We start from the raw sequence: 57671 nt of genomic DNA, 5'->3' as shown, positions 1-57671 counted from the left end.
CGGCACGGACCGTACGCGCACTACACGTGCACCGCCGGCCGAGTGGAGCCGACAGGCCGACACCATCATCTGGCGTTCCTGGCGGCGGCACCCTGGCTGAGACGGCGAGGCATCGGGTCGGCGCTACTCGCCGCGCATCATGCCCGGCTGGACCGGATCGGGATGCCGGCCGTGGTGGAGGCGAGCAGCCAGCGACAGCGGGTGTTTCACGAACGCCATGGCTACCGGATCGTCCGGGTGGCGCACCTGCCGGCCGGCGGCCCACCGCTGTGGGCGATGCGCCGATCCGGTGACCCGGTCGACCAACCGCCCATGGCCGCAGCACTGTGCGTCGGCTGAGCCAGAAGAGCCGCACCGCTTCATTGATATGAGGCTGAGATACCTTACATCTGCGTCGTAGAGTATCTCAGCCTCACATCGATGCGTGCCGGCGAGGAACCGACCGGCCTGGTCGGGTCACCAGTTGTGCATGCTGCCGTCGGTGAGCCGGTTGACCGGCAGCGACGCCGGCGCGTACGGGTAGCGCGCCGCCGCGGACTCGTCGATGTCGACGCCGAGCCCGGGTTCCTCACCGGGCTGCAGGTAGCCGTCGGCGTAGTGGTACGAGTGCGGGAAGACCTCGTCGGTGGCCTCGGTGTGCCGCATGTACTCCTGCAGGCCGAAGTTGGGGATGCTCAGGTCGACGTGCAGCGCGGCGGCCATGCAGACCGGCGACAGGTCGGTGGCGCCGTGCGATCCGCTGCGGACGTGGTGCAGCGCGGCCAGGTCGAAGATCCGGCGCAGGTGGCTGATCCCGCCGGCGCGCACCACCGTGGTACGGACGTAGTCGATCAGCTGCTCGGTGATCAGCTGCTGGCAGTCGAAGATGGTGTTGAAGACCTCGCCGACGGCGATCGGGGTGGTCGTGTGCTGGCGGATCAGCCGGAAGCCCTCCTGCAGCTCGGCCGGGACCGGGTCCTCCAGCCAGGTCAGCCGGTACGGTTCCAGGTCCTTGCCGAGCCGGGCCGCCTCGATCGGGGTAAGCCGGTGATGGGCGTCGTGCAGCAGCTTCAGGTGCGGGCCGAACTCGTCGCGTACTGCCGCGAAGACCTGCGGGGTGTGCACCAGGTAGCGCTCGGTGGACCAGGTGGTCTCGGTGGGGATCGCGGCGTCGGCCGGCTCGTAGAACATCCGGTCCTTGCCGACCCCGTACGTCGCAGGCAGGCCGGGCACGGCGGTCTGTACGCGTACCGCCCGGTAGCCGAGGTCGACGTAGCGGGCCACCTCGGCGAGCACCTCGGGGACCGTCTCGGCGTTGGCGTGGCCGTAGACGGTGACCCCGTCGCGGCAGCGACCGCCGAGCAGCTGGTAGACCGGTAGCCCGGCGACTTTTCCCTTGATGTCCCACAGCGCGGTGTCGACTGCCGCGATGGCGCTCATCGTGACCGGGCCGCGCCGCCAGTAGGCACCCCGGTACAGGTACTGCCAGGTGTCCTCGATCCGGCTCGCGTCCCGACCGATCAGCGTCGGCACCACGTGATCACGCAGGTAGCTGGCGACGGCCAGTTCGCGGCCGTTGAGGGTGGCGTCGCCGACGCCGGTCACACCGTCCGAGGTGACAATCTTCAAGGTAACGAAGTTGCGGCCCGGGCAGGTCACAATAACCCGGGCGTCCACGATCCGCATCGACCAGTCTCCTCGTCTGTGCGGCGGCCGGCTGCCGCTCGCCGCCGAGGTTAGCCGAACCGACGATGCCGGGAAATCCGGGCGGCGGGAAGATCCGGGCGCGGCACCGGGTTGGGCACAATTGTGATCGACGTACCGCTCTCCGTCCTCGATGTGGCCCCAGTCGCCACCGGCAGATCCGTCGGTGAAGCGCTGCGGCACACCACCGAGCTGGCCCGCCGAGTCGAGCAGCTCGGCTACCACCGGTTGTGGGTGGCCGAGCACCACAACATGCCCGCCATCGCCAGCTCGGCCCCGGCGGTGCTGATCGCCCACCTGGCCGCGGCCACCTCAACGATCCGAGTCGGCTCCGGCGGGGTGATGCTGCCCAACCATCCGCCGTTGGTGGTCGCCGAGCAGTTCGGCACGTTGGAGGCGCTGCACCCGGGCCGGGTCGATCTCGGCATCGGCCGGGCCCCGGGCACCGACCAGGCCACCGCACTGGCGCTGCGGCGCACCGTGGCCGGGCTGGGCGCTGAGACGTTCCCGCAGGAGCTGGCGACCCTGATCGGCTATCTGCGCGGTGACGCCGGGCCGATCGCCGCGACCCCACACGCCGGGCAGTCACCGGCGATCTGGCTGCTCGGTTCCAGCGGATTCAGCGCCCAACTCGCCGGCACCCTGGGCCTGCCGTTCTCCTTCGCACACCATTTCAGTGCGGCCAACACGCTGCCGGCGCTCGCGCTGTACCGGCAGCATTTCCGCCCATCGGCGTGGTTGGACCGGCCGTACGCGATGGTCGCGGTCAACGTCGTCTGCGCCGAGTCGGACGAGCGGGCCGAGTGGCTGTCCGGCCCGGCCGCCCTGGCGTTCCTGCGGCTGCGCGCCGGGCGGCCGGAGGCACTGGTCAGCCCGGAGGAAGCGGCCGCCTATCCGTACACGGATCTCGAGCTGCAATTCATCCGCCAACGCAACGAGGAGCAGGCGGTCGGCTCCCCCGACACGGTCCGGCGGGCGCTGCACGAGTTGCGCGAGCGCACCGGTGCCGACGAGCTGATGTTGACCACGATGGTGTACGACGTCGCCGACCGGGTGCGCTCGTTCGAGCTGGTGGCCGGTGACCCGGGCCACCCCACGGACGGCGATCAATAGCCGGAAACAGGAGCTTCATCAGCTGGTCACCGCCGCGCGACGGTCCGCTGGCTATCGTCTCTGGCAGGTGATGGTTCGACGCACGAGATCACGCGTGGGGTGGATGTCGTCGCGTCCGCCGACGGGGGACCGGGTTCCGGTCCCCCGTCGGCGCGTCTACGGCCGCCGGCTCACTCAGCCGGCCGCCGGACTCACTAGAAGGTAGACATTCACCGCAAGTAGACGTTCGGCGTCGGTGGTGCCGGCATGTTGGCGCCAATGAAGAACGACGGGTGTGGCGGCTGGTTGTAGGCGGTGTTCTGCCAGGCGACCGCCACCCGGTACTGCGGGTCGTGCATCAGGGTGTGGATCCGTCGGTCAGTGGTGTGCGGTGTGGCGTAGATCCGCAACGCGCGGGAGTCGCTGGTCCGCCAGATGACCTCCTCCCGCCAGTCGCCGAACAGGTCGGCCGACAAAGCGGGGGTCGCCTTGGTGCCGTTGTTCGACGCCACCCCGGAGCCGGTCAGCAGCCGGGTGTCGCCGGAGGTGCCGTACTTGTCGATCCGGGTCCGGTCGAGCAGTTCCCGGACGGGGTCGCCGTCCCACCAAATCACGAAGTTGGCCGACGACGGCTTGCGTCCGACGTTGCCACCGGTCGGCGACCGCAGCTCGGACACGGCCGACGACCAGGATTCGGCACCGGCGCTGCCTGCCCAGATGTCCGCCGACACGCCCCGGCCGTTGTCCCCGCCGGTCGGTGTCTGCCAGATGATCTGCCCGGTGCGGGCGTCGATCAGCGCCGACGACGGCTTCGAGCCGTCCTCCTGGACCTTGAAGTACTCCAGCCCGGACCGCCCCGGGTCGAGGTCACCGAGGTGTCCGGCGTCGCCGTGGTTCAGGCTGGTGTTCCACAGCCCGCGACCGTTGTCGTCGATGGTGGCACCGCCGAACACGATCTCGTCGCGGCCGTCGCGGTCGACGTCCGCGATGGACAGCGAATGGTTGCCCTGCCCGGCGTAGCTGCCGTTGCCTGACGAGTTGGAGTCGAAGACCCACCGTTGAGTGAGGCTTCCGTTGCGGAAGTCCCAGGCGGCGATGACGGTGCGGGTGTAGTAGCCGCGTGACATGATCAGGGACGGCCGCCGGCCGTCCAGGTAGGCGGTGCCGGCGAGGAACCGGTCCACCCGGTTACCGTACGAGTCGCCCCAGGACGACACGTTGCCCCGGGCCGGCACGTAGTTGACGGTGGACAGGGCGGCACCGGTCCGACCGTCGAACATGGTCAGAAACTCCGGACCAGATAGCACGTAGCCCGACGAGTTGCGGTAGTCGGCGCCGGAGTTGCCGATGACATTGCCCCGGCCGTCGCGGGTGCCGTCGGCGGTCTTCATCGCCACCTCGGCCCGGCCGTCGCCGTCGTAGTCGTACACCTGGAACTGGGTGTAGTGGGCACCTGCCCGGATGTTGCGGCCCAGGTCGACGCGCCACAGCCGAGTCCCATCGAGCCGGTACCCGTCGACGTAGACGTTGCCGGTGTAGCCGGAGTGCGCGTTGTCCTTGGCGTTGGACGGGTCCCACTTCAGGACGATCTCGTACTGTCCGTCACCGTCGAGGTCGCCGACGCTGGCGTCGTTAGCCGAGTAACTGTAGCTCTCCCCGGACGGGGTGGTGCCGCCCGGCGGCACCTGCAGCGGCACGTCCAGGTAACCGTTGGCGAAGATCAACGAGGCTGGCGACGCGGGCTGCTCGGTGCCAGCGACGACCGCCCGGACGGTGTAGCTGGCATTGGACGCGGCACCCGCGTCGTAGTAGTTGGTCGACGCGGTGACCGGCGACGAGGTGATCCGGGAGGAGCCACGGTAGACGTGGAACCCGGTACCGGCGGCCTCGGTGCCGAGCAGCCGCCAGGAGACCAGGTTGCCGGATCCGGACCGGACGCTGATCAGCCCACGGTCGAGGTCCTCCATCTGCTTGGCGCCGGGCCCCGGCGTCGGCGGCGAGGTGGTGGGCGGAGGCGCCGTGGTCGGTGGGGCGGTCGTCGGGGGTGCCGTCGTCGGGGGTGGTGCGGTGGTCGGCGCGACGCCGCCGGTGCAGGTGGTCCCGTTGAACGCGAAGGTCGTCGGCACCGGATTGCTGCTGTTGTTCCAGGATCCGTTGAAGCCGAACTCGGTGCTGGCGTTGGTGGCCAGGTTCCCGTTGTAGCCGACGTTGTCTGCGGTGACCTGGGCACCGCTCTGCGTCACCGCCGCGTTCCACGCCTGGGTGATCGTCTGCCCGGCGCCGAACGACCAGGTCAGCTGCCAGGATGTGACGGGGTCACCGAGGTTGGTCACGGACACGCTGGCGCCGAAGCCACCGGGCCATTGGCTGGTGACGCGGTAGTCGACCGCGCAACCGGCGGCCGCGGCGGCCGACGGCGCGAGGATCGTGGTGGCCACGCCGGCACCGATCGCGGTGGCCGCCGCAGTCGCGGCCGCGAGCAGGGCTCGGCGGGGGTTCCCGGGCTGGGACCGGGGGTTGCTGAGAGGGACGTTGCGCATGGAAGTCTCCAGGGAGCAGAGGGCGGACGGCACCTGACGGACGTCCCGGCTGCCCGGCCGGGGGGCGTACGCCCGGTGGCGCTGCGCTGGATCGGTCGACCGCAGTACGGCGGTCGTCGGTCGGCTCCCGTGCAGGCCAATGCTAGGGCAATCGCTTTCCTCGCTCAATGTCGATGTCCGTCGGCACCTGACGGGGTTGGTGCCGATGGTTCCGGTTGCCCACCGGCTGGTCCGGCTCCCGCAGCACCAGGAGCCCACCGGGCGGGACCCGGACCCGCCGGCTGCCCCGGCCGCGTCCCAAGATGCCGGTGACACCGGCCGGGGCGCCCGGCCACCGGCCCGGACCGCCGCCCATGGTCAGCAGCACGTCACTGGCGGGCAGGAACTCGCCGGCCACCATGATCTCCCCGGACGGCAGGACGCCACCGGAGACCAGCACGTCACCGGTGGCCGCCACCACCGCTTCCTCCCGGCCATGGTTGAACAGGAACAGCCACCGGGTGGTGCCGTCCACCCGGCGTACCGCCTCCACCCCGGCGGGCGCGGCGGGCAGTACCGGTGCCACCCCGGCCTCGGCGGCGACCACCGCCAGCAGCTCCCGGTAGCCGTCGTCGTCCAGTCTGGTGGACAGGTACCAGGCGGCGCCGGCACCGACCGAGCGGCGGGTCACCGCCGGCTGACCGGCCAGCACACCATCGACGTAGTCGAGCACCGGCTCGGCGGCACCGGCCTCGAAGCGTTCCCGCCACAGCCGGCCGGTACGCCCGCCGGACAGTCGCACCGTGCCGTCCGGACCGAGCGGCAGGAACTCCTCACTGCGGACGCCGAGCAGCTCACGCAGGGCACCTGGATATCCGCCCAGCCGGACCCGGGCGTCGGGGTCGGCGACCCCGGACAGGTAGCTGACCACCAGATAACCGCCGGTCCGCACCCAGTCGGCGAGGGTGTCCGCGACGGCGTCGTCCATCAGGTACAGCGCGGGCAGCACCAGCATCCGGTAGCCGGTCAGGTCCAGTGGTCCGGTCGCCGGGCAGACGAAGTCGGTGGTGATCCCGCACCGCCACAGCGCCCGGTGCGCGGCGGCCACCTCGTCGGCGTACGAGATGTGCCCCGACGGCAGCCCGGGATGCTGCAGCGCCCACCCGCTGGCGGCGTCCCAGCCGATCGCGGCCCGGGCCGCCACCGCGGCGGTGTCGGTCGCGGCGAGCAGCCGCAGCGCCTCGCCGAGCTGTACCGCCGACCGGAAGGTCCGGGAGTCGGCACCGGCGTGCGGCACCATCGCCGAGTGGAACGCCTCGGCACCGCCGCGCGGCGCCCGCCACTGGAAGAACATCGCGCCCCGGGAGCCGCGTGCGACGTGGGCGATGCTGTGCCGCAGCATCCGGCCGGGTTCCTTGGCGTAGGCGGTCCCCTCGGCGTACCGGTAGATCAGGTTGGGGGCGCTCTCCATCAGCAGCCAGGGCCGGTGCCGGCCGGCCGATGGCGGTGATCCGTCCCCGGTGACCGGGCGTGACCAGGACCGGGCGAGGTCGGCGGCGAGCGCGGTCTGTTCCTCGGCCCGGCCGTCGGTCTCGGTCGGATAGTGGTCGACGGCGATCAGGTCGATCTCCCGCGCCCACCGGGCGTGGTCCACCGGGACCCAGTCGCCGAACACATAGTTGGTGGTGACCGGCACGTCCGGCGTGTGTTCGCGGAGCAGGTCGCGCTGGTCGCGATAGGCGGCGAGCAGTTCGTCGGACCAGAACCGGCGGAAGTCCAGCACCTGCGTCGGGTTGGTCAGGTACTGGGTGGCGCGCGGCGGGTCGATCTGCGTCCATTCGGAGTAGCACTGGCTCCAGAAGGCACCGGTCCACGCCTCGTTGAGCCGGTCCAGGTCACCGTAGCGCTGCTGCAGCCACCGCCGGAACGCGTCGGCCGCGTGCGGGCAGTGGCAGACTGTGCCGTACTCATTGTGCACGTGCCACATCGCCAGCGCCGGGTGGTCGCGGTAGCGTTCGGCGAGCATCGCGGCGATGCGCCGGGCCGCGACGCGGTACGCGGGGGCGGCCGCGCAGTACGTGTCCCGGCTGCCGTGCCGCAGCCGTACCCCGTCGGCGGTGACCGGCAGCGCGTCGGGGTGGGTGAGGGAGAACCACGGCGGCGGCGAGGCGGTCGGGGTGGCCAGGACGACCCGGATCCCGCCCTGCTGCAGCAGGTCGAGTGCCCGGTCGAGCCAGTCGACGGTGTACTCGCCGGGGTGCGGTTCCAGCCGGGACCAGGCGAACACCCCGACGGTGACCAGGTTGACCCGGGCGCGACGCATCAGCTCGACGTCCTCGACCCAGGTCGTCTCCGGCCACTGCTCGGGGTTGTAGTCCCCGCCGTAGCAGAGCCCGTCGAGTCCTTTTGGCCAGCGCATCGGCGCTCCCTCCGACGTTGACAGTTTGTTGGATTAGCAAAGAAACTAATTTAGTCGCCCCCAGGCCGCTGGTTCCACCAGGGAGCGTCGAGCCCCGGACCGACGAGGAGAGCCCATGCCGTACCGTCCGCCCCTGGTCCCCCATGAAACATTCGTGGCCGACCCGCCCGACCTGCCGGTCCGCGCGCCCGGCGAGGAGGGCTTGTCCGCGCTGGTCCGCGCCGAGTTGCTGGGCACCGATGCTGCCGGGATCACCTGCAAGGGCAGCACCGCCGACGGTGAGACGCTGACGGTCGCGGTCAGCGCCGCCGGAGAGGGGGTGATCCGGGTCCGGCTGAGCGCGACACCCGACGCCCGCAGCCGGTCGGCCCGGGCGCTGCCGCTGGTCGATCCACGCCCGTACCCGGCCACGGTCACCGTGGCCGGCGGCACGGTACGCGTCGACGCCGGAAAGGTCGTCGCCGAGCTGCGGCTCGACCCGTGGCATCTGCGGTTCCTCGACCGGCAGGGTCGGGTGCTGCTCAACCAGAACCGGGGCGAGCGCGACATCAGCGGCCGGCTGCGCACCCTGCCGTTCGGCCGGTCCCTGGTCGACGGCTCCGTCGCCGCGTACCACGAGAGCTTCGACGCGCCCGGCGACGAACGCTTCGTCGGGCTCGGCGAGAAGTTCACCCGGCTGGACAAGCGCGGCCAGCGGGCGCTGATGTGGAACTTCGACGCCTTCGGCAGCGAGTCGGACCGGTCGCACAAGAACGTCCCGCTGTACCTGTCCGACCGCGGCTACGGGGTGCTGGTCGACAGCGGCATGCCGGTGGAGTTCGACATCTGCTCCTCCACGCACAGCTGCGTGCAGATCCTGGTGCCGGACGACCTGATCGACTACTACGTGATCGCCGGCCCCACCCCCGCCGAGATCCTGGACCGCTACGACCGGCTGACCGGCCGACCGGTGCTGCCACCGAAGTGGGCGTTCGGCACCTGGATCTCGTCCGGCTTTTTCGTGGACAGCCAGGAGAAGGTCCTGGAGCGGGCCCGACGGATCCGAGCCGACCGCATCCCGTGCGACGTGCTGCACCTGGACTGCTACTGGCAGGCCGACGGCGCCTGGTCCGACCTGGCCTGGGACGTCACCAACTTCCCCGACCCGGCCGGCATGCTGGCCACCCTCGCCGAGCAGGGGTTCAAGGTGAGCCTCTGGATGAACCCGTACATCATGACCGGCAGCCCGGTCTTCGGGCAGGCCGACGCGGCTGGCTACTTCCTGCGCCGCCCGGACGGCTCCACCTACATCGCCGACGTCTGGCACGGATCCTACCCGGTCTGCGGGATCGTCGACTTTACCAACCCGGCGGCCACCGAGTGGTTCACCGGCCTGCTACGCGACCTGCTGCGGCAGGGCGCGATGGTGTTCAAGACCGACTTCGCCGAAGGGGTGCCGGCCGACGCGGTGGCGCACAACGGGATGACCGGCGTCGAGCTACACAACGTTTACACGCTGCTGTTCAACGACGCGGTCGCGGCGGTCACCCAGGAGGTCGCCGGGCACGGCATGGTGTGGGCCCGGTCGTCGTTCCTCGGCGGGCAGCGGCATCCGGCCCAGTGGAGCGGCGACGTCAACGCCACGTACCCGGGGATGGCCAGCACGTTGCGCGGCGGGCTGTCGCACGGCCTGTCCGGCGTACCGTTCTGGAGTCACGACGCCGGCGGCTTCCACGGCACCCCGACCCCCGACCTGTACGTGCGGTGGGCGCAGTTCGGGGCGTTCTCGCCGCTGGTGCGCTTCCACGGCACCACCAGCCGGCTGCCGTGGGACTTCCCCGACGACGCCGCGCGGGACGCGGTCGAGGCGATCCGGCTGCGCTACCGGTTGATGCCCTACCTCTACTCGGCGGCGGTCACGGCCGCCCGCACCGGTGCCCCGATGATGCGGGCGCTGCTGGTCGACTCGCCGGACGACCCGGCCGCGTGGGGTGCCGAACTGGAGTACCGGCTCGGCTCCGACCTGCTGGTCGCGCCGATGATCAATCCGGACGGGCGGCGGCACGTCTACCTGCCGGCCGGTGACTGGGTCGACCACTGGACCGGGCGGACCCACCCCGGCGGACGCCACCTGCCGGTCGAGACTCCGCTGGAGCGGATCCCGTTGTTCGTCCGGCACGGCGCGCTGATCCCGACGACCGGACCGGGAGACACCGTCGGCGACGGTCCGTTCGCCGACGTGACCCTGGTCAGTTGGGGCGGCGTCAGCGCCGAGACGGTCGTCTGCGACGTCGACGGCGACACCACGGTCCGGGCGGTACGCGACGGCGACACGTTGCGGGTCAACCTCGACGGGCCGCTGCCGGTCCGCCGGGTCGAGGTCGTCGCGGTGACCGGCACCGAGCCGCCGGCCACGGTGCTGCTCGACGGCGTACCGCTCTGACCAGCGGTGCCGGCCGGTCAACCCTTGATCGCGCCGGTGATGACGCCCTTGGTGAAGTGCCGCTGCACGAACGGGAAGATCACCACCGCCGGCAGTACGGTGATCACCACCACGGCCATCTTGACCGCCAGGGTCGGCGGGTACGCGGTGACCCCGGGGATGTTCACCGGCGCGCCGGTGACCGACGGCGACTGGCCGGCCAGGATGTAGCTCTGCAGCACCCGCTGGATCGGCCACTTGTCGTTGTCGTCAATGTAGAGCACCGCGTTGAAGTACGCGTTCCAGTAGCCGACGGCGTAGAACAGCCCGACGACGGCGATCACCGCCCGGGACAGCGGCAACATGATCCGCCACAAGATCCGGAACTCCCCGGCACCGTCGATGCGTGCCGCGTCGATCAGCTCGGCCGGCACGTTCATGAAGAACGCCCGGATCACCACCAGGTTGAACACGCTGATCGCGGTGGGCAGGATCAGCGCCCACAGGTTGTTCTTCAGGCCCAGCCCGGTCACCACCAGATAGCTCGGCACCATGCCGGGATAGATCAGGAAGGTGAGCAGGAACAGGAACAGCAACGGACGGTGCGCGACCGAGTCCTTGCGGGACAGCCCGTACGCCGCCAGCACCGTCAGCACCAGGCTGAACGTCGTGCCGACGACGGTGACCAGGGTGCTGACCCACACCGCCCGGCTGATCTGACCGCCGGAAAGGATGTTCACGTACGCCGACAGGTCGATCTCCCGGGGGATCACCACCATGCCGCCGGTGGCGTTGATGGTCTCCCGCGACGCGAGGCTGGTCACCAGGACCGACCACATCGGGAAGATCACGGCCAGCACCATCGTGGCGAGGACGAGCCCTTTGACGCCCTGGCCGACCGGGCTCGGCGGCTCCTCCCAGACCGGCCGGCCGACGCCGGGGCGCCGCCGTCGGGGCGGCTGGTTCACCGGGTCGAGCCTGGGTCGGCGCCCGGCGGCCAGCGTACGTGCGATGCTCACCTGGAATACACTCCCTGCTCGCCGAGGCGGTGGGCGAACTTGTTCGCGGCGATGATCAGCACCAGCCCGATGACGCCCTTGAACAGGCCGGCGGCGGCACCCATCCCCCACTGCTGCGGGATGATCGCCTGGTAGTAGACGTAGGTGTCGAGCACTTCGGCGGCCTGCCGGCCGACCGCCTCACGCTGCAGGATGAACTGCTCGAACCCGACGGTGAGCGCGTCACCGAGCCGCAGGATCAGCAGCAGGATGACGACCGGACGTAGCCCGGGCAGGGTGATGTGCCACAGCCGTCGCCAGCGCCCGGCACCGTCGGCCGCCGCCGCCTCGTAAAGATTCTGGTCGATGGCACTGAGCGCGGCCAGGAAGATGATCGCCCCCCAGCCGACGTCCTTCCACACGGCCTCCGCGGTGACCAGCACGATGAACGTGTCCGGGTTGCCCATCACGTTGAGCGGGTTGAGCCCGGCGTCGCGCATCCGCTGGGCGACCAGGCCGGCCCCACCGAGCATCTGCATGAAGAAGGTCACCACCAGCACCCAGCTGAAGAAGTGCGGCAAATAGACGACGCTCTGAATGAACCCACGCACCCGGGTCGACAGGATGCTGTGCAGCAGGATCGCCAGCAGGATCGGCAGCGGGAAGAAGAAGACCAGCTGGAACGCGGTGATGGTCAGGGTGTTGATCACCGCGTCCCAGAACGCCGGGTCACGGAACAGGGTCTCGAAGTTGCCGAACCCGATCCACTCGCTGTAGACGAACGCCTCGAACGCGTTGTCGCCGACCCAGGGGTTGTAGTCCTGGAAGGCGATCACGTTGCCCAGGGTGGGCAGGTAGTGGAAGACCAGCAGCAGCAGCGCGGCCGGCGCGGCCATCACCAGCAGCGGCCAGTCGCGGCGCAGCCGGGCCCGCAGCGGCACGGTCCGTCGGCGGGTGCGCCGACCATCCGGGGTACGGCGTGACCGGCGGTTGCCGTCCGGGGTGGGCTGGTCCGGCGACCGCCGGCTCCGGCCGTCGCCGGATCCGGCGGTCACGGACGTTTCGACCGAGGTCATCGATCGTTGTCTTCGAGCGCCTTGCGGAAGAAGTCGCGGCCCTCGTCACCGCCGCCGCTGCGCCACTCGTCGATGATCTGGTCCAGGTCGCTGGTCGGTCGGCGACCACGCAGCACGTCGAGGATCTTGTCCTCGGTCGGCTGCAGCACCCGCGACAGGTTGGCCGGCAGCTCGAACTTGATCCCGGCCCACGGGTTCGGCTCCAGGTACTTCACCGTCTCGTTGGAGTAGTCCAGCAGGGCCTCGACGAAGCCGGGGACGTCGGCGGTCTGCACGATGGTCGGGTAACGCCCGACAATGAAGGTGTACTGGTCGGCGATCTCCTGCCGGCCCAGCTCGGTCAACTCCGGACTGCCGTCGGCGCTGACCGTGTGGTGCTGGTCGGCGACCCCGTACTGGCGCAGGTGGTACTCCTCGGTACCGAACGGCGCGGCGCACCAGTTGAGCACCCGCAGGATCTCCTCGACGCGCTCCTTGCCCAGCCCTTTCTTGATGAAGGTGTAGAAGATCGGCGTCTCCCCGCCCCAGGCGACCGGGGCGCTCTGCCCGTCGGCGGAGAAGATCGGCACCGGCCGCATGTCGAACGTCGGGGTGATCTGTCGCTGCTCCGAGTACATGCCGCGCCAGGCGCCGACGCCGTCCTCGTAGCAGACCATCTTGCCGCTGTTGAACAGCTGCTTGGCGTCGGCGGCGCCGCTGCTCTCCACGATGTCCGGGTGCACCAGCCCTTCGGCGAACAGTCTGGTGGTGAACTCCAGGGCCTCGCGGTACTCCTCGGTCTCGTACTTGAATTCCAGGCCGCCGCCGTCGGTGCGCCGCCAGCCGCCCTGCGAGCCGGGCACACCGTAGAACATCTGCACCATGTTGAAGATCGAGCCGAAGGCCCAGACGCCGTTGGCCGGATCGGTCATCGCCTTGCCGAACTCGTGCAGCTCCTCAATGTTCTTTGGGGCCTGCACGCCGGCGGCGTCGGTGAGGTCCCTGCGGTAGAACAGCGCGTACGGGAACGGGCCGTCGGTCGGCCACGGGACGGCGGCCAGCCGACCGCCCCAGACCGCGTACTGCCAGGCCCCGGTCGGGAAGCTGGCCAGGTGGGGGTAGGCCAGCGCGGCGTCACCGGCCAGGTGGTCGGTCAGGTCCTCGAACAGCGCCGAGACCGCGTCGGAGAACCGCGGAATCTTGTCGATCTCCCAGTTCGGGGCGCAGAGCAGGTCCGGCACGTCGCGGGCACCGAGAATGGCGCTCAGCTTGTCGGCGTAGGTGTTGCCGTCCTGGACGCTGAAGTCGATCGGCACGCCGAGCCGCTCGTTGACCGCCTGCAGGTAGGCGTTGCGGTCGATGCCGGGCGGGGTTGGCCCCCACCAGGGAGTCATCGCGGTGAGCGGTTCACCGCTGCTGCCGGGCGTCTCGGTGACCGCCCGGACCAGGTCGGTCGGATACGTCAGGTAGCCGTCGGCGATCGGGCGTACCCCGGCGATGTCCGGGGTGAGCAGCTCGACCGGCTGGTACCTGGGCAGAACCGCGCTGACCGCGTCGACGTCGGTCGCCGTGCCCTGGGTGCCGGCCGGCCGGCTGCAGCCGGAGAGAAAGCCGCCACCGGCCATCGCGGTGGCACCCAGGCCGACCAGGCCCAGGAATCGACGTCGATTGGTGGCCGCGCCCGCGAGGGATCGATCCACGGCGCGCTCCCTTCGTATCGGCGAGCCAGGCATCCCGGCGACGATGGGACGAACCAGCTCGAGATGGGGGTGTGGGGGTACGGTTTGCACGCTAGAGTTAGTTCGTCTGCTGACTAAACAAAGTAGCCGACGGTGACAGGCGCCACAAGGGAGGCCGACATGACGCGAACCGCCGGTGGCGGCCAACCCCGCGGTGACCGCCGCGACACGCCGGCCCGCCGGGCATCCGGCCCGAGCCACCCGGCCGGGACCCGGGGCGTAACGTGATCACCATGCGGAGCGGCCCGCAGCCAGCGGACCTGACCGACGTACGCGCCACCAACCTCGCGGTCGTGCTGCGCTACGTCCGAACCAACGCGCCCTGCTCCCGGGCGGACATCGCCGGTGCCACCGGGCTCAACAAGGCCACCGTCTCCAGCCTGGTCGCCGATCTGATCGACCGCCGCCTGGTCCGGGAGATCGGCCTCACCGAACACCGCATCGGACGCCCGGCCACCATGCTCGTCGTCGATGGCGACGCGTACGCCGCGATCGGCATCGAGATCAGCGCCGACCACCTGACCGCGGTCGCGCTCGACCTGGCCGGCGGTGAGCTGCTGTCCTGGCGACGCGCCTTCACCGGGCTGGCCGCCACCCCGGGCAAGGCAGCCAGCACGGTGGCCGCACTGGCCGGCCGGGCGGTGAACCGGGTGACCCGGCAGGGGCGGCAGGTCCTTGGGCTCACCGTCGGGGTACCCGGCCTGGTCGACCAGCAGGGCCGGGTCAGCCTCTCCCCCGAGCTGGGCTGGCGCGACGTCGACCTGCACGCCGATCTGGTTCGCGCGCTGCGCGGGCCGGCGTACGAGGTGGTGGTGGACAACGACGCCCAACTGGCCGCGCTCGCCGAGCACCGGCACGGGCCGTACGCCGGCACCGCGAACCTGGTGCACCTGACCGGCGGTGCCGGCATCGGCGCGGGGCTGGTGGTGGACGGACGGCTGCTGCACGGCGCGCGGGGGTTCACCGGCGAGGTCGGTCACATCCAACTGGATCCGCAGGGTCCGCCGTGCCGCTGCGGGGCGAACGGCTGTCTGGAGGCGTTGGCCGCCGTCCCGGCGCTGATCCGCCGGGTGCTGCCGGACGCCGAGGTCGACGGGCCGGTCGCCGACTTCGCGCCGGAGATCGACCGGGTACGGGCGGCGGCGCGCGCCGGGGATCCGGCGGCGCTCAACGCGCTCGACGAGGTCGGCCGCAACCTCGGCACCGGGGTGTCCATCCTGGCCAACCTGATCAACCCCGAAGTGGTGCTGCTCGGCGGCTACTACGTCCCGCTCACCCAGTGGCTGCTGCCGGCGGCCCGGCAGCAGCTCGCCGACCGTACGGTGGCTCCGGCGGCCGGTGGCACCGAGCTGGCAGCCTCCGATCTGGCCGGCGGCGCGGCGGCGATCGGCGGCGCGGCCCGGGCGATCGCCGCGATCGACAACGGCCGTATGCCGGCCCGCCCGACCGACTGACCGCACCGGCGGCCGCCGCCCGGCTGACCAACGGCCCACTGCGGCGACCCGGGTCGGCGGCGGCTGACATCAATTTTGTGCCGGGCAGCCCCTTGACCGTCCGTACTGATGGATGTCAACCTCAAAGGGCTCCACGGTTAACACGGCTGAAATCGTGTCGACAGTGGAGCGTTTTTGGGACGGTCATCGAAGCGCTTCGAGCCAGCGCTTCCCGGGCTGGCGGCCAACCTCCACCGCGTACCGACGCCTGCCCGTGATCCGGTGACCGCGGCGGTGCCCGCACCGCCGCAGCGACCCACACGGGTGCCCTTGCCGATCCCGGAAGGCGATCCACGTTATGAGCGACAGCACGTTCCGCGACCCCGACCAACCCGTGGCCGCCCGGGTCACCGACCTGCTCCGCCGGCTCACCCTCGACGAGAAGATCGCCCTGCTGCACCAGCATCAGCCCCCGGTGCCCCGACTCGGCCTGCCCGGCTTCCGCACCGGGACCGAGGCGCTGCACGGGGTGGCGTGGCTCGGCCCGGCGACCGTCTTCCCACAGGCACTCGGGCTGGGTTCCAGCTGGGACCCCGACCTGCTGCGGCGGATCGGCGAAGCGGTCGGCGACGAGGTACGCGCGTTCCACCACAAAGACCCCGTCGGCGTCGGACTGAACGTGTGGGCGCCGGTGGTCAACCCGCTGCGGGATCCACGGTGGGGCCGCAACGAGGAGGGCTACGCCGAGGACCCGTGGCTGACCGGGGTGCTGGCCACCGGGTACGCCAGCGGACTGCGTGGCGACCATCCCTACTACCTGCGTACCGCGCCGACCCTGAAACACTTCCTCGGTTACAACAACGAGACCGACCGGGCCACCACCAGCAGCAACCTGCCGCCCCGGGTGCTGCACGAGTACGAACTACCGGCGTTCCGCGCCCCGATCGCCGCCGGTGCCGCGGTCGCGGTGATGGCCGCGTACAACCTGGTCAACGGCCGGCCGGCACACCTGAGCCCGCTGATCGACGAGCAGCTGCGCCGGTGGACCGACGACGACGTCCTGGTCGTCGGCGACGCGGGAGCGGCCACCAACATCGCCGGCGCCCAGGGCTACCACCCGGACCACGTCACCGGCTACGCGGCGGCGCTGCGTGCCGGGATCGACAGCTTCACCGAGGACGACACCGACTCGCTGCCGACCGTCGCGCGGATCACCGAGGCGGTGGCGCGCGGGCTGCTCGCCGAACCGGACATCGACCGCGCGGTCCGCCGGATCCTCTCCGTCCGGATCCGGCTCGGTGAGCTGGATCCACCCGAACGCAACCCGTTCGCGACGACCGGCACCGATGTGATCAACTGCCCGGCCCACCAGGACCTGGCCCGGATCGCGGTACGCGAGTCGGTGGTCCTGCTGCGCAACGTACCGACAGAGTCCGGATCCGACCCGGTGCTGCCGTTGGACCCGGACCGGATCCGGCGGGTCGCGGTGGTCGGCCCGCTCGCCGACACCCTCCACACCGACTGGTACGCCGGATCGATGCCGTATGCGGTCACCGCCTGCGCCGGGCTGACCGCGCGGCTGCCGATGGCAACCGTGACCCACCACGAGGGCGTGGACCGGATCGCGTTGCGACTCGGCACTTCGGCGACCTACCTGCAGGCCAGCGGCGCGGCCGCCGGTGGACCGCTGCGGGCCGACAGCACGGCGCGCGGACCGCTGCGCGCGGTCGCGCCGGAGGCGGCGCCGCAGTGCTGCTTCGACGTGTTCGACTGGGGCGACGGGGTGGTCGCGTTGCGCAGCGTCGCCAACGGCCGCTACCTGGCCGCCGGCGACGACGGGGTGCTGGTCAACGACCGGTCCGGACCGGGCGGGTGGGTGGTCAACGAGACCTTCCGGCTGGTCCGCGCCGCCGACGGCCGCATGGCACTGCACCACCTGGCCCGGGACCGCTACGTCACGGTCGGCCCGGACGGGCTGCTGCGGGCCGAGGCCGCCAGCGTCGACACCGCCACCAGGTTCACCGTCGAGCTGGTCACCGATGGCGCCCGGGAGGCGGCAGCACTGGCCCACGACGCCGACGTGGCAGTGGTGGTGCTCGGCAACCATCCGATGGTGTGCGGGCGGGAGACCGAGGACCGGGTCGACCTGGCGCTACCCGGTGCCCAGGCGGCGCTGCTGCGGGCGGTCCGGGCCGCGAATCCGCGTACCGTGCTGGTGCTGGCCAGCAGCTACCCGTACGCGGTGGAGTGGGCCGACCGGCACGTCCCGGCGATCATCTGGTCCGCGCACGGCGGCCAGGAGTACGGCACCGGGCTGGCCGAGGTGCTCTGCGGGGACGCGGATCCGGGCGGCCGGCTCACCCAGACCTGGTACCGACGTACCGCAGACCTGCCCGACCTGTTCGACTACGACGTGATCGCCTCGGACGCGACCTACCTCTACTTCCGGGGGGAACCGCTGTACCCGTTCGGCCACGGTCTGAGCTACACCTCCTTCGACTACCGCGGCCTGCGGTTGTCGGCCACCGAGGTAGGTGCCGACGGCACGGTCGAGGTCAGCGTCACGGTGTGCAACAGCGGGGCGCGGGCCGGGACCGAGGTGGTGCAGCTATACACCCGCCAGCGGCACTCCCGGGTCAAGCAGCCGCTGCGCCAGCTGCGTGCCTTCCGCAAGATCAGCCTCGCGGCGGGGGCGCGGACCACGCTCCGGTTCCGCCTCGCCGCCGCCGACCTGGCGACCTGGGACGTCACCCGGGACCGACCAGTGGTGGAGAGCGCCCGGCACACCGTGTCGGTCGGCCGGTCCAGCGCCGACCTGGTGGCGACCACCACCCTGACCGTACGGGGTGAACGGATCGGGCCCCGCGATCCGCTGGCCGGACCGTTGTGGGCCGCTGACAACGACGACTACGCCGGCACGGCACCGGCCGACCATCCCGAGGGGCGGGACGCGGTGGGCGCGGCGGAGGACGGCGGTTGGATTGCGTTCACCGACGTCGACTTCGACTCCGGGCCCACCGCGGTCACCGCCCGCGTCGCGCACCGGCCGCCCCGGGAGGGGGCCGGAGCGGACCCCGGCGCCGCCGGCCGGGCGGCGGACGGGTCGACGGTCACCCTGCGGCTGGACGATCCGCTGGCCGGCCCGGTTGCCGGTACGCTTCCGGTACCGGCGACCAGCGGCCGCGACGACTGGGCCGAGGTACGGACGGAGCTGCACGGACTGTCCGGAATTCGAGACCTGTATCTGCTTTTCAGTACGGCAGGCGCTACGGTGAGCTACCTGAATTTCGCCGGGACCGCCACTGGCGGTCCGGCCAGGGACCTGGATGGAGGAGCCTAGTGTCAACTCCGTCACAGCCGACCGGCGCCGGGCCGGACCCCGCCGGGCCGGACCCGGCGCGGGACCGGGCCGGCAAGCGGGCCGACATGGTGACGATCGCCGACGTGGCCCGGCACGCCGGCGTCGCGGTCAGCACGGTGTCCTATGTGCTCAGCGGCAAGCGGGCGATCTCGGCGACCACCCGGGAACGCGTACTGGCCAGCATCCACGCCCTCGGCTACCACCCGCACGCCGGCGCCCGAGCGCTGGCCAGCCGCCGGGCGAACGTGATCGCGCTGGTGCTGCCGCTGCGCTCCGGGATGCATTTGCCGGTGCTGATGCAGTTCGCCACCAGCGTGGTCACCACCGCCCGGCAGTTCGACCACGACGTACTGCTGGTCACCGCCGACGAAGGCCCGGCCGGGCTGCGCCGGATCGCGGTCAGCGCCATGGTCGACGGCATCGTGGTCATGGACGTGGAGATGCACGACCCACGCGTGCCACTGCTGCGTGAACTCGAACGGCCCAGCGTGCTGATCGGTTTCCCGGCCGAGTCCGCCGGTCTGACCTGCGTCGACCTGGACTTTTATCGGGCCGGCGAGGCCTGCGTCGAACATCTCGTCACGCTCGGCCACCGGCAGCTCGCCCTGCTCGGAGCCCCTGCGGTGGTCTACGAACGGGAGACCGGCTTCGCCCACCGGACCAGGGCCGGCTTCACCGAGACGGCGACCCGCTGCGGCGTCACGGCGGTCGCCCAGCCGTGCGAGGAGAACTACGACGCGGTGCGCCGCGAACTGGCCGGGCTGCTGCACCGGCACCCGGGGCTCACCGCGCTGGTGGTGCACAACGAGGCGGCGGTCGGGCACGTCCTGGCCGCGTTGCCGACCCTGGGTCGGCGGGTCCCCGACGACATCTCGGTGGTGGCGATCTGCCCGGACGAGGTCGCCGAGCGGTCCGGTCCGGCACTGACCTCGGTGCTGATTCCGGCCGAGGAGGTCGGCCGGCAGGCGGTCAGCCTGCTGATGCGCAAGGTCCGGGGCGACGCGGTGCCGGCCGCCACGCTGCTCGACCCACGGTTGACCGTCCGGGCCAGCACCGGCCCCGCCGCCGCGCTGCCGGGCGCCGAGGCCGGAGATGCCGCCGTCGCAGGCACCGGGCCGGAGACGATGGTGGCACTTGCCCACCGTTCCGATTCCTGATCAACTCGACTGCATGGCAGGCGACGCATCCGCGCGGGGCATCACACCCGGCGCAGACACCACGGCCGGCGGGCACATGTCGGCGGACGAGTTCCGCCGGGCCGGGCACGCGGTGGTCGACTGGATCGCCGACTACTGGCAGACCCTGGAGAAACATCCGGTACGGCCGTCGGATCCGCCCGGTACGGTGGCCCGGGCGCTGCCGGTGACGCCGCCGGAGCACGGCGAGCCGTTCGACCGGATCCTCACCGACCTGGACCGGGTGGTCGTCGGTGGGCTCACCCACTGGCAGCACCCCGGTTTCTTCGGCTACTTCCCGGCCAACACCTCGGCGCCGAGCGTGCTCGGTGACCTGGTCAGTGCCGGGCTCGGCGTCCAGGGCATGCTCTGGGCCACCAGTCCGGCCTGCACCGAGGTGGAGACCGTGATGCTCGACTGGCTGGCCCAGCTACTCGAGCTGCCGCAACGGTTCCGGTCGGGCTCCACCGGTGGTGGCGTCATCCAGGACTCGGCGTCGTCGGCCACGCTGGTGGCCACCCTGGTGGCGCTGCACCGGGCCAGCGGCGGCACCTGGCGCACGGCGGGCACCGCTGCCGGCTACGCCGTCTACACCTCGACCGAGGGCCATTCGTCGATCGAGAAGGCGGCCCGGATCGCCGGGGTCGGCGATCAGGGCGTACGGCTGATCGACGTCGATCCGGTGACGCTGGCGATGCGGCCGGACGCGTTGCGCCGCGCCCTCGATGCCGACCTGGCCGCCGGGCGGCGACCGGCGATCGTGGTCGCCACCGTCGGCACCACCTCGACCACCGCTATCGACCCGGTCGAAGAGATCGGCGCGATCTGCACCGAGTACGGGGTGTGGCTGCACGTGGACGCCGCGTACGCCGGCGCGGCGGCGGTCTGCCCGGAGCTGCGCTGGACGCACGCCGGGCTGGAGCGGGCCGACTCGTACTGCTTCGACCCGCACAAGTGGCTGCTGACCGGGTTCGACTGCGACGCGTTCTGGGTGGCGGACCGGGCCGAGCTGGTCGAGGCGTTGACGGTGATGCCGGAGTACCTGCGCAACGCGCTCAGCGACGCGGGCGCGGTGATCGACTACCGGGACTGGCAGGTACCGCTCGGTCGTCGCTTCCGGGCGGTGAAGCTGTGGTTCGTGCTGCGCTGGTACGGCGCACAGGGGCTGCAGGCGCACATCCGTTCGGCGGTGGCGCACGCGGCCTGGTTCGCCGACCAGGTACGCGCCGACGACCGGTTCGAGATCGTCACGCCGGGGCCGTTCTCACTGGTCTGTTTCCGGTTGCGCGGCCAGCCCGACGAGGTCAACTCCGCCCTGCTGGCCGGGGTGAACGCCAGCGGCTCGGTGCTGCTGACCCACACCCGGGTGGCGGGCCGGTTCACCTTGCGACTGGCGGTCGGCGCGCCGCGTACCGAGCGACGGCACGTCGCCGCCGCCTGGGAGCTGATCGCGGACACCGCCACCGGGCTGCTCGCCGACCAGCAACGCCGCGACGACGGGTAGGACGAAACCCTGGCCGCCGAGCCCGATCAGGAAGCCGGCGGTCAGCCCGAGCGGGGTGAGGAACCGGCTGCGCAAGGGCCGGCTGACCCGCCGGGACGGGATCGGCCGGGCGAATCGGATCAGCAGGTACCCCCCGAGGGCCAGCAGGATCCCGGCCCATCCGACTCCGGCGAGCAGTCCGACGAGGGCGAATACCGGCAGCTTTCGCACAGCACACCTACTTGAGAGATCGAACCTATCGGCTTCGAATGCGGGGGCCGGTGCTGTTGTCAAGCACGCCGACGAAGCCGGCCGCGGCCGGAGGGGCCGGATGTCGGGCCGGGAGCAGATCACGGACGGCCGTGCGGCGGTCAGGTCCAGGCGCGCGGGTTGGCCGCGAGATCCCGGATCCGCTCAGGAAGTTTGCCGGTGGCGACGTCGGCGACGGTGACCGACTCGAGGATCTCCCGCTCGCTGGCCCGCAACGCGATCCAGACGTCCTGCAGCGCGACCGCCGCACCCTGGTAGCCGAGCTCCTCCGGCCGGTGCCCCCGCACGTGGGCGAGCGGGCCGTCGATGACCCGGATGAGCTCCGCGAGGCTGATCTGCTCGGCGGGGCGAGCCAGCCAGTAGCCGCCGTCCGGGCCGCGCTGGGCCTGCACCACACCGGCCCGGCGCAACTGCAGCAGAATTCCCTCGAGGAACTTCGGCGGGATGCCCTGGGCCCGGGCGACCTGCTCGGCGGTCAGCACGACCCGCGCCGACGCCGCAGCCGCGACCGCCAGCTCGACGGCGGCCCGCAGCGCGTAGTCGACCCGGGCAGAGAGACGCATACCTCTCAGGTTACGGCACTGTTTCCATTGTCAGACCGGCCGACCGCGTCGTCAGTCATCTACCCTGGTCACCGCCGTCCGAGCGCCGGTCAGGCAGGCGGCCCGGTCACCCGCCGACCCGCCGGACCAGTCCTTCCTGCACAGCGCTGGCGATGTGCCGGCCGTCGCGGGTGAACATCCGACCGGTGGCCAGCCCGCGCCCGCCGGCGGCCGACGGACTCCAGCAGTCATAGAGGAACCATTCGTCGGCCCGGAACGGCCGGTGGAACCACAAGGCGTGGTCCAGGCTGGCCCCGATCACCCCGCCCGGACCCCAGACCTCGCCGTGCACGGACAGCACCGAGTCGAGCAGGGTCAGGTCGGAGGCGTAGGTGAGTACGCAGGCGTGCAACAGCGGATCGTCGGGCAGCTTGCCGGCGGCGCGGATCCAGACCCGCTGGTACGGGTCGGCCGGCCGGTCCCCGGGGGCGACCAGACCCGGTTCGCCGACGTACCGCACGTCCATCGGCCGGGGGATCACCGCCCAGACACCGAGCCGCTCCGGATAGCGAGCCAGCCGCTCCACCATGGTCGGCACCGCCTCCGGCGGCGGGACGTCCGGTGGCTGCGGCGCCTGGTGGTCCAGCCCGTCCTCGGGCCGGTGAAAGGACGCCGACATGAAGAAGATCGGTTTGCCGTGCTGGTACGCCACCGAGCGGCGGACCGAGAAGGACCGGCCGTCGCGGATGTTCTCCACCTCGTAGTCGATTGGCTCGGCACCGTCGCCGGGACGGACGAAGTAGCCGTGCAGCGAGTGCACCAGCCGCTGCGGGTCGACGGTTCGCCCGGCGGCTACCAGCGCCTGACCAGCGACCTGGCCGCCGAAGATTCGCTGCGGCCCAACCTTGGGGCTCGTCCCACGGAACGCTGACGGCCCGGTCCGGGTCAGGTCGAGCACCTCGAGCAACTGGTCGACGGCGGCCTGCCCGCCGACCGGATCACCGGTCACTGCAACGCCCGGGCCGCCGCGGCGTCGACGAGGCTACCAAGCTGGTGCACCCGCAGCGTGTTGGTGGAGCCAGGGGTGCCGACCGGGCTGCCGGCGACGATCACCACGTACTCGCCGGGATTGGCCCGCCCGAGGCCGAGCAGTGCCTGGTCGACCTGGCGGAACATGTCGTCGGTGTGCTGCACGAACGGCATCAGGAAGGTCTCCACCCCCCAGGAGAGGGCAAGCTGGTCGCGCACCTCGGCGACCGGGGTGAAAGCCAGCAGCGGCAGCTCGCACTGCAGCCGGGAGAGCCGACGCACGGTGTCACCCGTCTGGGTGAAGGCGACCATCGCCTTGGCGCCGATCGCTCGGGCGATCTGCGACGCGGCCGAGGTGAGCGCACCGCCGTGGGTACGGGGGTCGTGCTGCAGCCGGGGCACCGAGATCGAGCCGTGCTCGGTCGTCGTGACGATCTTGGCCATGGTGCTGACCGTGAGCACCGGGTACTTGCCGACGCTGGTCTCGCCGGAGAGCATCACCGCGTCGGTGCCGTCGAGCACCGCGTTGGCGACGTCGGAGGCTTCCGCGCGGGTCGGCCGCGCATTCTCGATCATCGAGTCGAGCATCTGGGTGGCGACGATGACCGGCTTGGCGTTCTCCCGGCACAGCTGCACCGCGCGCTTCTGCACCAGCGGCACCTCGTCGAGCGGCAACTCGACGCCGAGGTCACCCCGGGCCACCATCACCCCGTCGAAGGCGTCGACGATCGCCTCCAGGTGGGTGACCGCCTCCGGCTTCTCGACCTTGGCCAGGACGGGTCGGCGAACCCCCTCCTCGTCCATGATCGCGTGGACCAGCTTGATGTCCTCGGGCGACCGGACGAATGACAGGGCGATGAAGTCGGCGCCCAGGCCGAGCGCGAACCGCAGGTCGTCGGTGTCCTTGTCCGACAGGGCCGGCACGCTGACCGCGACGTTCGGCAGCGAGATGCCCTTGTTGTTGGAGACCGGCCCGCCCTCGACGACCAGCACCCGGATGTCGTTGCCGTCCACCGCGCTGACCTCGACGGCCACCTTGCCGTCGTCGATCAGCAGCCGGTCCCCGGGGCGAACCTCCTGGGGCAGCCTGCGGTAGGTGCAGGAGACCCGCTCCCGGCTGCCGATTATGTCGTCGCTGGTGATGACGACCGAGTCGCCGGTGCGCCACTCATGCGGCCCGTCGGCGAACCGGCCGAGGCGGATCTTGGGGCCCTGCAGGTCGGCCAGCACGGCGACCGCCCGGCCGGCGACCTGAGCCGCCTCCCGGACCAGCTGGTACACCTGCTGGTGGTCCTCGTGGCTGCCGTGGCTGAAGTTCAGCCGGGCCACGTCCATGCCCGCTTCGACGAGCCCACGGATACGCTCCGGGGACGCGGTCGCGGGGCCAAGCGTACAAACGATCTTTGCGCGGCGTGTCACGCCCATGAGGCTAGTCTCTCCCCTGAACCGGCCGACCGGCCGGCCCTGTCTGATGTCCGAACGGAAGTGCCCACCAGCGCTCGGCGCTCCGCGAGACATCGTACTGGTGGGTGGAACCGCGATGGTGGACCGGCGGGCATCGACGACCGCGCTCTCAGGGTAGCGCGGTAGTTGACCATCGCGGTACGGCCGGACGGCCGACGCCCGGACGTTCGGAGATCATTCGCCGAACCGTCACATAGATCCGGTTAACTGGTCACCACACGACCGGAGGGTGGCACGGTGACACAGCGAGTACGGACACGAACGGTGACCGCTCTGATGGCGATGATCGCCACCGGTCTGGCGGCAGGGCTGGCGCCCGGGACGGCGACGGCAGGCGGTACACCGGCCGGTGGGCACGGCGGCGTCCGGTTCGCCACCTTCAACGCCTCACTCAACCGGGGCGTCGACGGCGGACTGGTGGCCGATTTGTCCACTCTGGGTGATACGCAGGCCGCCAACGTCGCCGAGATCATCCAGCGGGTCCGCCCCGACGTGCTGCTGATCAACGAGTTCGACCACGACGGCGAGGGGCGGGCCGTCGAGCTGTTCCAGCGCAACTACCTGTCCCGCGGCCAGGGCGGGGCCAGGCCAATTCACTACCCGTACCGGTTCAGCGCCCCGTCGAACACCGGCGTGCCGTCCGGGCACGACCTCAACCGCGACGGTACGGTCGGCGGCCCGGACGACGCGTACGGCTTCGGACTGTTCCCCGGCCAGTACGGCATGGCGGTCTACTCGCGTCACCCGATCGACCGGCGGTCGCTGCGCACCTTCCAGACGTTCCGCTGGCGCGACATGCCGGGAGCGCTGCTGCCGGACGACCCGGACACCCCGGAGCCCGCCGACTGGTACTCCCCCGAGGTCCTCGCGGACGTGCGGCTGCCGTCGAAGAGCCACTGGGACGTACCGGTACGGATCGGCCGGCAGACCGTGCATCTGCTGGCCAGCCACCCCACGCCGCCGGTCTTCGACGGCCCGGAGGACCGCAACGGCCGGCGTAACCACGACGAGATCCGGTTCTGGGCCGACTACGTCGTCCCGGCCCGGTCCGGTTACATCTACGACGACCGGGGCCGACGCGGCGGGCTGCGCCCCGGTGCCCGGTTCGTCATCGCCGGTGACCTCAACTCCGACCCGTACGACGGCGACGGCATCCCGGGAGCGGCTCGACAGGTCACCGGGCATCCACTGGTCGACGACCGACGGCCGCCGACGAGTGCGGGTGGGCCGGCTGCCAGCCAGCGCCAGGGCGGGGCGAACCTGACCCACGAGGGCGACTCCCGCTACGACACCGCCGACTTCGCCGACGGTACGCCGGGCAACCTTCGGGTCGACTACCTGCTGCCGAGCCGCCGCCTGCAGACGGCGGGCAGCGGGGTTTTCTGGCCGACGCCGGACGATCCACTGTTCCGGCTGGTCGGCGATTACGACCCGGCGCTGCCCGGCGGGTTCCCGACCTCGGACCACCGGCTCGTCTGGCTCGACCTGCGCTGCTGAGCGGCAGTTCCAAGCGGTCAGTCGGTGCCGGTGGCGGCGAGCGATCCCGGTGGGCGGGCGTCGCGGGAGGCGATCGCGTTCATCGGGATCTGCACTGCCCGCACCCCCATGTCGAGCCGGGCCACCTGGTAGAACTGCGCCCGGGCACGGCGGTAGTCGACGAACCCGGCCCGCCAGGTCTGTTCGTCGACTGGTTCGTCACCGGTGGCAAATGCCTCCAGCCTCCACAACGTCTCGGTGAGGGCCTGCGCGGCGGCGATGGTCGGCCCGTCGGCGAGCAGCAGGATCGACTCGAAGCACACGGACCGGTCCGACTCGGCCTGTCCGAGCCGGGCCAGCCCTTCCTCACGGCCGATCGGGCTGATCGCGGTGATCAGACCGCGGCTGGCCAGCACCCGTGAGGCGAGCAAGGCGATCTGCTTGGCGGTGGCGGCGAATTCGACGTACCCGGCGAGCCGCCGATCGTCCCACCGCACGGATTGTTCCCGGCGCCACCGGTTGCGCTCGGTGATCCCGGTGCCGACGTAGGTGAGCACCCCGCCGACGACCACCGCAAGGATGGTCGGCAGGTGTTCCAGCAGAGACATCACATTCTCCGTCGCGTCGCCGGGCCTCAGGGTAGTGAGCCGTCACAAGGTCGCGTGCCAGCACAAGGCCCGGTCCCCTCGGGGGTCTCCGCTTGCCCATGCCTTACACCGTAAGTTAGGCTGCCTTACGGCGTAAGACAGCCGGTCGCGTCCGCGGACGCCCGGCGGACGAGAAGGGGATACTCATGAGCGATCTGGTCCGCACGGCGCGGCTCACCGGCGTGTTCTACTTGGGCCTCGGCATCACCGCCATGCTCGGCTTTCTGATCGTCCGACCCCAGCTGGTCATCGCCGGCGACCCCGCAGCGACACTGGGCAACCTGGTAGGGCACGAGACGCTCGCCCGCGTCGGCGTCGCGCTCGAGCTGGGCGTCGTCGTCACCCAGGCGCTCGCCGCCGTCTGGTTCTACCGCCTCTTCCGCATCGCCGACCCGCTCGCCGCCGGCAGCATCGGCGCGTTCGGGCTGGTCAACGCGGTGGCGATCATGGGCAGTGCGGCGATGCTCGCCACGGCCGTCGAGGTCGCGGGCGCGCCGATCGGCGACGCCGCGCCGATCGTCCAGGCTCTCTATCTGGTCAGCGGCAACCTGTGGGGGGTGGGCAACCTGTTCTTCGGGCTGTGGCTCATCCCGATGGGCAGGTGTGTGATCCGGTCACGTTGGATGCCCCGACCACTCGGCTGGGTGCTCGTCATCGGTGGCCTCTGCTACCTCGCGAACGGGTTCCTGCTCTACCTCACACCCGACGCCCAGGTCGTCGCCGACCTGCTCGTGGTGCCGGCCACCGTTGGCGAGCTCTGGATGATCGGCTACCTGCTGACCGTCGGCGTCCGACGAAGGACGCCGTCCCGGGTGTTACCGCACCGTCAGGGCGGGTAGGCGAGGGTAGCGGAGAATCACGCGGATCGCCGCAATCTTGCCCGACGAGGTGGAAGTTGGCGATGATGAACCGGAGCTACCTGCGGCTGGGCGTCGCGTTGACGCTGAACGTGATCCTGGCGGTCGGGTTCGTCGTCCTGTTCGGGGTGGCGTTCTACTTCGGCCGGCAGGAGAGCTTCATCGGCGACGAGCAGTTCCTCAAGTCGATGATCCCGCACCACTCGCGGGCGATCCTGGTCTGCGAACGGTCGGACATCACCGATCCGGAAATCATCGAGCTGTGTGGACAGATTGTCGAGACGCAGCAGGAGGAGATCGACCAGATGAAACAGATCCTGCAGCGGTACGAATGAGTCACGTCCGCGCGGCGCTCGGCGTCGTACTCACCGTCGTCGCCATCGGGGCAGGCACCGCAGCCTGCACCGCCGACCCGTCGGAAGCCGACACCGGCCCGTCCGCCACCAGCGCCGACCCGGTCGATCAGCGGTCAGCGGCACAGCCGCCGCCGGTCGCGCCCGCACCGCCGATCGCGCCGCTGCCCGACCCAATAGCCGCCCGGCCCGTCGCCTCAGTGGCCGCCACCAGCGGCCCGGTCTCGGTCGGCACGGTCGAGATCCCGCCGGGCCGACTGTCGGTCAGCCTCGACTGCGTCAGCGGCGGCCGTGGGGATGCCGCCGCCGCCAGCGGAGCTGCCGACCTCGCGGTGTTCCTCGACCCGTGGATGCGGTTCGAGCTGCAGTGCCCCGCCGACGAGGTGACGAAGATCCGCAACGTCGACCAGGACCACCCGGGCGGCCCGGCCACCATCCGGGTCGAGGCCGGCGCGGACGTGCGGTGGAACCTGCTGGTCGAGCACCAGCCGGGCTAGGCTGCGCCGGTGAACGGGTGCGTGTTCTGCCGGATCATCGCCGGGGAGTCCCCCGCGTGGCGGGTCGCCGACTCCCCCGCCGGAGTGGCGTTCCTGGACACCCGGCCGGTGTTCCCGGGCCACGTGCTGGTCAGCCCGCGCCCGCACGTGGTCACCCTGACCGACCTGCCGCCGGCCGATCTGGCCGGGTACTTCTCACTGGTGCAGCGGGTCGCGGCGGCGGTCGAGGCTGGCCTGGACGCGGGCGGCACCTTCGTCGCGATCAACAACCGGGTGTCCCAGTCGGTGCCGCACCTGCACACCCACGTGGTGCCCCGGACCAGGGGCGACGGGCTGCGCGGCTTCTTCTGGCCGCGCCGCCGCTACGCCGACGACGTCGAGGCCCGGCGGTACGCCGAACAGGTCGCCGCCGCGTTACCTCCCGGACCGGACCTGCCGTGAAGCCGCCCTCGTGATCAGGCGAAGCGACGCGCGGAGTCAGCCTCGCCCGATATCCGGCAGAATATATGGACGTCTATCTATTGACCTGGTGCGTGGACCCGACGGACCGCCCGGTCCCACGCCGGGTGGTACGGGAGTGGGGCCGGGCGGCGGATCGTCACCAGCGAGCGGTTATCCGGACCACCGTGTACGGCAGCACCGGGTCGGTCGCCCCGTACTGGAAGTTGACCAACAGCAGGTCGCGGCCGTCGACGGGCCGTGCAGCCGGGGGCCGCGACGATCAGATACCGCTGGTCCGGGGTGACCAACTCGCTCAAGGGCGTCTCGTCGCGCCGCCTCCGGCAGGAGTTCCCCGACCTCGCACGCCACTACCACCGGGCCAACAAGTTCTGGTCGGGCTCGTACTTCGCCGGCTCCGTCGGCGGCGCGCCACCAAGCATCGTGAAGCAGTACATTGAGCGGCAGAACCGTCTGGCTCAGGGCACTGCTCGGGCCCTGGCGGCCCTCCCAGCGCGGGCCTTCACCCCCGGTCTGAAGGCCGGAGCACTGGCCCGCATTCCGGTAGCGGTGGTCGACGCCGGGCATCCGCTGGCCGGGCGTACCACGGTGGGGTCGGACGCGGTCGGGACGGACACCGTCAGGTTGGCCGACTTGGCCGACGGCCAGCTGAGTCTGCCACCGGAGGAGCTGACGCCCGCTACTGGTCGGCGATCCTGGCCGCCTGCGCCCGCGCCGGTGTGGCCGTCGAGGTGGTCGACTGCGAGCAGCTGGGGTGGCGCCGGATCGGGCTGGCGGACCTTGACGGTTTCGCCCTGGTGCCCCGATCACTCGCCGAGCTACCCACAGTGGATGGGGTGGTGCTCCGGCTGACCGACGAGCTGCCCGCCCCCGATCTGGAGCTGGTGTGGCGGCGGGACGCGACGTCACCGGCCGGGCTGGCGGTCGCCCGGGTCGCTCACGACCTTCATTGATCATCGAACGGGGCTGCTCAGCTGTCCGACGAGCGACGGGTGACCAAGCGGGCCAGCGGCGAAACCTTCGTCAACCGGGCCGAGGCGGTGGCGGTCAGCGCCGTACCGCCGTAGGTCTGCAGGGTGGCCCGGTAGACGGCCTCCGGCTGGTGCCAGCCGAGGACGCTGGCGTGCCCGGTCATGACCTGCGCGAGTTCGGCGGGCGGCACCTCCTCCAAGGTGCGTGGACCGAGCGCCCGGGGCAGTGCCGGCGGTTGATGGGCGAGCCGATACGTGCTCGGCTGGACTCCGGTCTCGCCGAGGGGGCTGTCCCGGACGAGCAGACCTCTGCGTACCGCTGCAGTGACCGCCTTGTTGATCGCACTTGCCGAGGCCCGACTGACGCGCTGACCACCGGCTGCATGGACGTACGCGATCTGTAACCGCCCGCCGGTCACCGGGCCTTCGCAGGCGACGATGGCGAGTATGGCCTCCTGCATCCCCGGCGGCGGCGGAGTCTCGGCGCGCGGGGCGGCGCCCTGGAAGATCTCGTACGGCTTGAGTCCAGGCGCCGGGTCCAGATCCCGCTCGACCGGTTCCGCCCGCTCGACCCGTTCCACCAGTCCGACCGGTTCCGCCAGTCCGACCGGTTCCGCCCGCTCGTCCGGTCCCGCCTGGCTGACTGGTTCGCGCGCCGGTTCGGCTGCCGCCGCCCAGCCGGACGGGCGGATACCCCGCTGGTCCAGCGCCGCCCGCAGATCCTGCAACACCGCCGCTTCGTCGACGACGAACGACGACTGCGGGATACGGAAGAACTCCCAGCCGCAGCGCTCCAGTTCCCGCTGCCGGGCCATGTCGGCCTCGTAGCGGTCGGGCCCGTGCCAGGCGTCGCCGTCGCACTCGACCGCGAGCCGTCCGTTCGGACCGATCACCACCAGGTCGATGAGATAGCCGATCGCCTCGAACTGCGGCACGACGGTGAAGCCAGCGGCGACGAGCCGATTGTAGACACGCTGCTCGAACAGTGAGTCGAAGGGTGCGACCGGCCGGTCCTCGGGCACCTCGGTCGGCAGTGGGGTGCCGTCGTGCTCGCTCGGGCGGGCAGTCACGCCGTAGCAATAGTCGAGCAGTTGGTAACGCATGTCCTCGGGATTACCAAGGTCGCTGAGTCGGACCGAGTGGAAGACCCACATCTGGTCCTTGGCGCGGGAGGCGGCGACGTTGTAGCGCTGCACGTACATCTCGGCCGTCGCAGCGCCGATCCGTACGCCGTCCTCCATCGCCGCGACCATGCTGAGGAACACGACGTCGCGTTCGGATCCCTGGAAATCGGCGGAGTCGCCGCACCGCAGCTCCCGACGCTCCCATTCCGCCGGATCGAGCTGTTCCAGCAGCAGCCGTTCGATCCGCTTGGCCTGATGGACTCCCTGCAGCGAGATCACGCCGAAGGTCAGACCGTCGTAGCGGGGGTCCTGCGCACAGGCCACGATCTGCGCGACGACCGCCTCGGCCTCCGGCGGGTTGACCTTGTTGCTGGTGCCGCTGACGTAACCGTTCCCGACGTGCACCGGCCGGATCGGTTCGAGGCGGTCGGCCCCGTACTGACGGACGGGGATCAGCCGGATGTTCTCCGGCTCGTACGCGATCCGGTTGGAGAAGTTGATGATCTCCGGAACGCAGCGGCGGTGTTCGGTCAACGGAATCAGGCCGCTGAACCGCATCTTGGCCTCGTCGAACAGGCTCCGCTTCGGGTCCTGCCACGACGCCCGGTACGGGTCGTCGCCGAGGTACTGGTCCGCGAGGTCGCGCAGATGTTGCTGGTCGACGCCGACCCCGCTCGGTGAGACCTGCTTGTCGTCGCCGATCACCACGATTTTCGGCGCCAGGTACTGCAGGAACGTTGCGGCCAGCCCGGCCTGTGACGCCTCGTCCACGACGACGACGTCGAACATGTCCGGCTGCACCTGCAGCTGTTCCGCGATCCGGTAGATCGGCATGATCCAGACCGGTACCGACGGGCGGCAGCGGTCCATGGCCTGGCGGATCTCGGCGCGACGCTGATGGGCGTACTTGCCGGTACCCTTGCCGAGCCCTCGCACGAGCTGGCCGTACTGCTGCAGGTTGGCCCGGGCGGAGCCGCTGATCCGGTCCGGCGAGGCGGCATGTCGCCAGGCGCGGGCGGCGGCCAGCTCCTCGACGTGGCCCCGGATCCGGCCCTCGAGCTCACCGATCTCGGACTGCAGCCGGTTGAGATCGGTGATCTGCCGGTCGGCGAGCCACGCGCCGACGACCGCCCAGGCCCAGGCGTCGTCCCAGCCGTCGAGGCGCTCGTCCCATCTGTCGTCGGCGCAGTCGGTGACGACGGCGTCGTGCAGGCGGGGCGCCACCGCCCGCAGCCGGGAACCGAGCGCGTCCCGACGGTCGACGAGCTCACGCACCTGGGTCAGTCGGGTGAGCCGAGCGACAGCGGCGGCGTACCTGCCCACGTCCCGGGCGGCGACCGCCTCCACCAGCTCGCGCAGCGGTGCAGCGGCGGTCGGCTGATGGCTCAGTGCGACGACCGGCTCCCCGATGGCGTCCACGGCGGTCCGGGTCCGCGCCAGGTGGTCGTCGGCGGCGGCCGAGTCCACCAACGCGGCGTAGGCCCGTACCGCCGAAAGATCCGACCACTGTGGGCGGGGTAGCTGTGCGGCCGCCAGCCGGTGCTCCTGGTCGGTCAGCCCGGCACCGAGCGCGAGAACTCGCTGCAGTTGGCTCAGCTCGGTCTGGTGCCAGGTCAGCCGTTCCTGGAAGGTGTCCTCGGGCGGGACGACGACGGTGGCCGGCCAGGCGCGGTCGGCAGCGGTCAGCAGCCGGGTGGCCTGTGCCCAGGCGAGGAACGCGTCGACGGCCTCGGCCGTCGTCGGCGGGCGACCGTCCACGCGGACCCGGCTGAACAGCTCCCGAGCCGCCTTGACCGGCTTGGCGGCGAGCAGGTTCAGCACCGGCGTGCCGTCGGCTGCGAGCTTGACCCTGCCGCCGGCCGCGAGGTGCTCGCGCAGGTGGTGGGCGAGCGACACGAGCTGGGCGACGTCCGGCCCGGCCTGGGGCACGCCGCCGTCCTGCACGCCGATAACCTGCACGTCGGTGATGCCGAGGTAACGCACCTGCGGTTCGGCCTGTGCCACCAGTTGCTGCAGGTGCGCGGCCCGGTTGTGCCACAGCTGTCCCCGGCCGCAGGTCACATCGGCCAACGCGTCGGCCATCCACGGTTCGCGTCGTCGCGCCAGGTCGTCGGCGGTGTCGGCGAGGCGGTGCAGATCCTGCTGCAGCGCGGTCCGGGCCGCCGGAGGCAGCGCTCTGACCACCACGTACGCCGGATGTTGCCGGCTGTCGTGCCGCGCGTCGTGGGCGGCGCGGGCCTGTTGTTCGGCGGTGACGGCAGCGGCGAAGTCCGCCGGCGGGGCCAACCGCGCGGGGTCGGCCAGCGTGGCCCGCGACGACGCTTCGTCCGCGATCAACTGCTGGTCGCGCAGCAGCCGCAACCACTCGGTGATCTCGGTCCGGGTCAGCGGGGGCTCGTCCCCGGGTGCTGCCGGTGCCCACGGGCGGATCCACCCGTACCGTTCTCCGGCGTGACGGTGCGCCTCGGCGATCGCGGCCAGCGTGCCCCGGTACGGTCCCTGCTCGTGCCGGGCGACTTCGGCGGCCCGCACGTCGACCAGCCGCTGGTGCAGTTGGGCACGCTGACGCCGGAGCTGGTCGATCGCGTCGAGGTGCCGGGCGATGGTCCGGTCGGACTCGTCGGCGTCGAAGTCGATGGCGTGCTGCGAGATCGTGTTGACCGCGACCTTCAGGTCCGCCATGTCCTCCCTCGACGCGCCGACGACCGCGACCGACAGCGGCCGGATCGCCTCCGGCAGCTTCGTGCGTACCTCCTTGAGCGCACGATCGGTCTGCGCGGTGACCAGGACCCGCTTGCCCTGGGCGAGCAGATGGCTGAGCAACGCGGCGGCGGTGTGTGTCTTGCCCGTACCGGGCGGGCCCTGCACCAGGGTCTGGGCGTGCCGGTCCACCTGCTGAAGGATCTTCAGTTGCTTGTCGTTCACCGGCAGCGGCAGGTAGAACTCGTCGTCGACGGCGATCACCGCGCCGGGCGTCGGGTCGGTCTCGGTCGCCGGGCGGTGATCCGGATCCACCAGCGGCAGGATCCCCTCCGGCACGGAAGCCGCGTCGATCAACTGCTTGCGGATGCGCTCGAGCACCTCGACCAGCCCGTGGCTGCGCCGACGCAGGACGATCGCGGGCGCCAGGGTCACCTCGGGCCGCGCGGGACCGCCGCTGCCGGGCAGTTCCGTCTCGAGGTAGCCGCCGTCCGGGTCGAGGCTGTGCGCCACGCGTTGCAACAGTTCGCCGATCGTCGCTACGTTGAGCGGATGGTCGGCGAAGGTCCGTGCGGTTTCCCGGACCTCGCCGATGTGCCGCGACCGCGTCAGGTGCGAATCCAGCATGTCGAGTTCGAGGCGCAGCGGGTCGGCCGTTTCGGCGGCGTTGACGTGCAGTGTGCCGGTTACCGGGTCGAGGTCGATCGTGACCGGTACGGTGAGCAGGTGTCGCCGTACGGCCGGATGGTCGGCTGGCTTCCAGGTGAGGCATCCGACGGCGAGGACCAGCTCCTTCTCTTCGGGATTGCTCGCCGCCGCTGCTTGCATCGAGAAGAGCGTGCCGTACGCCTCACGCACCGGCTGATCGACACGTTCCCGCTCCGACCAAGTCTCCCAGCGGATCAGCCATGACCGGTAGGCGTCCTCGATGTCGGGGTGCTCAGCCAGACGAGACACCGCAGGGTTGCCGTCGACGTCCGGCTCCCCGTCCGGATCCGGAACTTCCACCTTGAGCTGCGGGGTGATCTGTGGATCGTCGATGCCTGCGGTCAACCAGCGGCGCAGCGCCTCGCCGACGGCGGGCGGCCGGACCACATCGATCCGATCGATGTGGCCGACCTCGTCACCAGGCTCTGGCGTGGCGTCCCAGTGCGCGAAGTGCACGGCGGAGTGTCGTGGCATCCTCCGCGTCCAGGCAACCTCCTCGTAACTGTCGACCGTGCGGGGCGCCGAGACGACCGACTGCTGTGCCCGCGCCAGGAACTCGAAGAGTCGCACCGCCCGATCGAGGCGGTTCGCCACAGAGGACGTCAAGATACGGTTTCCTTTCGACGCTGGACCACCCGATCGAACATAGAGGAAAGAACACCGGCGCCACACCTCCGCCGTTCGGCGCTGGTTCCGAGGCCGTACGGACGATCAGCGCCAGATGCAGTGACGTTCGCCAATCGGTGATGTGGAATCGGGACAGGTGGTCGCCGGGTCAGCGGCGGAAGATGGTGATTGAGTGACCGACCTGGTCGATCGGCTCGCTGCTGTCGATCAGCTCACGCAACTCACCGCCGGTGGTCGCCACCCAGGTGTTTGACACCACCAGCAGACCGTGTACCTCCTCGGGCGGCACCTCGCGCGGATCAGTGGCGGTGATGCCGTAGTACTCTGGCACGCCGGCACCCTTGTAGGCCAGCCACACCCGCTCGTCCGGGTACCGCTGCCGCAGCCGGTCGGCCAGCCGCGCCAGGTCCTGCCCCCAGTCCACGTTCGAGTCGTGCAGGTGGTGGTAGGTGCGGGCCGGGCCACCGAACGCCTCGTTGGCGTACGGCAGGTAGAACGGGAACGCGCGGGCCGAGCTGACCGCGACCAGCGCGACCAGCGCCACCGCGGCCGGCCGGGCGTACCGAGCGGCGGCGGCCGGCCACCGCACGGCGGTCACGGCCGCCGCTGCCACGGCCAGGAAGACCGGGACGACGATCGCGTATCGGACGCCGAGGTCGCGGGAGCCGGTCATCGCGACGGCCAGCAGTACGGCCGCTGGTGCCAGCAGGTAGCCGGCGGCCGGGCGCAGCCGGGGCACCGAGAGCATCGCGGCCGCGCCGACCAGCCACAGCGCCAGTGCTCCGAGCGGCGTCTTCACCAGCAGCGCGGCCGGCAGGTAGTACCACCGGTGGCCGGAGTACGTCTCACCGAACAGGTACCCGCCCCATTTCCAGTCCTCGAAGCCGAACTGGATCCGCATGCCGTCGCGGAACGACTCCGGAAACGGCAGCCAGTCGACCACTGTTCCGCGCAGCCCGCCGATCGTCGGCACCGAGCCAGGTGGCACCGTCTGCAGCCGCGGGTCGACGACGAGGTAGCTCACCCACACGGTCAGCAACGCGAGGAGTCCGATCGCGGTCGCGGCCGCGCCGGCGACGACGAACCGCCGGGTCCGGGGCGAGGACGGACGGGGCGGCCAGACCGGCCGGGCGTGCCGGACCGACCAGGCGGCCAGCGCCAGCAGCACCGGCACCGCCGCCAACGCGCTCATCTTGGTGGCCAGCGCCGCGCCGAGCGCCAGGCCGGCCAACGGCAGGTAGAGCCACGGTCGGCGCCGGGCCCGCCACAGCAGCCAGGCCGAGGTCAGCAGGAACCCGGCGGTGGGTACGTCGAGGGTGGCCAGCGAGCCGTGCGCGATCACGTCGGGCGTGAACGCGTACACCGCCAGGGCGATCAGGGCACCGGCCCGGCCGGTGATGTCGCGGGCGAACGCGAGGACCACCAGCCCGAACGCGAGGGTCAGCCCGATCATCGGCAGCCGGGCCAGTAGCAGCAGCCGGTCGGCGTCGTTGCCCGCTTCGTACAGCACGTGCCGCCCGAGGTCCGTCTGGTTGCCCTGGAAGGACGGCTCGATGTACGGGTCGGCGAACGCCAGGCTGGCCCCGATGACAAGTTTGCCCAGCGGCGGATGTTCCGGGTTGACCTGCAGACCGCCGCCCTGCAGGTAGAGCGCCGCCGCACCCACGTATACCGGCTCGTCGATGGTCGGCGCCTGCGCCACCGCGGTGGTGACCATCGCGACCGCCATCTGCCCCAGCAGCAGCGCCACGACCAGCGGATACCACCAACGTCGGTGCCGTCGCAGCCAGCCGGGCCGATCCGGTTTCTCCGTCACCGTGCTCGGATGGTCATCCGAGGTGACGGGGACATCCCGGTCGAGGACTCCCGACTTGCGCAAGAGGCTCACGGGCCGGCAGCCTACTCCGTCGCTCGACCGCGACCGTCACTTCGCTTGGGTGATACCTCCGTAGATTCCCAATGACGTCTGAGGTGGCGCTGAGGAAAATACGAGGGATCCCTGGTGGGCCGCAGGCGGCGGATGCCTCCTGCGGCCCATCGGTTCGGTTCGTCCGGTGAGATTGGTCGGCTCCGCCGGCCCGGGGTCACCGTGGCCGTCGGGTCAGGCGCAGATCGCCTGAATCGCCAGACCATCGGTCGGCACACCGGTCAGGGTGAGGTTGACGGTGCTGAGACCGGCGTTCGGGTAGAGCGAGCTCAGGAACGTCTGCCCGGAGGCACCGGGTCCGGTGGCCGCGCCGACCGAATGCACGTCCTCGGTGCTGGACGAGCAGGTGTGGTTCGCCGAGGCGACCCCGGTCTGCACCGACCCTTCGGCCGCCGCTCCCACCGGGCTCGCGCAGATGGCGTACGCGGTGACCCGCCAGTTGCCCGAGCAGCCCGCGGCGGTGCTGCGGGTCGGCGACGAGGAGTAGGTGGAGTTGCCGGGGACGATGGTGTAGCCGGGCACCGAGTCCACCGGTGCGCAGATGGCGTACCCCTCCAGTGCCCAGTTGCCGCTGACGCCGCCCGGCGGTTCGTCCGCCCAGACCTCGTACCGGTCGGTCTGGCCGGGGCCGCTGACCGGCTGCAGGGCGCTGAGTCGGATCGATCCGGCGGCCGGCCCGCTCACCCGGGCCCCGCCACCGATCACCCGGGTGTCGTCCGGGCATTCGGCGGCCCGGAACTTCGGTGACTGTGAGTCCGTCGCGGTGGCCAGGTGGGTGGTCCGGAACAGGCCGCTGACCGCAGCGGCTGGCGCGGTCGCGACGACTTGGGCGGCCGCACCGACGGTCAGGGTGGCGAGCAGCGCCGCCACGCGCAGACCGGTGCGACGGTGTTTCGTGTTCATCGCTCCTCTTTTCGGATTGATTGAGATGACTGGCGTGTGCCGTCGATCCAGACGGTGACCGATGGACCTTCGGAACTGTTTCGGTAGTCGTTAAATAGGCTGCTCAGCCACGAAACACGGAGCATCCTGCAGAGGTGGACACTGCACAGACCGACGTCGAGCTGCGGGTCCTCGGTGAGGTGACGGTGCGGGTCGGCGGCCGGGACATCGACCTGGGGCACGCCCGGCAACGCTGCGTCCTGACCGCGCTGCTGGTCGACGCGAACCGGCTGGTCCCCACCGACCGGCTGCTGGACCGGGTCTGGGGGCACCGGCAACCGCAGCGGGCCCGCAACGCGCTCGCCGGCTACCTGTCCCGGCTGCGGCAGGTGCTGGCCCCGGCCGAACCGGTACGTATCGTCCGCCGGTCCGGCGGCTACCTGCTGCGGGTCGATCCGGCCCTGGTCGACCTGCACCTGTTCGGCCAGCTGGTCAGACGGGCCAGGGCCGGCACGAGCGCCGCGCGGACCGGCGGGACGTCGGTTACCGTCGACGATCCGGCGGCGTTGCTGGCCCGGGCGTTGTCGCTGTGGCGCGGTACCCCGTTCGGCACCCTGGAGTCGGCCTGGCTCGACACGGTACGCACCGCGCTGGCCGCCGACCGGCTCGCCGCCCAGCTGGACCTGATCGACCTGCGGTTGGCGGCAGGTCGGCACGCCGACCTGCTCGGCGAGCTGACCGCGCTGGCCGCCGAGCATCCCCTCGACGAGCGGATCGCCGGTCAGTTGATGCGGGCGCTGTACGGGGCGGGCCGGCAGGCCGAGGCGTTGCGGCACTACCAGGTGGTCCGTACCCGGCTCGCCGATGAATTGGGCACCGACCCGGCGGCGGCGCTGCGGCAGACGTACCACCGGATCCTGACCGCGGACCCGGCGCTGGGGACGGCGACCGCACCCCCGGCGGCCCTGCCTCCGGCCCCACGCGCCGCGCCGGGGCAGGGGGCGGTAAGAGAGCCGGCGGCGGCGAAGGAGCCGGCGGCCGACGTGCCGTGCCAGCTGCCGGCCGCCCCGGCCTGCTTCACCGGCCGGGTCGCCGCCCTCGCCGAGCTGGACGCGCTGCCGATCGACGACCAGGATCGGACGCCGCTGGCGGTGGTCGCCGGCACCGCCGGGGTCGGCAAGAGCAGCCTGGTGCTGCACTGGGCGCACCGGGCCGCCGCCCGGTTCCCCGATGGACAGCTGTACGCGAACCTGCACGGCTTCGACCCGGCCGGCGCGGCGCTGGACCCAGCCGAGGTGGTACGCGGATTCCTGGCCGCGCTCGGTGTCGCACCGCAGCGGATGCCGATCGGGCTGGCCGCGCAGGCCGCCCGCTACCGCAGCCTGGTCGCCGGCCGGCGGATGCTGATCGTGCTGGACAACGCGCGCGACGCCGAACAGGTCCGCCCGCTGCTGCCCGGCGCGCCGGGCTGCGTCACCGTGGTGACCAGCCGGGGCCAGCTGACCGGGCTGCATCCCGGACCGGAGCTGACGGTGCCGGCGGTGGCGAGCCTGGCCGGTGTCCCGGTGCCCGCCGCCCGGCGGCTGCTGGCCGAGCTGACCCGCGCCAGCCTGGTCACCGAGCACTCCCCCGGCCGGTACGTGCTGCACGACCTGCTGCGGGCGTACGCCGCCGAGCTGGCCGATGCGCGGGAACCGGCGGCGCGGCGGCGGGCCGCGACCGGGCGGCTGCTCGACCACCTGCTGCACACCGCGTACGCCGCCGACCGGTTGCTGTACCCGCACCGGGACCCGATCCTGCTGGACTGCCCGGCTGACGGGGTGGTGGTGCCGGCGCTGGCCGACGGCGCCGCGGCGATGCGCTGGTTGGTGGCCGAACACCGGGTGCTGGTCGGCGCGGTCGACTTGGCGGCCCGCGACGGCTGGGACCGGCACGCCTGGGAGCTGGCCTGGAGCCTGACCAGCTACGTCAACCTGCGGGCACTCTGGCACGACCAGTTGACCGTGCAGGGTGCCGCCTTGCCGTCGGCGGTGCGGCTGGGCGACCCGGCTGCGCAGGCGCACCTGCACCGCAACCTGGGTCGGGCGTTGACCCAGCTGAACCGCACCGACGAGGCGGCCCAGCATCTGGCGCAGGCGCTGGCCGGGTTCATGGCCGTCGGGGACCGGGCGAACCAGGCACAGACCAACGTCAACTTCGCTCGGCTGCGGGAGCGGCAGGGCCACGACGCGCAGGCCCTCGAGTATGACCTGCGCTCGCTGGAGCTGTACCGGCAGGCCGGGCACCTGACCGGTCAGGCGCGGGCGATGAACAACATCGCTTGGACCTGGATCCGGCTCGGCGAGCCCGACCAGGCCCGCGAGCTGTGCCGGCAGGCGCTCGCGATCAACACCGAGCTCGGCAACCGGCACGGGGCGGCGACCAACTGGCGTACCGCCGGTTGCGCCGAGGCGGCGGCGGGTGCGCATCGCCCGGCGGTCGACTGCCACGAGCGGGCGTTGCGGCTGTTCCGCGCGATCGGTGACCGGGGCGGTGAGGCGGAGACCCTGGTCGACCTCGGCGACGTCCGGTACGCCTGCGGCGAGGTCGACCCGGCCCGGGAAAGCTGGACGGCGGCGCTGGTGCTGATGGAGCAGGCCGGTCATCCGGACGCCGCCGCCGTGCGCGCCCGCCTGGCCCGCCCGGCCGCGCCGACTCACTACGCCGGGCGGCCGGACAGCACCGCTACCCGGTGAGCGTCCCGGGGGCGTGTGGCGTCACGCCGAGGTGTCGACCACGGAGCCGGCGGCGGCACCGGGGTGGGTGGCGCGGTGGGTGGTGGGGCGGCGACGGGTCGGCAGCCCGAGCGTCGGGTTGGCGACGCCCCACGCGGCGCCCCTGCAGACCAGCTCCTTGTAGCCGGCGGCGAGGCGTCCGGTCAGCACCGCCGGCCTGGCGCGGTCGTCGGCGGTGACGTACTGGATCAGGCCCTCCCGGCGGCCCAGCGAGATGCACTGGTTGAAGTAGCGCAGGGGCGCGTTCGGCAGTTTCCCGCCGGTCATCCGGGCTGCGATCGAGTCGGCGGCCTGCCACGCCATCGGGGTGCCCGAGGCGCACGACATCCGCAGCGGCTTGCCGCCGGATCCGGTCGCCCAGGCCGCGTCGCCGACGGCGTACACGTCCGGATGCGACACCGAGCGCATGGTGCCATCGACGACGATCTGGCCGCTGTCGGCAAGCTGCAATCCGGTCGTACGGGTGATCGGGTGGACGGCGAAGCCGGCGGTCCAGACGGTGACGGCGGCCGCGATGGTGCCGTCGGTGGTGGTGGTGACCCGGTCGGCGGCGACGCCGGTGACGGCGGTGTGCTCGTACACGGTGATGTTGAGCCCGGCGAGGACCTTGCGCAGATGCGCGCGGCCCTTCGGCGACAGGGTGTCGCCGAGGCCGCCGCGCACGGCGAGGGCGACATCGAGATCCGGGCGGGCCTCGGCGATCTCGGTCGCGGCCTCCAGCCCGGTCAGGCCACCGCCGACCACGACGACCGACTGACCGGCGGCAAGCCGCGCCAGCCGGTCCCGCAGCCGCAGCGCGCCGGGCCGGCTGGCGATCTCGGCGGCGTGCTCGGCGACGCCGGGGACGTCGCCGGGGTTCCAGCCGCTACCGAGGGCGTAGACAAGGGTGTCGTAGCCGATCTCGTCGGTGCCACCGGTGCTGCCGCCGGCGGCGACCGTGACCGTCCTGGTGTCGACGTCGACACCGGTGACCTTCGCGATCCGCAGCTCGACGCCGGTGCCGGCGAACATCTCCCGCAGCGGTCGGGGCTTGAGGTCCTGGCCGGTCGCCAGCTGGTGCATCCGGACGCGTTCGACGAAGTCAGTCTCGGCGTTGACAACGGTGATGGCGACGTCTGCGGGGTCGAGCCGCCGGGCGAGGCGGCCGGCGGCGATGGCGCCGGCGTATCCGGCGCCGAGGACGACGATGCGGTGCCGCATGTCCTGCTCCTGTCTGTCTGCACGGGGTGTGACACCACCTGAACCGGGCAGCCCCGCGGTTGCTGACGCGACAGCGGCGTGAAGCACCTCACACGGTGGTCAGAAGGCGGTGAACAGCGGTTCCCCGTGATCGGCGGCGGTCCAGGACGCGGTGGCCCGGTGCAGCTTGTCGGGGTTGACCTGGCTGTGGACCACGGCCACACCGTCGGCGGTGACCTGCAGGCACATGACGCCGATGACCCGGCCGTCGATGACGACCACGACCGCCGGGTCACCGTTGGCAGTCCAGGCGTACACCTCAGGTGAACCGCCGAGCAGGGCGCGTTTTGCCGCACCCGGGGTGAACAGGCCGCGCAGGAACTTCGCGACCGCGACGGCTCCGACAACCGGCACAGCGCGGGCCGGGACGTGTCCGCCGCCGTCGCCGATCGAGACGGCGTCGCCGGTGAGCAGGCGTACCAGTGGCTCGATCCGACCGCTGGTGGCGGCGGCCAGGAACTCTTCGACGACCCGCCGGGCGGCGACCCGGTCGACCTCGGTGCGGGCCCGGCCGTCGGCAAGGTGCCGCCGGGCCCGGTGCAGGAGCTGCTGGCTGGCGGCCTCGGAGACGCCGAGGATGCCGGCGATGTCGCGGTGCGGGTAGTCGAACGCCTCCCGCAGGACGTACACGGCCCGCTCCTGCGGGGTCAGGCGCTCCATCAGGGTGAGGACGGCGTACGAGACGGATTCGCGCTGCTCGGCGGTGTCGGCCGGGCCGAGCAGCGGGTCGCCGGCGAGCAGCGGCTCCGGCAGCCACTGACCGACGTACGTCTCGCGGCGGGCCCGCGCGGAGGTCAGCTGGTTGAGGCACAGGTTGGTGAGGACCTTGGTCAGCCACGCCTCGGGGACGTCGATCCGGTCGACGTCGGCGGCCTGCCAGCGCAGGAAGGTCTCCTGTACGGCGTCCTCGGCCTCACTGGCGGAGCCGAGCAGGCGGTAGGCGATCGCCGCCAGGCGCGGCCGGGCCGCCTCGAACCGGTCGACGTCGTCCCCCGTCAGTGCCATGGCCCCGATGGTAGGCCCGGCCTTCGACCCGGCCGCCACGCGCGACGACCCGGGGCACGGGAGCGGGTGTCAGTCCAGCTGCTCGACCTCGCGGTCGCCAAGTGGGGCGGCCAGGCGTACCAGGACGGCCGATTCCAGGGCGATCGCCGGGCACTCCTGGTCGGCCGCTTCAGGCAGCCGGCCCACCCGGATCTGGACGCGCACCGCCGTTTCGCTCTCCTGCACCTGCGGCTCGGCGCCGTAGCAGTCGACGGGACCGGCGGTCACGGTGAATTCGAGCGTACGGTCGTCGACGGCGCGCCAGGTGCGCCAGGCGACGACCTGCGGCGCGATCAGGTCGTCGCGGACCGGCAGCGCCCCTGGGCTCGTTGCGGCGTCCGGCGCCTGGGTGGCGGTGGTGCCGTCGCCGTCGCCGTCGTCGCCGGGCTCGGCCGCCGGGCCGCAGGCGCTCAGCGCGACGACCGCCCCGACCAGCAGTACGGCTGTCAGTCGAGGCGGTCGTCGCGTCAGCATCGACTCAGATTACCAGTCGCCGTTGGCGGCGTTCGTGCCGTCGAGGACCGCCGTATCGAAGTACGGCCCCCGGTTCACTCCGCTGCCGTCAACGGTGGACATGACCGATCGGACATAGCCGAGGCCGTTGGCGTTGCTGTAGTTCCAGATCCACGGACCACCCGAGGAACCGCCGCCGAAGTTGCAGGTGATCTTCGACCGGTCGTCGAAAATGCTGTTGTCGACGGCGGTGCCCCAGCAGGCCCACATCTTGTCCCCGCCGTCGCGGTTGCTCGGGTAACCGAAAATCGACACGTCGAACTCGGTGCCGCCGTTGTAGGCGAGGCCGTGCCCGCCGACGGTGGCGACGACCGTCGTGTTCCAGTCGCCACCGGAGAACGTGGTCACCCAGCCGACGTCCCGGTTGAGGTTGCTGTTGTTCATCCATTCGTTGAACGTCCGCAACCGGTACGCCTGGAACCGACCGACCGGGTCGTGGTCGGCGTTGAAGGCGTTGTACTTCGGCACGAAGACGAGGTTGCTCAGCCAGTTACCACCCTGGCCGCTGTGGACACAGTGGCCGGCAGTGATCAACACCCGCTTGGACGAGGTGGCGACCGCCGACGCCGAGCACCACGAGCCGCTCTCGTAGCCACCGATGAACAGTTTGCCGTTGGTGACCGAGAAGTTCGTCACCGGATCCGGGGCGGCGATCTCTTTCGTCGCGATGGTGGCGGCCACCGGCTTGGTCGCGACCGTGGGCGTCTTGCTGGCGATGGCCCGCGCGGTGTTCTCGACCCACACGGCGTCGCCGGGCGCGTCCAACGGCTTGGCCGCCTTCATCCGCTCCGGTGTCCAGTACGCCAGCACGTCGGGGTCTCCGCCGGTGCGCTCGAACGCCTTGAGCTGCGCGGGCGAGTAGGTGCGGGCGGTCTTGTCACCCGGCAGCTGCACCGGCGCGAGCGAGCTGCTGGTGCCCAGATCTGAGCCGGCGACCCGGGTCGGCTTGGTCTCCACCTCGGCCGGACCCGCAGTGGCCCCGGTGGCGGACAGGACGGGCGCGACAGCCACGGCCAGCGCGATGACACCGAGGCGCCGAGCACCCCGGGGAATACGGGTTCTACCAGGCACACCCATGCGGCAAACTCCTCTTTGTCGAGCAACCATTCCGGTTGCTTTCGAATCCACGCGTCATTTCCAGACTTCTGGAATAGCGAGGACGGAGGCTGGTGCTGCGAGAACAGCAGCATTGACAACAGCGGCTCGGCGCGGCCGGTGGCCTACACCCTGCTTGTTGAACCGCCATTGCCATAGTCAACGACCTATTTGGGTTCGTCAACCCTGGGCCACCGGACCACTACCGGATGATGTTGGAGCCAGCCGTGGACGCGCAGGTGGCACCCTTGTGAGGCGCCAACTTACGGTCCCATACTTGTGACAGCAGTCACAGTCCCCTATAGATCATCAAGGTGTACCTGGCGAATCTTGGACCAGCGAGCCCGTAGCCCTGGTCCTACCAGGTGAAGCCGACCATGAACGGTGTTGATCGCGCTGCCGGCGCTGTCCACGCAGGTCACTACGGGAACGGTCAGCAAAACTCGACCGGGTCACCGGAGCGGATGACGCCGAACTCCAGCGGGCGCGCGTACACCCCGGCGCACGGCAGAACGCCGACGCCTGCCAGACGCAGGCGGTTGTGTCGGCTCAGCACCTGCAACAGCGCGACATCCGGCTCGCCTTCACCATGCCGCAGCGCCGGAACCACACACCGTGGGGTCGCGACGACGACCTCGGCAACCACGTCGGAGCCGATCCGCAGCCGACGCCCCGGCCAGAGGTTCTCGACGAAGCCGGCGCCCGGGTCGGGCACCTCGACAACGATGTTGGGCCGGAAACGGCCGGCGTCGACCGGCCGACCCGAGTGGGCCGCGAGGCCGGCCAGCGTCGCGGTCGTCATCAGGTGCAGGGGCGCGAAGTCGAAGAACGTACCGGGTGGGGAGCCGGCAGCCAGCACGGAGCTGCCGGTCTGCGCGCTTGAAAGATCGTCCTCCGTACGTACCTGGGCCGGGTCCATCCGTTCGATGGTCGCGCCCGGCGCGGCCCGGTCGAGCAGGCGCACGTCCCGGCCCAGCATCGTGGACAGCGCCGGGTCGCGGTGGCCGGTCACCGTCACGGTCTCGGTCGTACCGTCCGCCATGGTCAGCCGGACCGCCGGGGCACCGGTGGCGTCGGAAGGCAGCAACGTGGACCGTACGGTCAGCATGTCCCGCCACAGGCGCGGGTTCTTGGCGCTGGCCACCTTGCCGGTGAGACAGTCGAGCACGGCGAAGGCCCGGTCGCCGGCGATGCCCGTCTCGTCCACGTACGCCTGGTCCAGGTCCTCTCCCTGCATCGACTTGACCGGGTAGCGCGACAGCTGCCGAACCCTGCCCACCTGACGATCGTGGCCCATGCCCAGGAAACCTAGCCGAAGGATCTGACGCTGTCGGTCAGCTCCTCGTGAGATTCGTGACGAGGCTACGCAGCCAGGGCTGCGCGAGTGCGTGATCACGTCCGATGGCGCGGGCGACGGCGTGCCGGCCGGCCCGACTGCGTCCGTACGCCACCAGCGCGGCGGCCTCGGCGAGGGCCTGTCGGGTGCGCGTGACCGCCGGACGCTGGAACGACAGCGGCAGCCGACGAAGTCGCTGTACGCCGATGGGTCCGGCGGTACGGCACCGTCGAGCAAAGTTCCGAGTTGGTCCGGCGTGACCAGGTCCCACCGGAACGGCACACTCTCCTCGACCGGCACCACCACGCCATGGTGACAGCTCGCTCGCGCGGCTGCTGCACCGAGAACGCTGAGTTACGGTGGTCCGATGCAGGCGGAGGCGGCCCAGCGGGCGACGCAGGCGGCCATGTGGATCGCCTCATCGCTCGGCTTGACCGCCCACGACGCCGCCGTCCTGCACAACTCGAACAAGCTCACCCTGCGTCTGCAGCCCTGCGACGTGCTGGCACAGGTGGCACCGGCGGCGCACCGGTGCGCCCAGCGTGAAGTGGATATCGCTCAGCGACTGTTCGAGGTCGGCAGCCCGGTGGCCGCGCTGAAAACGCCCGAGATCTTCGCCTGGGACGACTACGTGGTCACGCTGTGGACCTACTACGAGCCGGTGGCTCAAGCGATCCCACCTGCGGACTACGCCAACGCGCTCGGACGTCTGCACGCCGGAATGCGCCGGGTCGACCTGCCCACCCCGCACTTCACCGACCGGGTTTCCGAGGCCCGAACGATCGTGGCGGACCACGACCGGACCCCGAGGCTGGCCGACGCGGACCGGATCTTCCTGGCGGACACCTTGGATCGCCTGCGCCGAGCGGTCAGCGACAGCGGCCGGCCCGAACAACTCCTGCACGGCGAACCGCACCCGGGCAACCTGCTCTCGACCCCGACCGGCCTGCTCTTCATCGACTTCGAGACGTGCTGCCGGGGGCCAATCGAGTTCGACCTGGCCCACGCACCCGACGAGGTCGGCGACCTGTACCCGGGCGTCGATCAACACGTGCTCCGAGGTTGCCGGACGCTCGTGCTGGCGATGATCACGACGTGGCGCTGGGATCGCGACGACCAGTTCCCCGACGGCCACCGGCTCGGTGTCGAGTGGCTACGCCGACTCCGGAAGTCCTGACGCCCGCCTGGGTGTCTGTCGGATCAACTGCAACCGTCCGCAGCCCTCGATATGGGGCACGTCCCGTCGCACGAGCATGATCCCAGCCTCCTCCAGAAACATCCCGAGGTCAGAGTCGCAGGGCGCGACACTGTAGCGGCGTTAGACTCGCCGGCCATGGGCCTTCTCACCTTCAGCCTCAACGTCACCCTGGACGGCTGCGTCGACCACCAGGAGGGAATCGCTGACGATGAGACGCATGCCCTCTTCACCCGTCTCATGGACGAGGCCGGGGCGATGCTGTGGGGCCGCGTCACCTACGAAATGATGGAGAGCTACTGGCCGGCCGTCGCCCGCGGTGACCAGGAGGCACCGCCGGCCGTACGCGAGTGGGCGGTCAAGTTGGAAGCCAAACCCAAGTACGTGGTGTCGTCGACCCGCACCGACTTCCCGTGGACCAACAGTCACCACATCGCCGGCGATCTGCGTAAGGGCGTGCAGAAGCTCAAGGACGCGAACCCGGCCGGGGTCCTCCTCGGCAGCGGCATGCTCGCGACCGAACTCGACCGGCTGGACCTGATCGACGAGTACCAGCTGCTCGTCCATCCCAGGATCGCCGGCCACGGGCCGACGCTGTACCAGGGCGGGCTGCCCGACACCCGCCAGCTCGAACTGCTCTCAGCGGAGCCGCTGCGCAACGGCGCGGTGGCCATGCACTACCGCCGCGCGCGCTGAACCACCGGGTACGGGTACGGTCAGCAAAACTCGACCGGGTCGCCGGAGCGGATGACGCCGGATTCCAGCGGACGCGCGTACACCCCGGCGCACGGCAGGGTGCAGGGGCGCGAAGTCGAAGAACCAGCAGTAGGTGACTCCGTGCCAGGTCTGCGCTACCAGGTGAAGCCGACCATGAACGGGGTGTTGACCGGGCTGCCGGCGCTGTTCACGCAGGTCACGCCGACCGTCATGTCGGTGGTGCCGACCGGATACCAGGACTGCACGTGGCAGTGCGCGTCCTGGTAGCCGGTCGCGTACGCCACGGCGTGCCCGGAGTAGTCGATGATCTGCGGGAAGTGCATCTCGTACCGCCCGGTGCCCGTCCGGGTCACGGCGTAGTCGCCGCTCACCGAGCTGTCGTTGGTCCAGGTGATCGCCGGTGCCGACCCACCCGACGGGTACGCGTCGTCGACCATCGCCAACGCCGTCGGCGCGATCTGCTGCAGCAGGTTGTGCACGGTCCAGGTGATGGTGAACCGGGAGTCGACGAAGGCCCCGGAAGCGTCCCGGCACCGTACCCGGGCGATCCCGTCCGCGAGGTAGGAAACCACCTTACACTTGACGGCCGCCGACGTGTAGGCGGTGATCTGGTAGAAGGTGTCCTGCGTCTGGGCGGCCGAGGCAGGCAGCTTCACCGCGTACGAGCCGGGCGCGTCCCGCGCCACCCACGAAGTGCCCGCACCGGCGTCGAAGCGGTACCAACTGCTCGGGGTGTACTGCGGCGAGGTCGGATTATTCGACCAGAGGTAGGATACGCCGTCCGCAGTGAGCGTGGAGCCGGTGGCCTCGACGAAGTTGGCCACGAAGTACGCGTCCTGCCGGGCACCGCTGGCCCCGAAGCAGTAGACATTGACCAGCAGATCGGCACCGGACGGATACCAGGAGCCCACGGTGCAGAACCGGACCGCCGCACCGTACGCCTCGGCGTGGACCACTCCCCCGCCGCCGGTCACCAGCGGCCCGAGCCCGCCGAACCGCACCTGGTAGATGCCGGCACCGGACCGGGTCACGGTGATCGGCCCGCCGCCGGGATTCTTCGCGTACGAGTAGTAGGTGTGGCCGCCGGAAGTCCACGTCGGCACCGTGTAGCTGGCGGCGCTGGGGCTGCTGGCCCACACGTAGCTGGTGACGGCGGGGGTGACGTCCGCCGCAGCCGGCCCAGCCGCCGCGACGGTGGCGGCCGCGCCGACCGCCGCAGCGCCGAAGACGGCCGAGATCCGCCGAAGAAGCCCACTGATCATGCGCCGACGCTAACCACCGCCGTCAACCGTACGCACAGACTCCGCCGTGCCGAGGCGGTGACCGCTTGCCTGACCTCGAAGATCGGCGTACGCCTGCGGCCGGGTCGAGGCGAGCTGGGAGAGTCGGTCGGAGCACCGTCAAGGTCCATCCAGCTGCGACCCTGATCCTGACCGCTACGGCACGAGAAGCGGAGGTTGGGTTGGCATGAGTGACTACGACGTGTTTCTCGCTGACTGCCCCGTCCGTACGACGCTGGATCTGGTGGCGGACACCTGGTCGGTCGTCGTGGTGTTCGGATTGGGGTGCGGCCCGCAAAGCTACGGCGACCTGCACCACCGGATCGGTGGGATCAGCAAGAAGATGCTCACCCAGACGCTGCGCAAGCAGGAACGCAACAACCTCGTGCGGCGACGGGTCCTGGCCACCGCCCCGGCCGGGGTGGAGTACCAACTGACCGACCTCGGGCAGAGCCTGCTGGGCCCGGTGTCGGTGCTGGCCCGGTGGGCCGAGGAGCACGCCGAGGACCTTGCCGGCGGCGACAGCTCCTGACCGTCCAGGGAACCAGTTGGTGCCCCACGCCGGCCTACCGTCGGCGTCATGAAGATTGGTGTACTTGGAGCCGGAGTGATGGCCGACGCGCTCGGCACCCGGTGGGCGGCCGCCGGCCACGAGATGATGGTCGCGGGTCGCACGGCGGGCAAGGCCGAGGCGTTGGCCCGCAAGTGGGGCGGCAGCGCCGGAGGCTGCCAGGAAGTGGCCAGGTTCGGCGATATGGCGCTGATCGCGGTTCTCTACCAGGGGATGCCGGCGACTCTGGCCGAGATCGGTGGCGCGCTGCGCGGCAGACCGATCATCGACTGCACCAATCCGGTCGAGACCACACACTTCACGCTGACCACCGATCCCGGTCGGTCGATGGCGCAGGACATCGAGGTAGCGACCGGCGGGCACGTCGTGAAGGCGTTCAACCTCTGCGAAGCACGCGTCTGGCAGCTGGACCCGCCGATGTTCGACCACCGTCGCCTGGTCGTGCCCTACTGCGGCGACCACGACGCGGCATTGGACCTGGCCCAGCGCCTCATCGCCGACCTGGGCGGTGAGCCGCTGCAGGTCGGCGACCTCCGCCACGAAGCGGTGGCCGCGATCGTGATCTCGCTGCTGTTCGGCGGACGCGACCCGTACACGGTGTTCAACCTCGTCGACCGCACACCGTCAGCTACGCCGGACAGCTGAATCGCGGCAGCCGCATCGGTGATGTGGCGCCAATTCGTCGGTGCGCCACCAGCGGCTACTCGCTGATCGATCCGAGTCTGCGCCCTGCCAGGTACACCAACACAGGCGTGCAAAAGTGCGTGACGCGCAAGAGTGCGGTCACGCACTTTCTACTGTGGTGATTGAACACTGTGCGGTCCCGGAGACCGGCGGAGTATGTCACGCAGCGGACTACAACACCGACTCGTCGAGGACGCGGTGCATGGTCGCGAGGGGAAGCCGGGGGTTAGCGGCGGCTTCGTCGACGACCTCGGGGGCGTCGTCGGCGAGCAACCGCTCCAGCAGGGCCGGAGTGGCGTTAGGGTGCCGCGCCGCTCCGCGCCGGATCCATGCCTCAGAGTCGACGGCAAGCCGTTCCAGCACCTCTGCTGGCAGGTCAGGATCCTCCAGTGAGACGTACCGGATCTGCGGGTCCGGATCGTCGGCGAAGGTCCGCAGCCGATGGCGGGGAAAGTTCGGGTGCTCGACGATTGGCGGCCAAGACTTGAGCATCGCGCCACCTGCACGCACGAGTCGTTCAAGGACTGCGGCGGGGGCGTCCGGCCGCCCGGCGGCGTACCGGCGTACCCGCAGGTCCGGGTCGTTGTCGAGCTGTTCCCAGGCGGCGTCCGGCAGGTCACGACAGCTCGCCAGCACCCGACGGAACGGTGCGTGCGGGCAGTCCAGGTACGCCAGCCGCTCGGCAAGCGGCACCGCACGGAGCCAGCCCGGTTCGTCGAAGTTCCAGCTCAACGCAATGTAGGCGGCGACGCTGCCAGCGTCGGCCTCGGCCGCCACCAGCGCGAACAGCCGGTCTCTCGTGTCGGCGTCGACGTGCCGGCTATACGCGACCGCCATCCGTACCTGCGGATCGTCCAACTCCAGCAGCGGCTCGACCGCCTCGGCAGGCAGCTCGGGGTTGGCGGCCACCGCCCGGCACACCTTGAGATCCCCGCTGCCGATCAGCTCGGTCGCCTGCGCGGCGGTCAGCGGCACATAGCGCGCGACGTTAACCCGGGTAGCGGGATCGGTGAGGCACCTCTCCCGCCACTCGGCGGGCACCCCCGGGTGGCGGCGCAGGGTCGCCGCAGCACGTACCGAAGGATCGGGGCCGGCGAACAACCGCAGATGCACCGCAGGTTGCCGATCAGCCCAGGTGTCCGCGACCGCCGCCCGGCGGGTCACGGCGTAGTCGCCACTCACCGAACTGTCGTTGGTCCAGGTGATCGCCGGCGCCGACCCACCCGACGGGTACGTGTCGCCGACCGTCGCCAGCGCCGTCGGCGCAATCTGCTGCAGCAGGTTGTGCACGGTCCAGGTGATAGTGAACCGGGAGTCGACGAAGGCCCCGGAAGCGTCCCGGCACCGTACCCGGGCGATCCCGCCCGCCAGGTACGAGTCCACCTTGCACTTCACAGTCGCCGACGTGTAGGCGGTGATCTGGTAGAACGTGGTCTGCGTCGGGGCGGCCGAGGCGGGCAGCTCCACCGCGTACGAACCGGGCGCGTCCCGCGCCACCCACGGTGAGCCGCCGCCGGAGTCGAAGCGGTACCAGGCGCGCCCGCTGGCGTGGTCGTCATCGACGAGCAGGCCAGCTGGGGCGGCAGCCTGATCCAACCGCGTACGGCCCGCGCCGGCAAGGTGCACTCTCGACTGTCAGCCGGTCGGCGTCTCTACGTCAGCTTCATGAGGTGGTCAGTGCCCAACGATCAATTGCCGGAAAAAGTGCGGGTAGGCACGCCTGAGCAGGCGGAACATCCAAAAATCTGCGCACTCGCCCATCCTGTGTCCGACATATCAACTACGAAGTTCCCTCGACGTTGACTCGACAGACCGCCGACATCTAAAGTCCAAGGTGGCCTCAGCGCTTGCCGAGGCCGCGCACTCCCCGACCTGAGAGAATGTCGTGCGCCCAACCACGAGTCGGCCCAAGTCACGCCTACGCGTACAGCTCGCGCAAGCAGCGGTGTTTGGGAGTGTCACTTCCCGTCTACCGCACACAGGGCAACACGACGACTCACAGCGGCGCTGACTGCACTTTCAGCGCAGTCAGGGGAACGATCAACGTTCACTGACAAACCAGATCAATGGCGGGGAGTGCGTTGATTCGCACTCCCCGCCTCAGTGTGGTTAAGGATCTACATATTGTGACTACGGTTCTCGATTCACTGGTGCAGGGGTATGACAGGAAGACCGTCATCGACAGGCTTGACCTGACACTACGTCCGGGCATAACAGCCCCACTCGGCCCGAACGGCGCCGGAAAGACGACCTTGCTCCGGACCCTCGCGACCATCATGCCACCGCGCTCGGGAACCATCCGCATCGACGAAGTCCTGATCGACTCCGAACGAACGGCCCGCACCGTCCGTGATCGAATTGGGTACCTGCCTCAGGACTTTGGTTTCGATCCTCAGATGACCGTCACTGATTTTGTGACCTATGCTGCGTGGCTTCGCGGTGTTTCCACAACTGATCTACGCCGACATGTTGATCAAGCGCTAGCACAGGTTGACCTGACCGACCAGCGGCGGAGCCGGATGCGAAAACTGTCGGGTGGGAGGCGACAGCGGGCCGGCATCGCATGGGCAATCGTCGGGCAACCACGCCTTGTTTTGCTCGACGAGCCCACCGTCGGACTCGACCCACGCCAACGGTTGCACTTCAGAAAGATCATCACCGGACTTAGCAATACCATCGTGCTACTGAGCACTCACCTGATTGATGACGTTGCCGCAACGGCCGACCGAGTTGTCGTGCTCTATGCCGGGGCAGCCAGGTTCGATGGCACAGTTGCCGAACTCGAACGTATGGACCGTGCGGATCTCCCAGGACATACCGCGCTTGAACGCGCATACATACACCTGCTGCCAGAGGGAGAGCAACGGATATGAGAATCCTGTGGCTCCATATTCGCAACTCACCGATCCGGGTGGCTGTGCCCATTCTGATTGCACTAGACCTGGCGGTGCTGTTTCTGCGTAGCAACTTCTGGATTGGCTCCTGGCCGGAGACCGGCGCCGCAGCACAGGTGCCCGCTTATCTCGTCGGCATACTTGGCGCAGGTGCCGCAGCATGGGCAGCGAGCGCAACGAACAGGCACGGGATAGACGAACAAATTTCGACCGCTTCAGTTCGCACCCATAGGTTGGAGGCATACCGACTTGGATCGACCACGATCATCCTGCTAACCCCCTATTTAACCGGGCAGGCAGTTGCATTTACAATAACCGCCCGATCATTTCCACCTGGCGTACAAGTCTGGGCCGGATACTTCCTTCTTGGCGTTTTCGTCACCCTGTTTGCCACAGCGATAGGCTGGCTGATCGGCAAGCTCTTCACCCCCGTCTTCGCAGCCATGACCGCCTCTGTTGGTTTCCTGTTCCTTCTCGCCCTGTTGGATCGAGCGGGCGGCTTCATCGTGGTAAGCGGGCATTCGAATACCATGATCGACCCCCTCGGTATCACATTTCGAATGCTGACCATAGCAGCACTCATTGTTGGGTTGGCCTGGATTCCAACCAAGCCTTCCCGCACTCGCCTTCCCGTCGCCGCAGCACTACTCACCACAATTCTTATGGTCATCGGCGTGGCAGTAGCAAGACCGTTGGTTATCGACCGCGAGCCGATAGGGAGGAACGCCCTCTGCACCAACGGAACGGTCACGATATGCATCTGGCCCGAACACAAGAAGTATTTATCATCGATTACTAATATCAGCGCTCGAATCGATCAGTTGCCGGCGGAGTTTGAGCGACCGGAACGCATCATCCAATTCGGGGTGGAGCGCACAGTCCGCATCGACGACGGAGTGATATACGAAATCGAGGAGGCTTCGCCCCACTTCTACATACTCGAAGGCAGCCCGTGGTCATATGCAAGCGACATCGCAAATGCCATCGTCACGGCCACTTTCCCGGGCCGCTCCGGGGCAGCCTGCATCTGGGACTCATTGACCTCCACAGACCAGGCCCGCCTCTCCACTCTGAACGCCTGGCTGGAAACCTACCTAGCAGGAAACGGACAGCCCGATTATCAAACCAACGCCCCTGACCACATGCAGGAGGCATTCGCGGCCGGACGCGCGATCGCTAACGATCTCAGACAGGATCAGCAGTTCGACTGGGCTCGGCGGGAGGTAGGTGAAATCCATGAAAGATACTGCGACAAGAGTTCGTGAGAAATTCACGACCGCAGCACCTGAACGCGCTTTCCTCGCCGCTCGACGTCTCAGCCATGTCCTTACCGCTACGACGATACTAGCCGCACTTGCTGCTACTTTCGGCGACTACGAGACAGCGCTGCCAACGGCCACGCGGGATGGAAGCATCACCGTACCGATTTGGCGTTTCTTGGCCATGGCAGCCGCGACACTTCCCGTTCTCGGCCTGCATAGCCACCTCTCCACGCTAGAAGCGGTCGCGACCAGACGCTTTCGGCGCTGGCAGCGCGGATATCTCTGCGGCACCACGATCACATGCGCAATTGCCTATCTTGGGATCTCAGCACTGACGACAAGCCCGGTCGTTCTACTGATGATCGCACGGTCCTGGCTCGCCTGGACCGGCCTGGCCCTTCTATCCGGAATGTGGCTCGGCTGGCGGTTGGCATGGACAGGGCCGGCGCTGGTAGCCGTAATCCTCTTCTACTGGGGCACCTCCCGGCAGGGCGAGTACTTCTGGTGGGAGTTCACCGCACGCCCAGGAGATGACCTTGCATCGCTCCTACTCAGCGCGGCCATACTCGCCATCGGGTTGGGAGCCTACGCGGCGACGCCGTGGCGGCGGCGGCTGAACTCGTGGCGACGGTCCCGGTGATACCCGAAGGCGTCACGTTTCGTGTGCCATGTACGGGTGTCGACGGCCGAACCGGCTGTAGCACCGTGCTCGTGACGCGTCGGCGATGAGTCGCAACCGGTCTCTGTGGTCCGCCGCGACCTCGACGTCACCGCGCTCGGCTGTCGCACCTACGTCTACCGGGCCTGCTACAACGCCCCGGGCTCACCGGGCCGTTCGGTGCCCGGGTGGCGGGGGTGCCGTCGTCGCCGCCGAGCTCAGCCGCCGAGCCGTAGTCGCTCACCGCAACCATCGGCCCCGACCAGCAGCAACTGCCAGTCGAGGCGACTATCGCATCAGCATCGACCCAGGTTACCGGTCCCCGTTGGCGGCCTGCGCTTCATGAGTCGCCAGCCATCCTTCGGTGCCTTTGCGCAGCCCGGCAGCTCTGGGCGCGACGATGCCGGTGCGGGGTAGCACCGGAATCGGTGCCGGTTGCGGCCCGATCCAGGAAAGCCGCTGCGGTGCCTCGTTGACGAACTTCGTCAGGGTCACGGCAAGTGCCCTTGCGTCGCCGAGCGCCGAGTGCACCGCGTCGAGCCACTCCCCCGTGACCAGGTGGTGGACGTACTCCAGCTTGTAGCCCCAACTGTCGATCTGGGTACGGGCGGTGACCAGCGAGCACAGCCCGGGTACATCACTGAGGTTGACGCCGAGCCGCCCGAACTCGGCGACCAGAAACTTCTCCTCGTGGTCGAGGTTGTGACTGACGTAGTACTCGTCGCTGTTGATCCGCATGCCCGGGTTGATCAGGGTCGAGTACTCGTCGAGGCCGACGCCGTCACCCCGCATCCGCACGATCGCCAGCTCGCAGACGCGGGACCCTCTGTTCGGGTTCAGCCCGGTGGTCTCCAGGTCGATGACGGCGTACGTCAGGGCACGCGGGTCGGCGCCACTTCGGCGAGTGAGTTCACCACGAGTGAACATAACTAACGACCTCCATCAAAATCATGTCGATAGCGCGTATCTCCGCGTGATACGCAGAGGACGGCGTTTCCGAGCCGACGCACGGCGATTCACAACCTCAGCCGACCGGCGAGCGGATCAGGTCCAAGGCGGTCGAAACACTTTTCTGTGGATCACTTCCACTGACTCAGACCGGCACCTTACGTCGCTCGCTGGATTCCGCGTCTGGTTCCACCGAAGGGTTCATGTTCACGGTCCATGGTTCAGCCGGAGAAGTTCCTTCCACCGCCACGCGGGCTGTCCATCCGGCAAGATCGCCCCGAGGATCGTTCGCGAAGCCGACAGTAAGGCCGACGAGGACCTACTTCATCCGGTACGGTCGAAGCTACTGCGATTGTCCGATGGGGAGGATATCGGCGTGAGTTCGGTTGAAGAGGTGAAGGCGGGCGTCGCCCGCTTCGGTGACGAGGTCGGCCAGCAGGTCGGCGCGATCCGGGCGAGCGCGGAAGCCCTCGACCGCAGTACGGCGGCGCTGCGCGGCATCACCAGCGGGTCCAGCCACTCGCAGGTGTCCGAGACGATCGCCAAGGTCGAGCAGGCGAAGCAGAAGCTGGCCGAGGCGGCTGCGCTGACGCAGAGCGCCATCGAGTCCAGCCGTGGCTACGCGGCCAGCTTCTGACCGGCTGGGAGGATCACCTGATGTCGACTGTGATCGTGCCCGCCGGGCTGAGCATGGGTCCCCGCTACCGGTACGTCCGCCCACCGGACCCGACACCGGAGTGCTACGAGGTGCACCTCGGTGACGACCTGGTCGAGCTGACCGAAACCGAGGCCGCCGTCTGGGCCGCCGCCTTCCTCTACCCGGACCAGCACGCGAAGCTCACCGTCAACCGCGATTCCCTGGTACGCATGCTGGAGACCGCGCCGAAGCCGGAGCCGCACGCCGGCCGCTACGTCGACGACCTGATCGCCCGCGGCCTGCTCGTCGAGTTCGACCCCGACGGCGACCTGCAACCCGTCTTCAGCCACCACAAGCTGCTCCCCCTCGCCCAGGGCCTCGGCTCCACCCCCGAAGCCCCCCACCAACACGCCATCGGAGTTGGCGATCAGCCGATCGTCGCACTACCTAACCACGTCTATGGCTTATGGTCATTTTCGTACCTTCTGCCGAACCTGTGGGAGGCGTGCGTCTACTACGCAGACGATTCCGAACACGTCGCGGACGGCGGCAGGCCACTTGGTGACTCCGGAAAGAGCATCGCCAAGGATCTTGCACAACACCTACCAGTATTACTGGCCTCAGCCTGCGCATTCCTTGACCCGTTGCCGGCGACATGAAATGGCGGAAAAGCCTCCAAGGCAAAGACGAGCCGGAGCGCCCATTCGCTCGACGCTGGGCCTACGAAACCCTGAAAGAGGCCGGCGGAGTGCTGCTCCAGAACTTGGGACTCCTTGCTGGCACCGTGGCGGGAGTCATCAGCAACAAGCTCGGGATGCCGGTGCATACTGCCGTGACGACAGGGCTGATTGTCGGCCAAGCGGCAGGGATGGCAGGGCGGGATCAAGTGATCATGGCGACACTGCGTTCTTGACCAGATCGTTGAAAACTTCG

General features: G+C 70.1%; 45 protein-coding genes and 1 pseudogene (1 of these 46 running past the window's edge). 25 read left to right on the top strand and 21 right to left on the bottom strand.

Annotated elements, in window-relative coordinates; genetic code table 11:
- On the top strand, nt 1-339 hold the 3' portion of the coding sequence (locus tag ACFHW1_RS20080; RefSeq protein WP_416615924.1) for a GNAT family N-acetyltransferase. 243 nt of this gene lie to the left of the window's left edge; 339 of the gene's 582 nt are visible here — the last part of the coding sequence; its start codon lies beyond the left edge, outside the window; it ends in the stop codon at nt 337-339.
- Between the two features lie 117 nt (nt 340-456).
- On the opposite strand, the gene manD is transcribed toward ACFHW1_RS20080, so the two are convergent.
- Nucleotides 457-1665 carry a D-mannonate dehydratase ManD gene (gene manD, locus ACFHW1_RS20075; RefSeq protein ID WP_416555562.1) on the bottom strand — a complete coding sequence of 403 codons (1209 nt, stop codon included), beginning with the start codon at nt 1663-1665 and terminating at the stop codon, nt 457-459.
- Nucleotides 1666-1788: 123 nt separating this feature from the next.
- Between manD and ACFHW1_RS20070 the strand changes: the two genes are divergently transcribed.
- Nucleotides 1789-2796, top strand: coding sequence for an LLM class flavin-dependent oxidoreductase (locus ACFHW1_RS20070; RefSeq protein WP_416555564.1), 1008 nt, complete (start codon nt 1789-1791; stop codon nt 2794-2796).
- A gap of 209 nt (nt 2797-3005) precedes the next feature.
- Here the strand turns inward: ACFHW1_RS20070 and ACFHW1_RS20065 are convergent, their stop codons facing one another.
- Nucleotides 3006-5315 (bottom strand): cellulose binding domain-containing protein, encoded by a 2310-nt coding sequence (locus ACFHW1_RS20065; protein WP_416555566.1) that lies wholly within the window; start codon nt 5313-5315, stop codon nt 3006-3008.
- Between the two features lie 142 nt (nt 5316-5457).
- Nucleotides 5458-7713 (bottom strand): beta-galactosidase, encoded by a 2256-nt coding sequence (locus ACFHW1_RS20060; protein ID WP_416555568.1) that lies wholly within the window; start codon nt 7711-7713, stop codon nt 5458-5460.
- A 115-nt stretch (nt 7714-7828) separates the two neighbouring features.
- Here ACFHW1_RS20060 and ACFHW1_RS20055 point away from each other — a divergent pair, with 115 nt between their 5' ends.
- Complete coding sequence (locus ACFHW1_RS20055; protein WP_416555570.1) at nt 7829-10135, top strand: TIM-barrel domain-containing protein; 2307 nt, start codon at nt 7829-7831, stop codon at nt 10133-10135.
- A 17-nt stretch (nt 10136-10152) separates the two neighbouring features.
- Here the strand turns inward: ACFHW1_RS20055 and ACFHW1_RS20050 are convergent, their stop codons facing one another.
- From ACFHW1_RS20050 to ACFHW1_RS20040, 3 genes are read right to left on the bottom strand one after another with little or no spacing between them, the layout of a single operon-like run.
- Complete coding sequence (locus tag ACFHW1_RS20050; RefSeq protein WP_416555572.1) at nt 10153-11133, bottom strand: carbohydrate ABC transporter permease; 981 nt, start codon at nt 11131-11133, stop codon at nt 10153-10155.
- Nucleotides 11130-12167: an ABC transporter permease gene (locus ACFHW1_RS20045; RefSeq protein ID WP_416555574.1), complete on the bottom strand. Its 1038-nt coding sequence runs from the start codon at nt 12165-12167 to the stop codon at nt 11130-11132. The genes ACFHW1_RS20050 and ACFHW1_RS20045 overlap by 4 nt, the downstream gene beginning before the upstream one ends.
- A gap of 17 nt (nt 12168-12184) precedes the next feature.
- Nucleotides 12185-13867, bottom strand: a complete 1683-nt coding sequence (locus ACFHW1_RS20040) for an extracellular solute-binding protein (RefSeq protein ID WP_416568708.1) — start codon at nt 13865-13867, stop codon at nt 12185-12187.
- A gap of 272 nt (nt 13868-14139) precedes the next feature.
- Here ACFHW1_RS20040 and ACFHW1_RS20035 point away from each other — a divergent pair, with 272 nt between their 5' ends.
- From ACFHW1_RS20035 to ACFHW1_RS20020, 4 genes are all read left to right on the top strand, one after another.
- Nucleotides 14140-15360: an ROK family transcriptional regulator gene (locus ACFHW1_RS20035; RefSeq protein WP_416555578.1), complete on the top strand. Its 1221-nt coding sequence runs from the start codon at nt 14140-14142 to the stop codon at nt 15358-15360.
- A 337-nt stretch (nt 15361-15697) separates the two neighbouring features.
- A complete protein-coding gene (locus tag ACFHW1_RS20030; protein ID WP_416555580.1) occupies nt 15698-18679 on the top strand; it encodes a glycoside hydrolase family 3 C-terminal domain-containing protein in 2982 nt (993 codons plus the stop codon).
- Nucleotides 18680-18765: 86 nt separating this feature from the next.
- The gene (locus tag ACFHW1_RS20025; protein ID WP_416568717.1) at nt 18766-19857 is read left to right on the top strand and encodes a LacI family DNA-binding transcriptional regulator; all 1092 of its coding nucleotides are present in this window, start codon (nt 18766-18768) and stop codon (nt 19855-19857) included.
- 13 nt (nt 19858-19870) lie between these two features.
- Complete coding sequence (locus ACFHW1_RS20020; protein WP_416615923.1) at nt 19871-21379, top strand: pyridoxal-dependent decarboxylase; 1509 nt, start codon at nt 19871-19873, stop codon at nt 21377-21379.
- A 350-nt stretch (nt 21380-21729) separates the two neighbouring features.
- Here the strand turns inward: ACFHW1_RS20020 and ACFHW1_RS20015 are convergent, their stop codons facing one another.
- The 3 genes from ACFHW1_RS20015 to pyk all read right to left on the bottom strand — a co-directional run bounded on the left by ACFHW1_RS20015 (nt 21730) and on the right by pyk (nt 24624).
- Nucleotides 21730-22191 (bottom strand): RrF2 family transcriptional regulator, encoded by a 462-nt coding sequence (locus ACFHW1_RS20015; protein ID WP_416555586.1) that lies wholly within the window; start codon nt 22189-22191, stop codon nt 21730-21732.
- 106 nt (nt 22192-22297) lie between these two features.
- Nucleotides 22298-23179, bottom strand: coding sequence for an acyl-CoA thioesterase (locus ACFHW1_RS20010; RefSeq protein WP_416555588.1), 882 nt, complete (start codon nt 23177-23179; stop codon nt 22298-22300).
- On the bottom strand, nt 23176-24624 hold the full coding sequence (pyk, locus tag ACFHW1_RS20005) for a pyruvate kinase (protein ID WP_416555590.1): 1449 nt from the start codon (nt 24622-24624) through the stop codon (nt 23176-23178). Before pyk ends, ACFHW1_RS20010 begins: the two co-directional genes overlap by 4 nt.
- 303 nt (nt 24625-24927) lie before the next feature.
- Between pyk and ACFHW1_RS20000 the strand changes: the two genes are divergently transcribed.
- Nucleotides 24928-26160, top strand: a complete 1233-nt coding sequence (locus ACFHW1_RS20000; RefSeq protein ID WP_416555592.1) for an endonuclease/exonuclease/phosphatase family protein — start codon at nt 24928-24930, stop codon at nt 26158-26160.
- Between the two features lie 17 nt (nt 26161-26177).
- Here ACFHW1_RS20000 and ACFHW1_RS19995 read toward each other — a convergent pair whose 3' ends face one another.
- Nucleotides 26178-26747: a hypothetical protein gene (locus ACFHW1_RS19995; protein ID WP_416555594.1), complete on the bottom strand. Its 570-nt coding sequence runs from the start codon at nt 26745-26747 to the stop codon at nt 26178-26180.
- Nucleotides 26748-26932: 185 nt separating this feature from the next.
- Between ACFHW1_RS19995 and ACFHW1_RS19990 the strand changes: the two genes are divergently transcribed.
- The 6 genes and pseudogenes from ACFHW1_RS19990 (at nt 26933) to ACFHW1_RS19965 (ending at nt 29905) form a co-directional block, all read left to right on the top strand.
- On the top strand, nt 26933-27625 hold the full coding sequence (locus ACFHW1_RS19990) for a DUF4386 domain-containing protein (protein ID WP_416555596.1): 693 nt from the start codon (nt 26933-26935) through the stop codon (nt 27623-27625).
- 62 nt (nt 27626-27687) lie between these two features.
- The gene (locus tag ACFHW1_RS19985; protein ID WP_416555598.1) at nt 27688-27978 is read left to right on the top strand and encodes a DUF305 domain-containing protein; all 291 of its coding nucleotides are present in this window, start codon (nt 27688-27690) and stop codon (nt 27976-27978) included.
- Nucleotides 27975-28493, top strand: a complete 519-nt coding sequence (locus tag ACFHW1_RS19980; RefSeq protein ID WP_416615921.1) for a hypothetical protein — start codon at nt 27975-27977, stop codon at nt 28491-28493. The genes ACFHW1_RS19985 and ACFHW1_RS19980 overlap by 4 nt, the downstream gene beginning before the upstream one ends.
- A 9-nt stretch (nt 28494-28502) precedes the next feature.
- Nucleotides 28503-28934, top strand: a complete 432-nt coding sequence (locus ACFHW1_RS19975; RefSeq protein WP_416555601.1) for an HIT family protein — start codon at nt 28503-28505, stop codon at nt 28932-28934.
- Between the two features lie 294 nt (nt 28935-29228).
- Nucleotides 29229-29399 (top strand): annotated as a pseudogene (locus ACFHW1_RS19970) (IS200/IS605 family transposase); the annotation flags it as partial.
- Nucleotides 29400-29671: 272 nt separating this feature from the next.
- Complete coding sequence (locus ACFHW1_RS19965) at nt 29672-29905, top strand: hypothetical protein (protein WP_416555645.1); 234 nt, start codon at nt 29672-29674, stop codon at nt 29903-29905.
- Nucleotides 29906-29922: 17 nt separating this feature from the next.
- On the opposite strand, the gene ACFHW1_RS19960 is transcribed toward ACFHW1_RS19965, so the two are convergent.
- The 3 genes from ACFHW1_RS19960 to ACFHW1_RS19950 all read right to left on the bottom strand — a co-directional run bounded on the left by ACFHW1_RS19960 (nt 29923) and on the right by ACFHW1_RS19950 (nt 37912).
- The gene (locus ACFHW1_RS19960; protein WP_416555603.1) at nt 29923-35061 is read right to left on the bottom strand and encodes an AAA domain-containing protein; all 5139 of its coding nucleotides are present in this window, start codon (nt 35059-35061) and stop codon (nt 29923-29925) included.
- 169 nt (nt 35062-35230) lie between these two features.
- Complete coding sequence (locus ACFHW1_RS19955; RefSeq protein ID WP_416555605.1) at nt 35231-36970, bottom strand: ArnT family glycosyltransferase; 1740 nt, start codon at nt 36968-36970, stop codon at nt 35231-35233.
- Between the two features lie 213 nt (nt 36971-37183).
- Nucleotides 37184-37912: a hypothetical protein gene (locus ACFHW1_RS19950; RefSeq protein ID WP_416555607.1), complete on the bottom strand. Its 729-nt coding sequence runs from the start codon at nt 37910-37912 to the stop codon at nt 37184-37186.
- Nucleotides 37913-38046: 134 nt separating this feature from the next.
- On the opposite strand from ACFHW1_RS19950, the gene ACFHW1_RS19945 reads away from it, so the two are divergent.
- On the top strand, nt 38047-40626 hold the full coding sequence (locus ACFHW1_RS19945) for a BTAD domain-containing putative transcriptional regulator (RefSeq protein ID WP_416615919.1): 2580 nt from the start codon (nt 38047-38049) through the stop codon (nt 40624-40626).
- A gap of 21 nt (nt 40627-40647) precedes the next feature.
- Here the strand turns inward: ACFHW1_RS19945 and ACFHW1_RS19940 are convergent, their stop codons facing one another.
- The 5 genes from ACFHW1_RS19940 to ACFHW1_RS19920 all read right to left on the bottom strand — a co-directional run bounded on the left by ACFHW1_RS19940 (nt 40648) and on the right by ACFHW1_RS19920 (nt 45835).
- Nucleotides 40648-41865 (bottom strand): NAD(P)/FAD-dependent oxidoreductase, encoded by a 1218-nt coding sequence (locus ACFHW1_RS19940; protein WP_416589548.1) that lies wholly within the window; start codon nt 41863-41865, stop codon nt 40648-40650.
- A gap of 99 nt (nt 41866-41964) precedes the next feature.
- Entirely contained in the window at nt 41965-42909 is a 945-nt protein-coding gene (locus tag ACFHW1_RS19935; protein ID WP_416555613.1) for an RNA polymerase sigma-70 factor, read from the bottom strand.
- A 69-nt stretch (nt 42910-42978) separates the two neighbouring features.
- Complete coding sequence (locus tag ACFHW1_RS19930) at nt 42979-43422, bottom strand: hypothetical protein (protein WP_416589549.1); 444 nt, start codon at nt 43420-43422, stop codon at nt 42979-42981.
- 9 nt (nt 43423-43431) lie between these two features.
- Nucleotides 43432-44472: a trypsin-like serine peptidase gene (locus ACFHW1_RS19925; protein WP_416615917.1), complete on the bottom strand. Its 1041-nt coding sequence runs from the start codon at nt 44470-44472 to the stop codon at nt 43432-43434.
- Between the two features lie 517 nt (nt 44473-44989).
- Nucleotides 44990-45835, bottom strand: a complete 846-nt coding sequence (locus ACFHW1_RS19920) for an MOSC domain-containing protein (RefSeq protein ID WP_416555619.1) — start codon at nt 45833-45835, stop codon at nt 44990-44992.
- 424 nt (nt 45836-46259) lie between these two features.
- Here ACFHW1_RS19920 and ACFHW1_RS19915 point away from each other — a divergent pair, with 424 nt between their 5' ends.
- Together ACFHW1_RS19915 and ACFHW1_RS19910 are read left to right on the top strand one after the other, a co-directional pair.
- On the top strand, nt 46260-47069 hold the full coding sequence (locus ACFHW1_RS19915; protein ID WP_416555621.1) for a phosphotransferase family protein: 810 nt from the start codon (nt 46260-46262) through the stop codon (nt 47067-47069).
- 156 nt (nt 47070-47225) lie between these two features.
- On the top strand, nt 47226-47783 hold the full coding sequence (locus tag ACFHW1_RS19910; RefSeq protein ID WP_416555623.1) for a dihydrofolate reductase family protein: 558 nt from the start codon (nt 47226-47228) through the stop codon (nt 47781-47783).
- A gap of 155 nt (nt 47784-47938) precedes the next feature.
- Here ACFHW1_RS19910 and ACFHW1_RS19905 read toward each other — a convergent pair whose 3' ends face one another.
- A complete protein-coding gene (locus tag ACFHW1_RS19905; RefSeq protein WP_416555625.1) occupies nt 47939-49066 on the bottom strand; it encodes a hypothetical protein in 1128 nt (375 codons plus the stop codon).
- 205 nt (nt 49067-49271) lie between these two features.
- On the opposite strand from ACFHW1_RS19905, the gene ACFHW1_RS19900 reads away from it, so the two are divergent.
- Together ACFHW1_RS19900 and ACFHW1_RS19895 are read left to right on the top strand one after the other, a co-directional pair.
- The gene (locus ACFHW1_RS19900; protein WP_416555627.1) at nt 49272-49616 is read left to right on the top strand and encodes a winged helix-turn-helix transcriptional regulator; all 345 of its coding nucleotides are present in this window, start codon (nt 49272-49274) and stop codon (nt 49614-49616) included.
- A gap of 48 nt (nt 49617-49664) precedes the next feature.
- Nucleotides 49665-50300 (top strand): NADPH-dependent F420 reductase, encoded by a 636-nt coding sequence (locus tag ACFHW1_RS19895; RefSeq protein WP_416615915.1) that lies wholly within the window; start codon nt 49665-49667, stop codon nt 50298-50300.
- Nucleotides 50301-50510: 210 nt separating this feature from the next.
- Here ACFHW1_RS19895 and ACFHW1_RS19890 read toward each other — a convergent pair whose 3' ends face one another.
- Nucleotides 50511-51935, bottom strand: a complete 1425-nt coding sequence (locus ACFHW1_RS19890) for a hypothetical protein (RefSeq protein ID WP_416555631.1) — start codon at nt 51933-51935, stop codon at nt 50511-50513.
- 530 nt (nt 51936-52465) lie between these two features.
- On the opposite strand from ACFHW1_RS19890, the gene ACFHW1_RS19885 reads away from it, so the two are divergent.
- From ACFHW1_RS19885 to ACFHW1_RS19875, 3 genes are all read left to right on the top strand, one after another.
- Nucleotides 52466-53212, top strand: coding sequence for an ATP-binding cassette domain-containing protein (locus tag ACFHW1_RS19885; protein ID WP_416615913.1), 747 nt, complete (start codon nt 52466-52468; stop codon nt 53210-53212).
- Complete coding sequence (locus ACFHW1_RS19880) at nt 53209-54498, top strand: hypothetical protein (protein ID WP_416615911.1); 1290 nt, start codon at nt 53209-53211, stop codon at nt 54496-54498. The genes ACFHW1_RS19885 and ACFHW1_RS19880 overlap by 4 nt, the downstream gene beginning before the upstream one ends.
- 355 nt (nt 54499-54853) lie before the next feature.
- Nucleotides 54854-55135 carry a hypothetical protein gene (locus ACFHW1_RS19875; protein WP_416615910.1) on the top strand — a complete coding sequence of 94 codons (282 nt, stop codon included), beginning with the start codon at nt 54854-54856 and terminating at the stop codon, nt 55133-55135.
- 330 nt (nt 55136-55465) lie between these two features.
- On the opposite strand, the gene ACFHW1_RS19870 is transcribed toward ACFHW1_RS19875, so the two are convergent.
- On the bottom strand, nt 55466-56080 hold the full coding sequence (locus ACFHW1_RS19870; protein ID WP_416615908.1) for a 3'-5' exonuclease: 615 nt from the start codon (nt 56078-56080) through the stop codon (nt 55466-55468).
- A 397-nt stretch (nt 56081-56477) separates the two neighbouring features.
- On the opposite strand from ACFHW1_RS19870, the gene ACFHW1_RS19865 reads away from it, so the two are divergent.
- The 3 genes from ACFHW1_RS19865 to ACFHW1_RS19855 are packed head-to-tail and all read left to right on the top strand — an operon-like array spanning nt 56478 to nt 57651.
- Nucleotides 56478-56738, top strand: coding sequence for a hypothetical protein (locus ACFHW1_RS19865; protein ID WP_282231370.1), 261 nt, complete (start codon nt 56478-56480; stop codon nt 56736-56738).
- Nucleotides 56739-56758: 20 nt separating this feature from the next.
- A complete protein-coding gene (locus tag ACFHW1_RS19860; RefSeq protein ID WP_416615906.1) occupies nt 56759-57397 on the top strand; it encodes a hypothetical protein in 639 nt (212 codons plus the stop codon).
- Nucleotides 57394-57651: a hypothetical protein gene (locus tag ACFHW1_RS19855; protein WP_416615905.1), complete on the top strand. Its 258-nt coding sequence runs from the start codon at nt 57394-57396 to the stop codon at nt 57649-57651. The genes ACFHW1_RS19860 and ACFHW1_RS19855 overlap by 4 nt, the downstream gene beginning before the upstream one ends.
- Nucleotides 57652-57671: the final 20 nt, after the last annotated feature.

Source organism: Micromonospora sp. LOL_014 (genome assembly GCF_048060245.1).
Lineage (GTDB): Bacteria > Actinomycetota > Actinomycetes > Mycobacteriales > Micromonosporaceae > Micromonospora_E.
This window is presented reverse-complemented; position numbering and strand designations above follow the sequence as displayed.

What these genes read in the sequence shown, in the direction of transcription:
- ACFHW1_RS19950 (WP_416555607.1), bottom strand. Translation starts at nt 37,912, where the DNA reads ATGAACACGAAACACCGTCGCACCGGTCTGCGCGTGGCGGCGCTGCTC.
- ACFHW1_RS19935 (WP_416555613.1), bottom strand. Translation starts at nt 42,909, where the DNA reads ATGGCACTGACGGGGGACGACGTCGACCGGTTCGAGGCGGCCCGGCCG.
- ACFHW1_RS19860 (WP_416615906.1), top strand. Translation starts at nt 56,759, where the DNA reads ATGTCGACTGTGATCGTGCCCGCCGGGCTGAGCATGGGTCCCCGCTAC.
- ACFHW1_RS19990 (WP_416555596.1), top strand. Translation starts at nt 26,933, where the DNA reads ATGAGCGATCTGGTCCGCACGGCGCGGCTCACCGGCGTGTTCTACTTG.
- ACFHW1_RS19930 (WP_416589549.1), bottom strand. Translation starts at nt 43,422, where the DNA reads ATGCTGACGCGACGACCGCCTCGACTGACAGCCGTACTGCTGGTCGGG.
- ACFHW1_RS19875 (WP_416615910.1), top strand. Translation starts at nt 54,854, where the DNA reads ATGATCGCACGGTCCTGGCTCGCCTGGACCGGCCTGGCCCTTCTATCC.
- ACFHW1_RS20025 (WP_416568717.1), top strand. Translation starts at nt 18,766, where the DNA reads ATGGTGACGATCGCCGACGTGGCCCGGCACGCCGGCGTCGCGGTCAGC.
- ACFHW1_RS20030 (WP_416555580.1), top strand. Translation starts at nt 15,698, where the DNA reads ATGAGCGACAGCACGTTCCGCGACCCCGACCAACCCGTGGCCGCCCGG.
- ACFHW1_RS19855 (WP_416615905.1), top strand. Translation starts at nt 57,394, where the DNA reads ATGAAATGGCGGAAAAGCCTCCAAGGCAAAGACGAGCCGGAGCGCCCA.
- ACFHW1_RS19915 (WP_416555621.1), top strand. Translation starts at nt 46,260, where the DNA reads ATGCAGGCGGAGGCGGCCCAGCGGGCGACGCAGGCGGCCATGTGGATC.
- manD (WP_416555562.1), bottom strand. Translation starts at nt 1,665, where the DNA reads ATGCGGATCGTGGACGCCCGGGTTATTGTGACCTGCCCGGGCCGCAAC.
- ACFHW1_RS19940 (WP_416589548.1), bottom strand. Translation starts at nt 41,865, where the DNA reads ATGCGGCACCGCATCGTCGTCCTCGGCGCCGGATACGCCGGCGCCATC.
- pyk (WP_416555590.1), bottom strand. Translation starts at nt 24,624, where the DNA reads ATGGGCGTGACACGCCGCGCAAAGATCGTTTGTACGCTTGGCCCCGCG.
- ACFHW1_RS20060 (WP_416555568.1), bottom strand. Translation starts at nt 7,713, where the DNA reads ATGCGCTGGCCAAAAGGACTCGACGGGCTCTGCTACGGCGGGGACTAC.
- ACFHW1_RS19895 (WP_416615915.1), top strand. Translation starts at nt 49,665, where the DNA reads ATGAAGATTGGTGTACTTGGAGCCGGAGTGATGGCCGACGCGCTCGGC.
- ACFHW1_RS20015 (WP_416555586.1), bottom strand. Translation starts at nt 22,191, where the DNA reads ATGCGTCTCTCTGCCCGGGTCGACTACGCGCTGCGGGCCGCCGTCGAG.
- ACFHW1_RS20055 (WP_416555570.1), top strand. Translation starts at nt 7,829, where the DNA reads ATGCCGTACCGTCCGCCCCTGGTCCCCCATGAAACATTCGTGGCCGAC.
- ACFHW1_RS20020 (WP_416615923.1), top strand. Translation starts at nt 19,871, where the DNA reads ATGGCAGGCGACGCATCCGCGCGGGGCATCACACCCGGCGCAGACACC.
- ACFHW1_RS19980 (WP_416615921.1), top strand. Translation starts at nt 27,975, where the DNA reads ATGAGTCACGTCCGCGCGGCGCTCGGCGTCGTACTCACCGTCGTCGCC.
- ACFHW1_RS19985 (WP_416555598.1), top strand. Translation starts at nt 27,688, where the DNA reads ATGATGAACCGGAGCTACCTGCGGCTGGGCGTCGCGTTGACGCTGAAC.
- ACFHW1_RS19870 (WP_416615908.1), bottom strand. Translation starts at nt 56,080, where the DNA reads ATGTTCACTCGTGGTGAACTCACTCGCCGAAGTGGCGCCGACCCGCGT.
- ACFHW1_RS20035 (WP_416555578.1), top strand. Translation starts at nt 14,140, where the DNA reads ATGCGGAGCGGCCCGCAGCCAGCGGACCTGACCGACGTACGCGCCACC.
- ACFHW1_RS19995 (WP_416555594.1), bottom strand. Translation starts at nt 26,747, where the DNA reads ATGTCTCTGCTGGAACACCTGCCGACCATCCTTGCGGTGGTCGTCGGC.
- ACFHW1_RS19910 (WP_416555623.1), top strand. Translation starts at nt 47,226, where the DNA reads ATGGGCCTTCTCACCTTCAGCCTCAACGTCACCCTGGACGGCTGCGTC.
- ACFHW1_RS19900 (WP_416555627.1), top strand. Translation starts at nt 49,272, where the DNA reads ATGAGTGACTACGACGTGTTTCTCGCTGACTGCCCCGTCCGTACGACG.
- ACFHW1_RS19905 (WP_416555625.1), bottom strand. Translation starts at nt 49,066, where the DNA reads ATGATCAGTGGGCTTCTTCGGCGGATCTCGGCCGTCTTCGGCGCTGCG.
- ACFHW1_RS19880 (WP_416615911.1), top strand. Translation starts at nt 53,209, where the DNA reads ATGAGAATCCTGTGGCTCCATATTCGCAACTCACCGATCCGGGTGGCT.
- ACFHW1_RS20065 (WP_416555566.1), bottom strand. Translation starts at nt 5,315, where the DNA reads ATGCGCAACGTCCCTCTCAGCAACCCCCGGTCCCAGCCCGGGAACCCC.